This window comes from Aquimarina sp. RZ0, from assembly GCF_008370685.1.
Taxonomy (GTDB): Bacteria; Bacteroidota; Bacteroidia; order Flavobacteriales; family Flavobacteriaceae; genus Aquimarina.
On the sequence record NZ_VTZU01000001.1, the window covers coordinates 115,343 to 173,013 of the forward strand.

Here is a 57,671-nt window from a genome sequence, read left to right on the forward strand (position 1 = left end):
GACAGAATATTATGTTTTCTGCAACCATGACTGACGAAGTAGATCAAATGATTACTGATATTTTTACCAACCCAAAAAGAATATCTGTTGCAAAAAGCGGGACTCCTCTTGAAAACATTAAGCAATATGGTTATAAAATTCCTAATTTTTATACAAAGGTAAACCTGTTAGAGCATTTACTTTCTGATAGGGAAAAATTTAATAAAACATTGATCTTTGTAGGTTATAAAAAAATTGCAGATCGATTATTCGACCTGTTAGAAAAGAAGTATCAAGAAGAGATATGCATCATACATTCTAATAAAACTCAAAATTACAGATTACGGAGTATTGAGCAGTTCAGAAAAGGAGAAAACCGAATTCTAATAGCTACCGATGTTATGGCCAGAGGACTAGACATAGAAAATGTAAGTCAGGTCATAAATCTTGATACACCGGAGTATCCAGAAAATTATATGCACAGAATCGGGAGAACAGGACGTGCTGACAGAGAAGGTGTTTCGTATGTGTTGACTACAGAAAAAGAAGAAGAAGCATTGCTAGCAATAGAAAATCTGATGGAAATGGAAATCGAAAAACTACCAATACCAGAAGAAATAGAAATATCAAAGATACTGGCCCCAGAAGAGCAACCTGTGGTCAAAGAAATTTACAACCCTCATAAACGCCCTAATGATGATGAAGCCGGTGCTGCTTATCATGAAAAGTCTGCAAAAAATAATAAAGTAAATTTAGGAGGGAAATATCAACGTGAAATAAAAAAGAAATACAAAAAGCCTAAAACAAAAGGAGATAAAACTTTTAATCTGAAGCATAAGAAGAAAAAGAAATAATACACCTCACCTAATTTATTTATGGAAAAAAGGCAGGAAATCTGAAACGATGGTTTCCTGCCTTTTTTCTATAAACCTTTTGAAAATCAGGTGATTTTTATGGTAAACGGCATAGTATACGATTTGTGATTAAAAAATTCGTATAAATTCATTGAATTATTTTTCCTTTATGCAAGGCAAAAAAATCAAGCATAGCTATAGCTACAGTTTATTTTTTAAACGAAGTAGAAAGGAAAAAGAAACGATGAATATGCGAAATTTTTAGTTATAAATCGTAGTATTTCTGATGTAAATTTATTATTTAGAACTTGTTGTATTTCTGGTTTTAAATCAGAAGGTATTATTGTTGAAAACGAATAGTCTTAAGGCTTAATCGTTCTCCATTTCTCTTGCGAATAACTTCTACAAATCCAAAACGTGTTGTATTGAATCTATTTCTCATATCTAGTTGAATTCTATTCTCACCTACTGCAAGTGTTACTTCTTTTTTATCTAATAATTTTGCTCCCCAGCTGCGACCTTCAATGATAACGGTAACTTCCTGATTGCTGTTAATAACAGCCGTAGTAAAATCTCTTACGGGATTTGGTGCTATGACTAAATCTAACTCAATCGGGTTTATTTCAGGAATACTTCCTGGGCCCTCTTCTCTAATTGTTTCGTCTATTTTCCATTGCTGATCGGCATTAGAATTAATGGTACTCTGTACAAGCTTGTTGTCTTCAAAAGCTAATGCTTTTCCCGTCTGCTGGTTTACAAACCTTAGAAACCCATTAGTCTCTGTAACTACTTCCCATCGTTGACCAGCATCTGCAGTATCTGGGGTACTTTGTATTGGAGTAGCGTTGTTGTTTTCTACATCAATAGCTTTTGCCGATTCGATATTTATTATTTGATATACACTGTTACCCAAATTTACAAATCTCCACTTTTCAAATCTTTCGATTTGTTCATTATATAGAGATGAACCTAATTCTGCGACAAGAATTGAATCACCTTCCTCAACTTTCGGGTTAAAAACCAAAGAATAAGGAACATATATAAATGTAAAATCCAATGATATTAATTTCCTTTCATTTGTTTTATTACGAAGTAAGAACTGTAGATTAGGATCAATTTGGTTTAAAGAGGTATCATTACTATTATCAGCAGGAACTTGATTTGCATTCATAGCAAAAGATGCTGAAAAAAATAGCACAAATACGGATAGTGCATAGTTTTTTAAGTTGTTTGATATGGAATTTGTTTTCATGATTAAAAAAATTATAATGATTAAAATAAGGTGTGATTAAGTATAAGTTTTCAAAATACATAACAGTTCAAAACCTAGTATCCTTGTAGTAACATAGTAAAAGAACTGCTTTAGATTCTGAAAAAACAACATACTATATATTGTTATAATAATAACCTGAGTTCGACTATTAATGCAGAAGATTAAACCGCCAATAAACCGTCAATTCGAGTGCTTTGACGAAGGGAAAGTGTATCGAGAATTGTATCTAAACCCAAAATATTTGTTTTCGATACAATTCTTATCAGAATTTCATTTCACTTAAACAAAGTGCTGCTTTAGGATTAATCGAACTCAAGTTATTAAATTAACATACTTTTATTTTTGAAAAAGAAACGTTTTATAACCTATTTGTTTCCCAGTATCACTGCGATAAATATTAACAAGACCAAAAGGAGAAGATCGAATACTTCTTATATCTAATCCGCTAATTTGGTTTTCACCTTTTGTAAGATTTACAGTTTTTCTTGATCCTGTTAATCCAATTCCAGCAACTATTTCTATCTCAATAGTAATATCTTGATTAACTGTTATTACAGCAGTAATAAAGTCAACTGCAGGATTAGGAGCTACTACAATTTTGGTTTTTAGAGGAGGAGTTATATCAGTAATATTTCCTGGTCCCAATTCAGCTTTTGTTTCTTCTATTCTCCATAGTTGGTTGCTGTTATTGTTTACATCTCTTTGTGTAATCTTGTTTGGGGTATCAAAAGTCAATGCTTTTCCTGTTTGCTGATTTACAAATTTCACATAAGCATTATTTACTTTTACAACTCTCCATCGTTGTCCAGAATCTGAAGTGTTAATTGCATTTTGTACAGGTTCACTATTTTCATTTTCTGCATCCAAAGCAAGCCCAGATTCAATATTTACGAGTTGATAAATATTGTTTCCTAAATTTTCGAATCTCCACTTTTCGAATCTTTCGATTCGTTCCTCAAATAAAGGAGAACCTAATTCTGCTGCCAAAAGTGTACTTCCCTCATCAACAACTGAATCAAAGGCAAGAGAATATGGAACAGGTATAATTGAATACTGTAAAGACAATAATCGTCTCTCATTCGTTTTGTTTCGCAGTATAAATTGCTTCTGAGGATCAATTTGGTTTAAAGTAGTCTCATAATGATTTTCAGCAGGGGCTTGATTTGCATTCATAGCAAAAGATGCTGAAAAAAATAGCACAAATACAGATAGTGCGTAGTTTTTTAAGTTGGTTAACATGGAATTTGTGTTCATAATTAAATAAATTTTAATAGTTAAAATAACTTATGATATATGCATAAGCCTTCAAATAGATAACAGCTAAAAGCTTATAAACCCTATACTTATTTAGTTAATAATTTACTATACTTTCTTAAGAAATATAAAAAGGAAACAAAAGAAGTCAACTTAACTTTTTGTGTTCCAAAAAAGTGCAAGAAAATCTCAACATTCCTTTATTTTATGTTACTACATTATTATGTATTTCAAAAAGTTTTAGTTATTAAAATTTCAATATTTTTTCAGGTAAAACAAAAAGTCAAAACCGCTTCTATTTCAATCTTATTTCTTATAATAGTTCTCAGATGGTAGTATGGCCATCTCAATTGAATTATTTTAGATTCAGATGAGAAATAAAACTTAGGGAAGGCAGCACTATGGTATATTTTATTTTGAAATATGGAACAAAAAGAAATAATTTCAGTAAGCAATACCATCTGAGAACCGGCATTGTTATGATATAATTAAAAATATTTACACTATTTTTAATTAGAAAAAATCATATGGCTTCTATATTTGCTCATGGGTTTGTATCCTATGCATTGGGAAAAACATTTTCTAATAAGATCACTACCAGTAAATTCTGGATATTAGGTGTCTTTTGTTCTATCCTGCCGGATGCAGATGTTATTGGATTTACTTTTGGGATATCATATGATAGTTTTTGGGGACATCGGGGTTTTTCTCATTCCATCCTTTTTGCTATACTGATCGGTATACTAGTAAGTTCTATTTTCTATTACAAAAGTGTTTTTACAAAAACTGGGGTAATATTAATCTTTTATTTTTCTATCTGTACCGCATCCCACGGAATCCTTGATGCAATGACTTCTGGAGGTTTAGGAATAGCATTTTTTTCCCCTTTTGATACAGTGCGATATTTTTTCCCCTGGAGACCAATCCAGGTTTCTCCGATTGGAGCAAGTAAATTTTTCAGTATCTGGGGCATTAAAGTATTGTTAAGTGAATTGATCTGGATCGCAATCCCATCGAGTATTTATATCTTAGCAGTAGCATTGTTAAGAAAGAAAAAATGATAGAAATTGACCTTAATAATAAGAAATTCTTTCTTATAAAAAATTCAGAAAATGGTAAGGTAGATTCTGACACTGTTTTTGAATATCAACAGGATGGAAATCTTGTAACGGCAGACTATTATGGAGGTACTATTAAATATGGTAAAATTATAGCACATCTAAAAGATGATATCCTGATAATGATGTATCAATGCATCACTAATGAAAATGAATTAAAAGCAGGAAAAGCGATAGCAAAAATTACTTTTACAAAAAATAATAAAATCAAACTATCCCTAAACTGGGAATGGCTACATGAAAAAAATAAAAAAGGAACTTCAGAATATATTGAATACTAGTCTACAAAGTTCATTTCTATTAATAATAAATCTGTTTATTATATTGGTTTTATCATCCAATCATATTTTTTGTCAAAAGAACTATGCTTATAAAAATATTGAGGTCTCAGAAAACCTTACTATTATAAAAATCAGTAAGCATAGCTTTATTCATATTTCTTATATAGCTTTAGAAAATGGTGTTAGATTTCCTTGTAATGGATTTTTATACATTAATGATGCAGAAGCCTATATATTTGATACTCCAGTAACTGATAAAGCCACTCTAGACCTCATTAACTGGGTTAGAAACGGCTTGAAAATTAGCATAAAAGGTGTAGTCTTTAATCATTTTCATACCGATTGTACAGAAGGAATTGATATCCTCAAACAAGAAAAGATACCTTCTATAGCAAGTGAAAAAACCAGAGAATTAATGTCAAAAGAAGGGTATCCGGAACCTGAAATCATTTTTAAAAATCATCTGGAATTAAGGTTAGGAGATAAAATTATTTATAATTCTTTTTTTGGAGAAGCCCATAGTCCAGACAATATCGTATCCTATTTTCCAGACGAAGAAATTCTTTTTGGTGGATGTATGGTCAAAAGTATAGATGCCAAAAAAGGAAATCTAGGAGATGCTAATACATCAGAATGGTCACATACCATTTCCAAAATTAAGAAAACATACCCAGATCTTAAGATTATTATTCCTGGTCATGGCTCTTCTGGGGATCAACAATTATTAGACTATACTATTACTCTGTTTAAAACTAAAAAATAATAATGAGAGAATTTGCAGCTAACCAACAAGGTCAAAAAAACAAAAAAAAGCCTAAAGTCACCATGGTTCAGGCTTTTAAAACTATTATCTGGCCCAGACGTAACCTTGTTTTTATAGGATTGCTCCTTATTTTTTTTAACAGGGTAGCGGGCCTTATTTTACCTTGGAAAAGTAAATCATTGTTAGATGATGTCGTCCCGGGTAAAAATATGGAAGAACTTTATGAATTATTAATCATTGTTGGAACAGCAATTCTGGTACAAGCGAGTACTTCTTTTTTATTAACTAGAATCCTTAGTGTACAAGCACAATTTCTTATTTCAGAATTACGCGCAAAAGTTCAGAAAAAGGTATTATCATTACCAATCAGTTTTTTTGATAATACTAAATCAGGTGCTTTAGTTTCTCGTATTATGAGTGATGTTGAAGGGGTAAGAAACCTAATAGGAACTGGATTGGTTCAATTAGTTGGTGGAATTTTTACTGCAATTGTTTCGGTTGTTCTACTTATTAAAATTAATCTATGGATGACATTGTTTGTACTTATTCCTATAAGCTTATTTGGTATTGTAGCATTAAAAGCCTTTAAATATATACGACCTATTTTTAGAACTCGTGGTAAAATAAATGCCGAAGTACAAGGGAGATTAACAGAAACATTATCAGGTGTTCGCGTTATAAAAGGATTTGGTGCCGAGGAGCAGGAAAGTAAAATTTTTGAAGAAGGTGTAGATCGCTTATTTCAGAATGTAAAAAAAAGCTTAACAGCTACAGCATTAATGACCAGTTCTTCTACATTTTTACTGGCAGGTATTGCCTCTACCGGAATTATGGGTATCGGTGGTTATTATATGATGGAAGGAAGTATGACGGCTGGAGATTTTTTGTCATTTACCATGTATCTGGCCTTTATGATTGCTCCTATTGTACAAATGAGTAATATAGGGAGTCAATTAACCGAGGCACTCGCGGGGCTGGATCGTACAGAAGAATTGATGAATTTACCTCCAGAAGAAGACCCGGAAAAAAGAACTATTCAGCTCGAAGATATTAAAGGAGATATTATATTTGACACTGTTAATTTTTCTTATGAAGCAGGGAAAGAAGTATTACATGGGATTAATTTTAAAGCGCTATCGGGAACTGTCACCGCTCTGGTAGGAAGTTCAGGTTCTGGTAAGTCTACAATTGCCGGATTAGCAGCAACCTTCCTGAATCCCGAGTCAGGATTGATTACAATTGATAATCATGATATCTCAAAGGTAAACCTGAGTAGTTACCGCCGTAACCTGGGAGTAGTACTACAAGATGAGTTTTTATTTGAAGGAACTATTAGAGATAATATCCTTTTTCCAAGGCCTGATGCTACCGAAAAACAACTGCAACAGGCCGTAAAAGCAGCTTATGTAAACGAGTTTACCGATCGATTTGATGATGGGTTGGATACCCGAATCGGAGAACGAGGAGTAAAACTATCTGGCGGACAACGACAGCGTATTGCCATAGCACGTGCCATTCTTGCAGATCCCAAGATTATAATATTAGACGAAGCAACTTCTAATCTGGATACAGAGAGCGAGGCTTTAATACAAAAAAGCCTGGGTGCTTTGATGGAAGGTAGGACTACTTTTGTCATTGCTCACAGATTAAGTACGATAAAAAAAGCAGATCAAATTCTGGTCATAGAAGCGGGAAATATTGCGGAACGAGGAACGCACGATGAACTTATTGCAGTAAAAGGAAGGTATTTTGACCTTTATACATATCAGGCTAAGATCTAAAAAAGAGTCAAATGAATATACAGAACAGTAAAATTGAAGATATTAATCAAATATTCGAGCTTTATAAAATGTCAACAGATTTTCAAAAATCAAAAGGAGTTGTTCATTGGCCTGATTTTGACAGGGAGCTTGTACAAAAAGAAATTCGGGAAAACAGACAGTGGAAAATTATAATTGATAATAGAATTGCGTGTATTTGGACTACCACAGATAAAGACCCACAAATATGGCAACAAAGAAATGAAGATCCTTCTATTTATATCCATCGTATATCAACAAATCCTGACTTTAAAGGGAGAAATCTGGTTAGAGAAATTATAGCATGGGCCAAAAGTTATGCTCGGCAAAATAATAAGGAATATGTAAGGATGGATACCGTAGGGGAAAATAATGGCTTGATACATCATTATAAAAAATGCGGATTTGACTACTTAGGCTTGTCTACCCTTAAAAACACGACTGGACTTCCTCTACATTATAACAATGCGACTGTTAGCCTTTTTCAGTTAACAGTGTAGAGAATACTAATAAAAATCTACTAATAGAATGGCAAACGAATTAATAATTAACTCAAAAGCATTTATTGTATTGAATTTTCAAATTTATCTTTGATATCAATTAAAATCGTGATATATGTCGGATACAATTATTACAACCTACCCTTTTACTGGAGAAGTCTTAAAAGAATATCCTTTATTTACTGATAAAGAAGTTGCTGCTTTAATACATAAATCAAAAGAAATATTTTTTGGTTGGAAAAAAGAATCATTGCAAGAGCGTTGTAAACTTTTACAAAAATTAGCAGATGTGTTGTATCAACAAATGGAAAAATGTGCCACGTTGATCACCAAAGAAATGGGGAAGCCTTACCGGGAAAGTATCGCCGAAATAGAAAAATGTATTAACCTGATTGATTTTTATGAAAAAAATGCAGAGCAGTTTCTAGCTGACGAACTTATAGAAACTGAAGCACAGGAAAGCTTTATTAGTTATGATCCGATAGGTTGTGTTCTGGGTATTATGCCCTGGAACTATCCTTTTTGGCAAGTAATGCGTTTTGCAATCCCAACAATCACTGCAGGGAACACAATATTATTAAAACACGCTAGTAATGTAACCGGATGCTCCCTACGTATTCAGGAGCTTTTTGAAGAAGCAGGATATCCAATAGGATGTTTCCAAACCCTGATTGTAAGTCATAAACAGCTTGAAAGTATTATAGAGAGTGATATTATAAAGGCTATAAGTTTAACCGGTAGTGAAAAAGCAGGAAGAACAATTGCAGAAATAGCTGGTAAAAACCTTAAGAAAACTGTACTGGAACTTGGAGGAAATAATGCTTGTATTCTATGGGAAGACGCAGATCTTGATAAGTATTTAGATACAATAGTAAAGGCCAGAATACAAAACGCAGGACAAAGTTGTATCGCTGCAAAACGCTTTATAGTAGTCGAAGACATCTATAATGAGTTTCTCGAAAAATTTGAACAAGCATTTAGAAATATAAAATTTGGTTCACCATTAGACTCTAAAACGCAGATAGGAACATTGGCTAGGATTGATCTTGCAGAAGAAGTACAAAAACAAGTGAATGAATCTATTAAAAAAGGAGCTGCTGTGCTTATTGGTAATAAGCGTGATAAGGCATTTTTTGAGCCTACTATTCTTACTAATGTGTCACCAGGAATGCCAGCATTTGATAACGAAATCTTTGGTCCAGTAGCCGCTGTAATTAAGGCAAAGGATAGAGAACATAGTATTGAGTTGGCATCGCTGTCTGATTTTGGATTAGGTACTATGTTATTTACACAAGACATTGAAGGAGCAAGAAAGCAGATAGAGAATATAGAAGATGGGGCATTTTTTATTAATGAAATGGTAAAATCAGACTCACGATTACCTTTTGGAGGAACTAAATACTCAGGATATGGTAGAGAACTATCTAGAGAAGGAATATTAGAATTTGTAAATATAAAAACAGTGTATATAAAATGAATTGAAAGACCTCAAAATAATGAATCGATTAGTTGATATCCGTTGATATTTGTATCTTTTTATGAAGAAGGTCGCTCAATACTAATTTGAACGACCTTCAGTTTTTATAGAAAAAAGGAACTTATACTGCCCTCAAATGAAGTACCTGCAAAAATCATTTCTTTTTGTTTCAGACTTCAAAATAAAAAGTATCGATAGCGTTGCTATCTGTAAATTTTCTTTCTCGTCTGAATTAAAAAATAATTTGATTCAGTTTACGGTGATTTCATCTAAAGAACAGTTATTAATTATTTAATAGAAAACTTGTAATTAATTTCTTGTCCCGGAGTTTTGATATTATAGATATACACTCCAGAGGATAGGTTGTATTTTGATGGTACCAGTTCTAATTGTATTTTCTCTCCTTTTTCAATTGTACCTGTAAATAGCTGGTCAATCTTTCTACCCTGTAGATCATATAAGTCTACATAAACCTGTCCGCTTTTTTTAGAAGAGAAGACTAAATTTGATGTTTCCTGATGATTCTGCGGATTGGGGTAGGCAAATGCTTCTAGGTTATCAATTTCATTAAACAGCTCTTTAAGCGCATTCTCTTCCAGCTGTTCAATTTCTTTTGGGGTCTCTATTGCTTCAAACCTGCTTCCAGGAGTAAAACCAAGAGCAAAAGCAGTATTTATATCAATAAGATCTTCTCCTCGTAAATCTTCAGAAGTACTATATTCATCCGCAGTAAAATCTATATCTCTGGTGTTAGTATCTCCGAATTTTTCACCTCTATTCAAAAAAATCCCTGCCAACCTTGAAACTCCAGCTCCTCCTTCATCCATTAGGGTTATGTGATCATTAAAAGTATTACAATGAAAATTTCCTAAATAATGACCAAATTCATGACAGACAAGATTTCCTAAGACCACTGGCATTACATCTTCTATGGTAAAACCATCTGCCAGTGGGATAAAATTAATAGAAGTTCTATTACGTTCATCAGTACTACTTAGCTCGCTTAGTAATACAAAGGCATCATTCTCTAAATTATAATTACCAGGGTCAATATCATTGGCAAGTCCAACAGTTCTAATTCCGGACTCTTCTCTGGTTCCTCCAATGATGACTCTACTATATGGGATATCTAGTTTTTCCAGAATCTCAGGAATCTTTTTACCTAAGGTTTCGCTACCATAATCACTTAGTATTGACAGTGAATAATCAGGATTAATTTCAGAAAGTCTTACTTCATTTACTGTGTTTTCTTTTACAACTTCAGTAATTTTAAAAGCCATTTTGAGCAGATTAGATCTTGTGTTCTCAATGCTCCAGTTTTCTAGAAAATCTCTAAAAGGAGAGAAGGTCCTTACAGTATCGTAAAAAGGGTGATTAAGTGGAGCATCTGATTCTGAAACATTAAAAAACTCTCTGTATGTAAAATCATCTACTCCTGTAAAATCAAGATATATAAATTGTCTTAGTCCCTTATTATTTGTTTCAAAACCAGGTCTTGCAGCAATTATTTCTGCTTCGTAGGCTCCAAGACTTTCTTCGAATTTAAGAGTGTACGTTCCTGTTTGTGGAGCTATATAAGTAAAACTGGATTCTCCATTTGTGGGGACCGGAGACTCAGGCGCATTAGAATCATTTGTAGAACTATTGGTTCCTATCCCGAGAGTACCGTCAGGTAAAAATAAATTAATTCTCGAGTGAGTATCCTGAAAATCTTTTGAAGCAATACCAAGTACATCTCCTTTCTTCAGCTCTATGGCATAATGATCCGTATCTCCAAGTACTCCAAAGTTGGTTATATTGGCGGTATACGAACCTTCATCCACGGGAAGGCTTTGAAAACGTATAACCCCAGATGCAGGATCAAAGGGATCTGTTAGTCGATATTTTGCAGGAGCAATTTCTAAGAAATACGTGCCATTTTCGGGGCTTTTAAATATGATTTCAGTAACAAAATTGCCATCAGCATCAGGAGTTCTTCTTCTAACATTTCCCTCTATATCTAATTGCTCACCAGATTCATTACGTATGGCTATTACGGGATTCAGATTTGTAGTATCGCTTTGAGGTGCCGCTACGGTCATTCTGATAAGTTGTTCTTTTTCCAGCTTAACAGAAAACATATCAAAATCTCCTGTACCTGTGCCTGAGGCGCTATGAGGACCATCGCCAATCACTCCAGAGACCGTAATGAATTGTATTTGATCCTCTGGTAAATCAGTGTCAAAAGGTAAGTTTTGTGCCAACGGAATAGAACCATTATCTTCTGGATCTTCCTGGACAACTTTGGGGATAAACTCATACATGAGATCAACTCCAATACTACCTTTTATAGAGACTTCACTGATTTGATTTTCTCCGTTTCCGAAATTAGGAATCTTTTGTGCTGTGCTAATTGTGTTATTAATACTTTGTTCCCCATTTTCAATTTCTTCAATTAGTACAGGAGGTTTTTTATTTCTGGTTTTATGAATCTTGGATTGAACTTTTTTCTGATGAATCTTGGTATAAAGATCGCTGGTAGGCGTACCGCAAAGAGGAATTGATCCATGCGTGTTTTCTTTGTTTAGCGTAGCTGTAGTTGCTTTTTTTTCCTGGGCAAGTAAAGTGGTGCTTGATAGTAGACTCATCAGGAAAATGCTTTTTAACATAGGTTTAATAGTATTTTTCATAATTAAAACATGTATAAAGCATTAGGGTTTTATTAATAAACAAGCTAATTATTAAATACCCTACATTATAATCATACTTTATTTGCTAATATGATATATTAAAACATCTTTCTTCTTCTAGAACTGTTCAAATAATTGGTTTTAAGCTTTTGCCATTCGTTATAAAATGCCTTTTTCAACTCAATTTTCAGTTTTATCTTATTTCGTGGTGTTGCTATGAAGTGCAAAAAAATACTTCAAATAAAAATGGATAATTTTAAATCAAAAAATGTCATAAAATCTTCAGGTGTGTTTTTTACTTTCTATATCTGGAACCTATGATGATTTTCAAAAAGTGTCTCATTAGGTCATATATAATCTCGTTTTCTGTTAAAAACAAAAATAATCCTGCAGTGAAAAAGTTTTATAATACTAGTATAGCCTTGTTAATTTTAAATTATATAAACTGCTGGAAATTATATTTACAGTCATGAATTCCTATAATTACTTGAATAATACCTTATACAGTTATATTTTCGCTTTCTTTATAATAATTCACCATTGTATATGTAAGCTTCAATAAAATCAAAGAGAAAGAAACTTACTTGATAAAAGTCATAACACTAAATAGTATAACATATGGAAACACTAGGACTAACAAAAGAAAACTGGGATCAATTTGTAAAATGGATCTGGGATTTTACACCAGGGCTTATATCTGCCGTTTTGATTTTTTTTATAGGGATTTGGGTAATCAATATTATCAGTAAAATGCTTCGTAAATTTTTTAAGAAAAAAGATTATGATGAAACATTAGAGAAGTTTTTGTACGACCTGATTAGTATTGGTTTAAAAATATTACTAATAATACTCGTAATTACACAATTAGGAGTGCAGACATCCTCGTTAGTGGCTATTTTGGGAGCAGCAGGGCTTGCCATTGGACTTGCATTGCAAGGATCTTTGGCAAATTTTGCAGGAGGTGTTTTAATTCTGTTTTTTAAACCTTTTAAGATTGGAGATTTTATAGAAGCTCAGGGAATGTCTGGGACAGTAAAGGAAATCTCAATTTTTACAACAAAGCTAAACACCTTTGGAAACCAACTGGCTATTATTCCAAACGGAAAGATGTCTAATGATAATATTGTTAATTATTCTTCAGAAGGAATCAGACGCGATAAAATAGATATTGGAATATCGTATACCAGTAATATAAAAGAAGCGAAGCAAATACTACTGCATATTGTCAACAGTCAGGAAAAGGTTATACAAGATCCTGCTCCAGAAGTTATGGTTACCGAATTAGGGGATAGTGCTGTAACATTACAATTAAGGTATTGGGCTTCAAATGAAGATTTTTGGAAAATACATTTTTATGTGATTGAAGAAGCTAAAAAATGTCTTGAAGAGCGTGGAGTTTCTATACCATTCCCTCAAAGAGAGATTCATATCATATCTAAGGATAAATAAGGATAGTATTATTCATAAAAAAGCCTTTTGTTGTCAAAAGGCTTTTTTATGAATTAGATATTTTTATGTTGGTCAGAACAAATTTTAGTATATGACAAATTGTATGTGTGGTAAAAATCAATAGTTTGAGATTTTGAAGACACTTCGAACCAAAAGTATATAGACATATTCTAATCAATGAATACCTTTTATTTGTTATTGAGGGCAAAATGATTAAATTTAAGATAGTTTGTCTAACCAACTTAAATAATAATGATAAAAGGCATAGTATATGTAAGCAAAGCCATTGTTGATTTTAATTCTGATGATCTAAAAAAATTAGAAACATTTGCATCGGATTGTAATAAACAATTTGGTATAACAGGATATTTATATTTTGAAAAAGGTTTTTTTCTACAATATATAGAAGGAGATGATGCGGTGGTTGATGTTCTTATGAATAATATAAAGCAAGATACAAGGCATACAGTACTAAGTTATAAAAACACGACAGATATTATAAGTAGAAAATTCCCTGCCTGGTATATGCGAAAATTAACTAAATCTTCTTTGATTCAGATTAATATGGAGAATGTTCTTATAGATTATATGACAGATTGTAATAAAAAAAGAAGTATGGAGCTTAATAGTGAAAGTGTTTGGCGCATGGTAAATAAGTTATCTGGTTTCAGGAAAAAGATATAGCATTCTTCTGTTTATAAAAGTATTTTTCAGAAGTTGTCCGATATTATTATATAGAAGAAAAGTTGTTATCTTCAATACAATTCCTGAAAAGTAAGCGAAACAATCAATACACTCAGATACTAAAATTAAAGAAAAATCATGCAGAATTTAAGTATGATTAATTTGCTCCTCACTTTTAGAAACAAGAATAAGCAAAGAAATTACGTGTTTTGATATCAGGAACTACGGGAATACCTGAGATACTATTTTTAATCATTATTTATGCAGGATCTAATAGAATTGTTCGATAATGGTCACTCACTTTCTTTAATTCTTCCATTTTTAAAGGTTTTTCTAAAAAATCATAGACCAGGTTACTTTCGATAGCTTTAAGCTTATCTTTAACCCAATTAGAGGTTGTTAGAAAAACGACCAATACATCTGCTCTCAATGCTTTTGGTATTTTAGAATACCTTTCCAGAAATTCAAACCCATCCATTTTGGGCATGTTAATATCCAGAAAAATAATATTTGGTCTGGGTGGTTGAAAATCATATTTTCCTTTTTGATATATGTAATCCAGCGCTTCCAGACCATTTTCTACATCAAATATTTGATCAACTTCTCCTGTTGTTTCGATTAACTTTTTGTGATAGAAATTAGTTGAAGGACTGTCATCAACTAATAAAATACATTCGATTTTTTTCATTTCGTTTTTATTTTAGGAATTGTAAAAAAAAATGTAGCACCTTTGCCCTCACTAGATTTAACCCATATTTTGCCCCTATGGTTATCTACAATACGTTTGCAATTAGCAAGACCAATACCTGTTCCTTCATACTCTGTTTGGCTATGAAGCCTTTTAAAAACTTCAAAGATTTTTTTGTGATTTTTTTTAAGAATACCAATACCATTATCTTTTATGAAAAATTCAAAAAAAGATGGTTTTTCGATACAATCGATTTCAATCGCAGGTATTTTGGAGTTGTTATATTTTAGACTATTAGAAATTAGATTTTGAAAAAGTTGTCTCATTTGTACGGCATCACAAGTGACCTCTGGAAGTTTTTTTATCTCAATTAAAGCACAATGTTCTGAGATCGTATTTTGAAGATCTTCTGTGATTTTAAGGAGTAGATCATTGATGTTTAGGGGTTGAAAATTCAATGATTTATCATCTAATTGAGAATATACAAGCAGATCATTAGTCAATGTAATCATTCTTGAGGAAGCTTTTTCTATAAAATCCAAATATTGCAAAGCATTATCATCAAACTTTTTGTAATATTCTTCTTTGAATAATCTGGTAAAACTGGTTACTGTTCTCAGAGGCTCTTTAAGGTCGTGAGAAGCCAGATAAGCAAAGCGCTCGAGTTCTATATTTAATTCCTTCATCTTACGTTCAGATTCTTTGCGCTCATCTATATTCAGAATGGTACCTACCACTTTTTTTGCCAGCTTATTATGATCAAATTTTACTTGTCCATTAATTGTGAACCATTTATATCCTTCTTTTTTAGTTTTTAATTGTATTTCTTCTTCAAAAAAGTGACTGTTTTCTATGTGGGTTTCTATCCCGGTTTTAAAAGCTTTAATTTGCGCAGGATGAATAAGATTTAGTAATCCACTAAAGGTCGGTTTCATTTCTTTTTGACTGTATCCCAGAAGCGTGTATAATTCTGGTGACCACCAGGCTTCATCATTTAATAAGTTGCTCCATTCCCAAAGGCAAGATCCTGTGCCCATAACAGCCAGCCTGTATCGTTCTTCACTCTCTTTAAGTTGTAACTCCAGGCTTTTTATTTGAGTAATTGTTTGTGCTATTCCCAGTATTGTTTTTACGCTGCCATCCTGATTTCTTTCGTATACTTTGTCGGTAGAGAGTAACCATATTGGTTTTTTCGCATTATTGCTGACAATACGATATTCTAATTGTATTACATCATTGTTTTTGAGGTGTTTTAGTTTTTCATGATGGTCATATACATTTTGTAAATCATCAGGATATATTATCTTTTCTAAGATTGAACCTTTCATTCTTTTTATATCTATACTTGTATAGCCCGCCTGTTCCCATATATTGGCACTGACATATATATTCTTTTTGGATAAGATATCATATATATATATGATTGCCGGGTTAGAATCCATTAGATGGGATAGAAAATTATTGGTCTTTTCTTTTTCTTTTATTGCAGATTTCAGATCATCGATATCAATAAAATTGATTACAACTCCTTTTACACCATCTTCTTGGCTACAATATGGGAAAATTTGCATTAGAAAGTAATTATCAGTTGTATTAATTACTTCCTTTTTATAGGGTTGAAGTGTTTTGATCACCTGTCTAGCATATTTGATCAAATCTTCTCCTCCCAAAGTGCCAGAAAAATGTGAGATAGATCTTCCTATATCTTCTTGTCTGAGCTGAAAATGTTCATTAATCGATGGAGTAAATTTTCTGATTTTAAAATCCCGATCCAGAAAAATGGTTCCAATATTGATATTCTTCATTAGATTTTCAATATCAGAATTCAATTCTATTAGTTGGATGTTTTTTTCCTGCAATTCTGCATTCACCGCATGTAGTTCTTCATTAAGTGACTGCAACTCTTCGTTTGTACTTTGCAATTCTTCGTTTGAAGCCAGGAGTTCTTCATTAGTGGCTTGCGTCTCTTCATTAGAAGTCTCTAATTCTTCAATAGTCAATTGAAGGTTTTCTCTGGTTTCGCTTAGTGCTTCTTTGAGTTCTTGTAATTGATGATCATCAGCATGTTTTTTGGGTATTAGAACCTTTTCTTCTTGTGTAATTTTTCTATCAGATTCTTCGATGATAGTAATCAAAAAAGAACGACTGTTAATCGATATAACATTAAAAGAACGGACTAATAATCGCAATCGTTTTAAAGTGTTATCTACGATTAATTTTATTTCTTTCTCAATGGTTCTATCAGGATTAACAGAGAGTTTCCGGACAGAAGCGCTGATAGGAATGTTTAATTCGTCAGGTAGCATTTTAAGCAGGTTATTAGAATAGCCTTCATCTGGATAATCTATGTATTTTTTTAGTTTACCAGAAGCGTGTATGATCTCAAAATTTTCATCGATACAAATACTTACTACTAATAATTCATCCATTAATATTTTGTTGATGGATTTTGCAATTTTGTCTTCTAGAGAACTTCCAGAATGAGCTGTTTGGAATCTGGTAGTACCATTTCGTTCTATCTTCCAGGCATCTTCTTTATGGATGTTTATGATTCGTTCTGATTGGATATTTTTATAAATCTTCCATTTACTGCTTATTTCATCAAAATTCTTATACAATGATCCTAGGTTTTCTGAGCTTCCTAGAAACAAATACCCATGATGATTTAGAGCATAATGTATATTTGACAAAACTTTTAATTGGATATTGTTTTCCATATAAATAAGCATATTTCTACAGGAAACAAGATCCATTTTGCTATAAGGAGGGTTTTGTAAAACATCATGTTTCGAAAAAATTATATTTTTCCTGATATTGGGATGAATTTGATATTGATTTTCCTTTTTTAAAAAATAGTTGTTAAGAATTGCTGGAGGTACCTCTGATTCTATATTTTGATTATAAATTCCTTTGGTAGCTATAGCGATACCTCTGTCATCTAGATCTGTTGCAAAAACTTTGTAATTAATATCAAGTTTTTGTTGTTTTAGATATTCCTCCAGTAGAATCGTAATAGAATATGCCTCCTCACCTGTAGAGCAGGCTATAGTCCATATTTTTATACTTTGCCCTTTTTCTTTTTTTGATACAATTGAAGGAATTACCTCTTTCTCCAGAATATCAAATGCTTTATGATCTCTAAAAAAATTGGTAACACCAATTAAGAACTCCTGAGATAAAAGAAATTTTTCTTTTGGATAGTTGTGAAGATAATCAATATAATTTTCTACCGTTTGACATTTTGTTATACTAATTCGCTTTGCTATTCTTCGGAGTAAAGTTGGTTTTTTATAATAGAAAAAATCATACCCCAAATGGGTCTTAATAATTTTTAATATTTGTTCTAAAGGTTCAGTATTGTCTTGATATCTTTCAGATTGGATAGGAAAAATGTATTGAGGATGAGATACAAAGTCGATTAGTTCCCCAGCGATCTCATTGGGGGTAAGTATATAATCAGCTAATCCCTGAGAAATAATACTTTTTGGCATTCCATCAAAGCATGAAGAATCTGGGTTTTGTACAAATACTGTGCCTCCTGCTTCTTTTATTGTTTTTGCTCCTTTGGTACCATCTGTTCCTGTTCCTGATAAAATAACGGCTAATGCTTTTTCTTTCTGTTCTACAGCGAGTGAATTAAAAAAAAGATCAATAGGAAAATTTGTTTGTGTATCAGGCAGGCACTTAGTTAATCGAATTTTACCTTCTTTAATTTTAATATTTTTAACCCTAGGAATTACATACACACAATTAGGAGTGACTTCATCTTCATCATCAGCTTCTTTTACAGGCATCGTAGTATGTCTGGACAAAAGTTCAACCAATAAGCTTTTATAATCCGAAGATAAATGTTGAATGATCACAAAAGCAAAGCCAGAATCTGATGGGCAGTGATCAAAGAATTCTTCCAGTGCTTTAAGACCACCCGCAGAACTTCCTATACCTACAATATAAAAGGTATTTTTTGAGTTTTCTACTTTCTTATTTCCCTTAAGTAAAGTTTTCTCCATATGCTTATTATCAGATTAGAAAACATAAGGGGCCGAGTTTTTAAACTGTATTTTTGAGCAAGATAAATTTGGGTTTTTTAATAACTTTAACAAGTTGTATTCTAAAGGTAGAAAAAAAATAACAAGTATTTTAGGGAAAAATCCCTTTATTTTTGTTTTTATTTGTAAGCCTTATTGATTAGGTGTTTTTACCGTAAACAAAGATATGTATATACTTTTTAACTTGTTTAAATGATATTTTGTCTTTTTTTTTGTTTTGTTTAATGAGATTTTACATACAATTTTAAAAAAATATTTTAACGTATTAATTCCCCGGTTTTAAATTTTATTTTTCCTTGTAAACCGATATAATAAATAAAATTATTTAGTATTTTTAAGCTTGTATATGCAGTGAAGTGGTTTAAACCAGACTTCAATTAAAAAAATAAACACTTTACCCTCGTGTTTTTATTGTATTATATTTTTTCTTATAACAGTACAATTGTCAAACTAAGTATAACGTATCTGTGATACCTTTTTTTAGGTCTGATTCAATTAATAAAAAGACACAAGATTGTGAAAAACACGCTGACAAATAAAATTGATAAAAAGAAGCATGGAGATTTACAAAATGAACAATTTTTTATCATAGGAATTGGCGCTTCTGCTGGAGGATTAGAGGCATTGAAATTATTTTTTGATTATGTTCCTTCAGATTGTAAGCATTCATTTGTAATTGTGCAGCATTTATCTCCGGATTATAAAAGCTTAATGGTTGAGCTTTTGGCAAAAAATACGTCACTCCCAATTTTTGAAGTAAAAAATAATATGGTTGTAGCTCCTGGTAGTATTTACCTGATACCTGCAAGAAAAAATATGAAGTTCAAAAATGGGAGATTATCCTTAACAGATAAACCCCAAAGTCATCATCTTAACTTACCCATTGATATTTTTTTTCATTCTCTTGCAGAAGAATTGAAAGAACGTTCTATAGCAATAATTTTGTCTGGAACAGGAACTGATGGTTCTCGGGGAGTACACGCTGTAAAGGAAATGGGAGGAATGGTTATGGTGCAATCACCAGCGACTGCAAAATTTGATGGAATGCCTAATAGCGCTATTGCAATAGGAGTAGTTGATTATATAGTACCCGTTGCGCAAATGCCGAAGGAGTTATTGGATTATATAGCTACGCCTCACAGTATTGATACTGATGAATCTGTAAAAATGCTCTCGGATGAATACTCCTTGTCAAAAATCCTTAGTCGTATTAAGGAGCATACGAATTTAGATTTTTATGGATACAAACGCCCTACACTTATTAGAAGAATTGCAAGAAGGATGTATGCAACCCAACATAAAAACCTGAAAGAATACTATAACTACATAAAAGAAAATGATGCAGAAGTGCAACTCCTTTATAGAGAATTTCTAATTGGGGTCACAAAATTCTTTAGAGATAATGACGCCTTTCAGATTCTGGAAAATAAGGTGCTTCCGGAATTAGTAGCAAAGAAAAAAACAGATCAGGAATTTAAGGTTTGGTGTATTGGTTGTAGTACAGGTGAAGAGGTATATTCAATCGCAATTTTATTAGATGAAATTTTAGAAAGAAAAGGTAAAAAACTGAATGTAAGGATTTTTGGTACAGACATAGAGCCAGACAATTTAGAAAAAGCATCAAAAGCAATATACTCAGGAAATATTACCAAAGATGTTAGTTTTGATAGATTACAAAAATATTTTATAAAAAAAGGAAATCAATATTATGTGAATCAAAAAATTCGTAATAAAGCAATTTTTTCTTGTCATGATGTCTTAAAAGACCCTACTATTAATAAACTGGATCTAGTGATATGTAGAAACATGCTCATATATATTAATACTGAAATGCAGCAAAAAGTACTTTCTAAAATACATTATGCACTTAATAAAGACAGTATCTTATTTTTAGGTTCTAGCGAAACTATTGGAGATGCTGGCAATTTGTTTAATACAATTGACAAAAAGTGGAAACTATATCGTACTAAAGAAATACCCTTTAGATCAGCTCGTGATTTTACGAGATACTCTGATATTCATAAGCACGGTTTATTAGAAAGAAGCGCTTTTAAAGTTGTCGCCAGAAAGAAACCTCTGGAGAATAATCTATCAGAAATATTAAACGAAACATTACTGGATCAATTTGGAGTTGCAGGTATTTATATAGATGAACATTATCATATTATGCATGCAGTTGGTGATTTTAAGAAATATATTGAGATTCCGGACGATCAATTCTCTTTGAATTTGTTAAAAATGCTGCCTGAAAACTTGTTTATTCCTACAAGTACAGCGATAAGAAAAGTAATCAAACAAAATGAAAAAGTAATATATGAAGGAGTAAAGTGGCGTACCAAGAATACTATCAGAACCATTAATATTTTGGTAAATCCTTTTGAGTTAAACACTACAAGACTCAACTGTTTTCTAGTTGTATTTATTGAAGAAAAAGTAGAGAAAGAAACAGCTACTATTATAAAAAATACACTTGATAACCCAAAGACAGCCAAGCTTCTTGTAGCAATTGAAGAAGAACTAAAATTGACTAAAGAGAGTCTGCAAACTACGATTGAAGAAGTAGAGACAAGCAATGAAGAGTTACAAACAACCAATGAGGAATTGTTATCCTCAAACGAAGAGTTGCAAAGTACAAATGAAGAATTACAGAGTGTTAATGAAGAATTACATACGGTAAATGCAGAACATCAGAATAAAATTGGAGAACTCTTAAAACTGAATAATGATATAGAAAACCTGATACAAAGTACTCATATACCAACCATTTTTCTGGATTCTGATCTTAATATTAGAAAATTCACCCCTAATATTACAGAACAGTTTAACCTTTTGGATACCGATATAGGAAGACCCATATCACATTTTACATCAAAATTTGGAGAAGAAGATTCTTCCAACTTTCTACAAATTATAGATCGTGTACTTGGATCAAATAAGCCAGAACAAAAAGAGATCCAAATCAGTGAAGGAAAATGGTATTTACAAAGGATATTCCCTTTTATAGACCATAGTAGCCATAATAATAGTGGAGGAGTTGTGATTACTTTTGTAGATATTAATGCTATAAAAATAGGACAGGAAAAAATGCGTCTCAAAACTCAGGAACTAGAAAGTTCTAACGATAAATTATCCAGATTTAATAAAGCAGCTGTAGGAAGAGAAGAACGCATGATAGAATTAAAAAAAATAATCAATGAACAGTGTGAACAGTTAAATAGAGAACCTCTGTTTGACCTGAACTTTACTAAAAACGAATTATGATAATTCTATGATGTACTAATGAGTACAACTATAAGTTTGCAGGCTTGACAGAAATGATTGAAGGTCGAATATAAAAGTATGCAGAATTCCTCATTTGGTAACAATTGAGAGAAATTGTGATGTTTGAATAGTAATATTATTCTCAGAAGGATTGCATAAAGAATTGCAATGCTTTTATTGAAATAATCACTTGAGAATCATTGATAAAAAGATAACGATTTATAGAAAAAATATAAATTATGGAGGAAGTAGATAAAGAAAACCTTCCAAAAATATTAATTATAGATAGTGATGATGAGCATTTAGAATCACTAAAAAAAATACTATCAAAACTAAAGGTATCTATTTATGAAATAAACTCTGGGGATAAAGCATTTTCATTATTATTAAGACATGAATTCATACTTATTTTATTGGATGTAAAAATGCTTGGGATGGATGCACAGGAAATAGCACAGTTAATACTTGATAATAAAAAAAATAACCATATTCCTGTTATTTGTATGACGACAAATAATAAAGATGAATCTCAAATCAATCAAGGATATAATTTAAGCGCTATTGATTGCTTGTCCAAACCAATTAATAAAGATATTCTTTTAAGTAAGGTAGAAATCTTTTTACATTGTTTTAATAAAGAGAAAAAGGGAGAAAAAGAAAAAATACAAGAAGAGTTAGTGAATCAATTAGAAGAAAAAAACAGAGAATTACAAAAATCACAATTAGCAGCATTAAATATGATGGAAGATGCTAATGAAGCAAGAGCTGCATTGGTAAAACTTCAGGCAAAAGAGCTGGAGCAATTTGCTTATACTGCAACTCATGATCTAAAAACGCCTATTAATAATATAGAAAGCTACTTAACCTTCCTGAAAAAAGATACTACGATAAACTCAGAAAAATCACTAATAGCTATAGAATGGATAGACAAGTCTGTAGATCATTGTAAAAAATTAATACAAAATCTGGTGACTGTTGTAAAAATTAAGGAAGAATCAAGTTTTGATATTTCCAGTATTGATGTGGGAAGTATATTAAAAACGGTATTGGGTCTTCTTCAATCAGAAATCAAACAAAGCAAAGCACGTATCAATGTAGATTTTAAAAGATGTCCTAAGATACGATATTCAGTTCCACATTTAGAGAGCTTATTGCTTAACTTATTGAGTAACGCTATTAAATACAGATCTTCTAACAGAGCATTAGAAATTAATATTTCTACGGTTAATGAGGATGGGTATAGTCTTCTCTCTGTTCAGGATAATGGTATTGGAATAAATGTAAATAGGGATAGAGAAAAGGTTTTTGGACTTTTTAAACGTGCCCACAAAGATACAGACGGAACTGGAATGGGGATCTATATAGTTAATGAAACATTAAAAAAGTTTGGAGGAAAAATAGAATTGAAAAGTGAAGTAGATAAGGGAGCTACTTTCATGGTTTATTTCAAACATTAAAATATTGATCTCAGAAAATGCTTGATGGTTTTACTACAGAGGAGCAAGTTTTACTAACGATTAAAGGAATAATACATGAAAAAATTAAATCAAATATTATTGATTGATGACAATAAAGCAACTAGTTACTTCAATAGGATTATTATAGAAGAAATGAGTATTTGCGAGAAAGTGAATATATCTTGTGATGGTGAAGAAGGGATAGAATATATAACAAGCAAAGAAGACTCGTTCAAACAAGAATTAATATACCCTTGTCCAGATCTTATATTGTTAGATATTAATATGCATGGGATGAATGGGTTTGATTTTCTGCAAGCTTATCAAAACCTTGAACCAGAACAAAGAGGAGATAGTGTTATTATAGTGCTTACATCTTCTCAGTTAGAAAAAGAAAAAAAGAAAATTGCATCCTATAAAGATGTAAAAGAATTTGTAAATAAACCACTTACAGAAGAAGTTCTTCTCGCACTTATCAAAAAATATTTTTAAGATTTTTCTAACGGTTTTTTTAAGCTTCAAAAATTAGGTCAATAGTAACCAGAACTACAGTTTTTTTATGATGAAGAAGATATTTTTATGGCGAATTGAAAAAAGTTTAAACCACTTTAATTAAAAAAACAGTTGAATTTTACAATACACTATTATTGATTGAAAAGTCAATATTTCATAACGAATTACAACGAAATTGTCTGAATTATTAATAATTGATCTCAACTTTTCAAGAATGTCAAATAGTTGATTTTAGGATGAGTTCTATTAGTAATATTGAACAATAAGATGGTTATTGATTATAGAAAACAAATTAACATGATGATATCTAAAAATGATATCAAAACACAGGTTTTAAATTCTATTAGGTTACAAGAATTCATTTTGATTAAGATTTAAATGCTCCGAGGCTTGCCTCGAGGTAGTTTATACGATTTATAACTAAAAATTTCGCATATTCATCGTTTTTTTTTCCTTTCTACTTCGTTTAAAAAATAAACCGTAGCTATAGCTATGCTTGATTTTTTTGCCTTGCATAAAGAAAAAATAATTCAATGAATTTATACGAATTTTTTAATCACAAATCGTATTACTCTTTTTTAGAACAACAAAGTAGGGTAAAGGACTATTTTTAACTATTTGATTTTGGAGCGTATAATTAGAGAATACAAAATGATCTTAACTTTTGAAACACTAGAATGATGTAGATTAAAAAACCATCATTTTATGAATAAATAAACTATTCTTAAATCTGTTAAAATCTCCTTAAAAAGACATAGGTCACAATTCCATTTTTTTATCTTCAGCAGCAAACTAAACGTACTCCAATGAAATACCCAACCTTTTTTAAATTATTTCTCTTTTCTGCCGTACTTCTTTTTCTGTCTTGTACGAAGACCACAAATACGGATACTAAAACAAAACTGCAAGAAAAAATAAAAAAAGAAGAAGTTAAAGATAAATACGATGTAAAAGAAAATTATACAAAGAAAGAAGTAGATATCGTGATGCGTGATGGAACTAAACTTCATACAACGATTTATTCGCCAAAAGATACAAGTAAAAAATACCCTATCTTGATGCAAAGAACCCCCTATAGCTCCAAACCCTATGGTGAAGGACAGTTTAGAACTAAGATCGGCCCTAATAGTTTTTTGATGAAAGAAGGAAATATTATCGTTTATCAGGATGTTAGAGGGCGATGGATGAGTGAAGGGGTGTATGATAATATGCGGCCTTATATACCCAACAAAAAGGGAAAAGAATTTGACGAAGCAAGTGATACCTATGATACTATAGAATGGTTGACAAAAAATGTAGATAATACTAATGGAAAAGTAGGTATATGGGGGATTTCTTACCCTGGTTTTTATGCCACATATTCATTATTAGATGCACATCCCGCACTAAAAGCGGTTTCTCCCCAAGCCTGTATTGGAGACTTTTTCTTTGATGATTTTCATCATAATGGAGCTTATCTTCTAAGTTATTGGAGAGTAACAGCACTTTTTGGGCATGAAAAAACAGAACCAACCTCAGAGGCCTGGTATAAATTTGCAGATTTGCCAACTAAAGATCAATATCAATTCTTTCTGGATGCTGGTCCTCTAAGTAATCTGGATACATATTATAAAAAAGATAATGTATTCTGGACACAACTAAAAGAACATCCTAATTATGATGATTTTTGGAAAAAAAGGGGTATTATTCAACATTTAAAAGATATTAAACCTGCGGTTATGGTTGTAGGTGGTCTATTTGATGCAGAAGATTTATATGGTCCTTTTGAGACATATGAAAAAATCGAAAACAACAGTAAAAACTATAATATTATGGTTTTTGGCCCCTGGAGTCATGGGGATTGGGCTAGAGATAAAAAGCGTCAGGCTATAGGAAATGTATATTTTGGAGATGATATATCACATAATTTTCAGAAGAACGTAGAAGCTAAATTTTTCAACCATTTTCTAAAAGGAGAAGGAGATGAAAATACTGATCTTTCTGAAATTCAGATCTTTGACACAGGAAAGAAAGAATGGAATTCATATGACAGTTGGCCACCCAAAAATATAGAAAAGAAAACATTTTATTTATCAGAGAATGCTTTGACAGATACTCCGGGAACCAGAGCTTTAGCGTTTGTAAGCGATCCCAAAAAACCTGTACCATACTCCGAAGATATCAAAATGGTTTTTACGCCCAGAAAATATATGACAGATGACCAGCGGTTTGCTGCGCGAAGAACGGATGTACTGGTCTATGAAACCCCCGTGCTTACCAATAATATGACCCTTTCTGGTGAAATTTTGGCTACCCTAAAAGTGGCAACTACAGGAACAGATGCCGACTGGATAGTAAAGCTTATTGATGTCTATCCACCCGATACAGAAGATATAAAAGAGACCCAAGAATACTTAAAAATGTCTAATTACCATATGATGGTTAGGAGTGAAGTATTAAGAGGGAGGTTTAGAAATGATTTTAGCAAACCAGAAGCATTTATAGCCAATCAAAAGACAGAAGTATCGATAAAACTACAAGATGTTCATCATACATTTTTAAAAGGTCATAAGATTCAGATTCAGGTACAAAGTACTTGGTTTCCTCTTATAGATCTTAATCCTCAGACGTTTGTCCCTAACATATTCAAAGCAAAGGCAGAAGATTTTAAGAAACAAACGCATACCGTATTTCCTGATTCAGCTATAGAAGTTTCTGTTCTAAAATAATATGGGATTCACCATCAATTAATTAACTTTTTTAACCTTATTAGCCAGAAAAAATGAACCGTATAAAATTCAGCCTATTTCATTTTTCTTTTTTTTTGATAATCTTTAGCTGCAAGCAGGAAAACAAACAAATCGAAGTCGCGATTTCTGAAGAAGAAGAAATACAGAAAAATTCAAAAAAGTTGAATGATTGGTTTGATATTCAATTTCAGGAAAAAATAGATAACTCTCCAATAAGACAAACATTTTTGGGGCTAAAAACAGAGGATTATGGTAAGTGGGATGATATTTCTTCTAAAAAGAAAGCGCTTGATTTAGAGAAAGCTAAGAACCAACTTGCCTATCTAAATGATTCAGTCGATGTTGCAAAAATAGATAAGACTACATTGCTGAGTTATAAGATTATGAAACAAGATTTGAAAGACGAAATTGCAGATTATCGGTATAGATTTTATGATTATCCCGTGAATCAGATGGACGGAATGCAAGCTCAAATTCCTGCATTTCTGATGAATATGCATAGCATAGAAAATAAGAGCGATGCCTATGCTTATATTTCCAGACTTAAGAATATAAAAAAGTTATTCAGGCAATTGGTGGATAATCTTAAGATAAGAGAAAAAAATGGCATTATACCGCCCAAATTTGTTTTTACAAAGGTACTTAGTGATTGCCAAAATCTGATCACAGGTAAACCCTTTGATGTATCATCTAATAAAGAGAATGTCTTACTAAAAGATTTTAAAAATAAAGTTTCAAAACTGAATCTTTCGGATGAAGAAAGCAATACGTTAATTTCTAATGCAGAAATAGCTTTATTAGAAAGCGTTAAACCTGCATATACTCGTTTGATAAAAATGCTAGAAGATCAACAAAATCGTGCAACTGTTGATAATGGAGTCTGGAAATTTCCAAAAGGTGCTGCTTTTTATACAAATGCATTGAAACGTAGTACAACGACTAATATGACTGCAGAAGAAATACATCAGTTAGGATTAGATGAGGTGGCCAGAATTCATAAAGACATGAAAGATATAATAATAGAGGTTGAGTATGATGGTACCCTGCAAGATTTTTTTAAATTTATGAGGGACGATGAGCAGTTTTATTATGACAATGATTCAACTGGTAGAGAAGCTTATCTCAAAAAAGCTGATAGCCTGATGGATACAATGAAATCAAAATTAGACCAGCTTTTTATTACCCAACCCAAAGTAGATATAGTTGTAAAAGCGGTAGAGACATTTAGAGAAAAAAGTGCAGGTAAGGCATTTTATCAAAGAGGGACTGAAGATGGATCGAGACCAGGGACTTACTATATAAATTTATATGATATGAAAACAATGCCTAAATATCAGATGGAAGCATTAGCATATCACGAAGGTATTCCGGGGCATCATATGCAGAGATCAATTGCACAGGAATTAGATGATATTCCCAGATTCAGAAAATTTGGAAGTTATACCTCTTATACAGAAGGTTGGGGATTGTATTCAGAATTATTACCTAAAGAAATAGGGATGTATAAAGATCCGTACTCTGATTTTGGGAGATTGGCAAAGGAATTATGGAGAGCATGCCGATTAGTTGTAGATACGGGAATTCATGTCAAAAAATGGACAAGAGAACAAGGAATTAAATATTATGTAGACAATACTCCTAATGTAGAAAGTGATGCGATTAAGATGGTAGAACGACATATTGTAGCACCTGGCCAGGCAACGGCATACAAAATTGGGATGAATGAAATATTGAAACTAAGGAAATTAGCTAAATTAAAATTGGGGGATGCATTTGATATTAGAGAGTTTCACGAAGTTGTACTCACGAATGGAGCAGTTCCTCTTACAATTTTAGAAGACTTAATATTCGAGTGGATAGAGAGCAAAAGTTCAAAATTATAAATGATTGTATCAATCCAAAGGTTATAGATTGTAAGAAAAAATGTAGTTATATTTCTACAATAAAAAATACTGCCGGAATTACGGTATTGTCGAAATCTGCCAGTCAATTTGATAATCCAATGGATCAAATGAGGTATGGTATTCCTGACTTTAGGAGTATTTTTTAGGTTTTGGGAACTGAAGATGAAGATACCGTTATTGAGAACTTTAAGCTGTTTCCCAATCCCGTAGAAGATCTATTGAACGTTGATGTGTTAGAAAAACAAACTATAACTGCGACTATTTTTTCGCTAGAAGTTAAAAAAATATTGACAAAAAAAGTTTTAACTGGTAGCGACGCTATTTCTTTATCAAGACTGAGCTCGGGTTTATATATATTAGAGTTAGAAACTGGAAATAAAAGTTACAAAACAAAAATTGTCAAGCAATAAGTAATCTTGTATTTGCGATCAACACTAGATAGTAGCCGTTATTGATACTTTTATTTTGTAGTATGAAACAAACAGAAATAATTTTAACAGGTAATTTTATACGAGATGGTATTAGTCTCAAAGGAGAAATAATATACCAGGTAAATCGTAAAATATATTTTACAATCTACCTAGTATAATTTTTTTAAAGCTGTATGATTACGACTAGGTTAAAAAACAGCTTATTTTTTAAATATTTTAGAAAGACTACTGATGCCTTTAGGAGTATAAATTTTAACAAAATACATGCCTGTATGTAATGATTCTAAATTTTTTACTTGATTATTAGTGTTACTAATTATTCCGGATAGGATGGATCTTCCGTTCATATCAATAATTGTATAGTTTGATATTTCATTTTTATGAAGCCCTTTTACAGTAAAAAAAGTATTAAAAGGATTCGGTGTTACTGTAGTAGATTCGCCAGCACCTGCACTATCGATTCCTTTGTTTCCAGAACCGTTATTAGCATTAGATAAACTAAAACGATCTAAATTCCATTCCCAGTTATTAGGATTAGTTCCAGCTCCTAATAGCCTAATAGTATGTTGACCTCTTGTTAAGAATACTTTATTAGAAGCATTCAAAGAAACAAAATTATCCCAACTACCATTGTTTACTACATTGTCTTTTATAGCGGGGGCACCATCAATAAGCATCTCAACAGCAGTATTATTCATAGGTGTAGCTATGTAATAGGTTACTTCATAATTACTATCTTGTGGAATAGAAATTGTATATTCTGCCCAATCACCAGTTTGATTAAAATTAGTGCCACCTATTCCATTGGCTGTAGTATATCGATTTACACCTTGAAATGTCCCTCCTGTACGTCCAAATGATTCTGCTTCTATACCAATAGTGACTGTAGTAGTAGGTGGCGTTACGATAATTTCAGGTAAATCAAACGGATGTTGAACCCCTGTTGCATTTAAACCGGTAACTCTATATAAGTTTTTACCCGCAGTTACAAAAAGAATGTCTTTGTTGATCCCACCAAAAGTACAATTTGTAGTGTTTTCGGGAAATAAAATTGTATTAATAGGAGCTTGCTGGGATCCATCAAAAATTTGCAATGTACGCTTAGCGGTAACATAAAGTTTACCACTAGTGTCTACAGCCATACCATCAGCTCCAGTGTTTTCTGAATTATCAGGAAGCTCACCATAGTTAATTCTGTCGCTTAGGGCTCCACTCGTCTGATCAATAGTATATCTAAAAATATATTTGCTAAATGTATTATTTACATATAAAAAACGACCATCAGGAGAAATGATTACTCCGTTAGGTTTTCCACCTGCAAAATTATCTTGCACATTTATGATACCAGCGCTATTTCTGTAGTATAGCCTATTTTGTGGTTGTGACGAACTTTCAAAATCAGGATCTGTAAAATAGAAACCTCCGTTTTTATCTATGCATAGATCATTGGGCCCATTAAAACGTAGTCCGTTAAATTGATCTACAAGTGTTTCTATGATAGTTCCATTTACATTCCTTCTAGTTATTTTTCCCGAACCACCTTCGCAAACTAATAAGTTTAAATTTTCATTAAACATCAAACCATTAGGTCGATTGGTATTTGTAAATGCATCTGAAAAAGTACCAGCGCTCAAGCTGTAAGCTAGAACCTTGCTTGCTGGAATATCCGAAAAATAAATAATATCACTACCATCCCAGACTGGTCCTTCTAGAAACTCAAATTGATCATTGCTTAATTTTTCTGGAGTTTGAGCAGCTATTTTAAATACTGTTAACCCTAACATAAGAGCTAACAAGCGTTGTTTAAAAAAAGTTTTCATTGTAGTTTGTGTTTTATTTAGTTAAAGAGTTTTGTTAGTATTTAAATATAAAGTAAATATTTATATCTAAAAAACTACAATATAACGTAAGTCTGATACAGTTATTGAGAGTACTATGAATTATATTGGTTATTAATAATTATAAGGCATGATATGTAGCTTTTATAGGTTTTATAATATATAGAATTGTTGTTGCTGATGTTGTGTATATGGTTAGTAGTTAGGTGTTTAGTTATGTGTGTTGATATAGTAGTTTCTGCTTTTGAATATTATTTTAGTAATGATAATGTCAATACGTACTTATTTTATGGTTAAACCTTGTTTTTATGTAAGAATAAGATTACAATAATGAATATTTAATATATTTTTGTGTATTTTGCGGGAATAAATAGTATTTTATCTGCTATTTTCGAAAATAAATTGTATGAAAAATTATTTTTTAATTTATGCCCTACTATTACTGGTGAATACCTATTGTATTTCGCAGGAAGCTACCCTGGATAACATTTTGTCAAGAATTGAGAAACTTTCAGATTCTGTAATATTCGAAAAAGGAAAATCAAAAATTAGAGATTTGGTCGCCCAAAAAGAGTATGATACAGCGTTATTGTATGCGAATAAATTTTTAGAGGTTTCTAAGCATATTCGTTATAATAAAGGTGTTGGACAAATGTATAATCAGCTTGGTATTATTCATAATTCAAATAACCAGCTTATCAAATCTTTACGAAACTATAAAATGGCAGAAATTTATTATAAGAGAGCCAATTATATCAAAGGTCTTGCAATTGTTAACAATAGTAAAGCAAATATAGAGCAACAAAGAGGAAATCTTGAAAAAGGAGCAAATTATTTACTAAAAGCTACTATTTATTATGAAGAGATTAAAGATAGTATAGGATTGTCTAATATCTATAATAATCTAGGAAACATTTATGCGGGACTCAAGGATATCGAACTCGGGAAAAAATATTATCATAAGTCTATTCTTATTAAGAAAAAAAAGAAATTAAAAAACATCAGCATTATGATGAACAATCTGGCATTATTGTTTATCGACAATAAAAAAGTAGATAGTGCAAAGACCTTATTGCAGGAATCCCTTGAAATTGGAAAAAAAGAAGAAAGCACACAAAGTATTGCTCAATCATATAGTATACTGGCTAAGGCTGCACTTTGTGAAAAAGAGTATACTAAGGCAAAAAAATACTATGATTCTGCGATGGTAGCTAGTGACAAAGCTAATTGGAAATCTCTTATTGTCAATACAAAGCAGCAATTGGGTTTGATAGCAATATATACCGAAGAATATCAAAAAGCTAATAATTTTTTAACTAGTGCTCGTCAAGAATTTGCAGGATTAGGATTGACTCCTTTATTGCTTAAAAATTATAAATTTTCTGCGATGTTAGACTCTGCCAGAGGTGATTTTTCGAGTGCATATGTCTGGCAAAAAAGATATCAGGAATTATCTGATCAGACCACATCTGATGCTACGGCGCAAAAAATTGAAAAGACAGAAGCTCGTTACAAAGCAGAGATGGAACAGCTTAAGCTTATTGATGAACAAGAAAAGAGAGAACAACAAACTATAGAAGAATTGTTTAGATATAGAGTGCTAACCTATGTTAGTCTGGGAATCCTTTTCATTATTCTAATATTTTTAATACTCATTATTAGAACAAAAAGAGAACGGAAGAGATATATAAAGGAGCTTAACGAATCAAACCGGGTTAAAAACAAATTATTCTCTATTATATCTCACGATCTTAAAAACGAAATACATGGATTGGAGGGTAGTCTAAATTTAATGAAAGAAGATATTATCTCTACTGATGAGTTTAGAGAAATTGTACCCTTACTGGCAAATAAAACACAACAAACCTCAATCTTACTTAACAACTTATTGAATTGGTCAAAGTCACAAATGAACGAATTGAATGCTAAGCCTACTAATTTTGATATTTCTGAGGTAATTTGTGATAAGTTTACATTTTTTAGAGCTAAAGCCGAGCAGAAAGACATAAAGCTTATTAATAATCTGGATACAACAATGATATTTGCCGACAAAGATATGTTTGCAATTGTCGCTCAGAATCTAATAGCAAATGCCATTAAGTTCTGCAATCCCGGGGATACAATATCGCTAATTTCTAAGGAAAAAACAGAGAGTTATGAAATCTGTTTTGAGGATACAGGTATTGGTATTCATCCTGATCATATTGGTAAATTATTTGCTGAAGATACCTTTACAACTGACGGTACACATCACGAAACGGGAACAGGACTTGGTCTTAGAATTTGTAAAGAACTAATAGAACTCAACCAAGGTAATATTAAAGTGCGAAGTAAACCTGGAGAAGGAAGTTCTTTTTGCATATCATTGCCAAAAGCAGCTTAATAATATATTGTTTATTAAAAGATACTGTCGTTTCCGGTCTTAAAATATTCAAATAAAAAGGAGGTATATTTATTAGCTACTGCTACTTTTTATTTGCGAATTAACACAATTCAATGTTCAGATGATATTTTCTGCTAAAATGATTTCTTTTGATTCCATATTTCGAAATGAAATACACCAATAACACTACTATTTCTGAATTTTCTTTATCACCTGAATCAAAAATAATTCAATTCAGTTGACAGTCATATCCTGAGAACTCGTATAAAAACGATAAAGAACAAATTTTAATAGATGATTTTAAGCCAGAAATCATTTAAGAGAACGCTTTTGTTATATTATTTTAGAAAGGTTACTTGTCGAGTAAACTCCTGAATTGATAAAAGAAACGCTCGATGAGCCTGAGATCTTCGGTAATAATTTCTACACGACCTCTCATTTCTTGTTGAAACGGAATTTCTTTATTATAAGTAGTGTTTAATACTTTGGGTAACTGTACATCTATAAGATACAGTCCATCCTTATCCGGAATCATAGAAATATAATTTACAGTTCCCTGAAGCATACCAAACTCATCATCAGGAAAATTCTCTAGCTTAATATTTGCTTTTTGCCCAATTTTTATTTTTCCAGAATTCTGAGTAGGTGCCTTAATTTTGGCAACATAAGAAGAAGCTTCTTCAATAGGGATTACAATAAAAACAATATCTCCGGCAGTAACGTTCTCATTCTCATAACGATAATTCGAAAAAGAAACACGTCCTTTTATGTCTGATTGTAGTAAGAATTTTAGTTCCCAGTCTTTTATACTTTTTCTAAGTTGATCAAATGATTGTATCACGTTGTTACGCAGGCTTATTTCTTCTCTTTGCTGATTAAACTCAGTTCCTTTTGATGTGTTTTTTGCTGCAGCAATGTTCTCTGCTATTCGGGATAACTGAACATCATTATTTTTATAAGACTTTTTGAATTGTATGTATTCCAATTCTTTACGTTCAAACTCTTGCTGTGAGATCACCCCTTTTTCAAAAAGACCTTGTTGTCGATCAAATTCTTTTTTCTTAAACTCTAATTCGCTTTTAGCAATTCTTTTTTGTGTGCGGAGACTTTCTTGTCTTCTATATAATTCAGTGAGAGATATCTGATTTGCTAAATTTTCATCAGAGTAAGGTCTGTATTCGTTATTTAGGGTATATTCTATATAACTATTCTCAAAAGTTGCATAATCCGCTTGTATATCCCCCAGGGATAGCATGGGCATTTGATCAAAAGGAAAAGCGATGGATCTATTATTGATAGTAATAGTATCCATAATTCGTTTAAGGATAAAAACATCTTGATAATTTGCTGTATTTCTGAGAATAGCGAGCGGAGTTCCTTCTGGAACTGTATCGCCTTCTTTGACCAGTATTGCCTGAATTTTTTCACTTACATTTGCCAATTCTTTTTGTAATGGAGCTTTTGTAGTAACAATAGCTTCTGCGGCGATAACATCTGGATATTTTATAAGCCAGGAAAGAAGTAATAGCATCACTATTAATACTAATATTAATAGATTTCCCCATCGGATCATCCAGTGTGGAACTCTGGTCAGTATTTCCTGAACCTCTTCACTTCTTAATTGTATGTCATCTAAGTTCTCTGGCATATTTTTAAACGAATTGAGAATTAAAAACTATAAATTTTTGATGATTTTCTTTTTTAAAATTGATTTTATACGCTTTAGTATATCACAAACCCATATCTGTAAGTTAGCACTATAGCTTTATTTTTAATTTTGCATATTGATATCGAATTCATATTTATTTACCAAGTTCTAATTGATTTTTAACTAAGTTATAATAACTTCCTTTTTCTTTTATCAAAGACTTGTGATCACCGATTTCTATAATTTTTCCTTTGTCTAATACTACAATTTGGTGCGCATTTTTTACAGTACTAAGTCGATGAGCAATAACCATTACAGTTTTGTTTGTAAAAAAAGTATCAAGTTTTTCCATAATTACTTTTTCATTATTGGCATCTAGCGCAGAAGTAGCTTCGTCAAAGAATAAAAATTTTGGATTTTTGTATACAGCGCGCGCAATAAACAATCGTTGTTTCTGACCTGTACTAAGCCCAACACCCTCCATACCAATTTTTGTATTATAAGAGAGTGGGAGAGACTCTACAAATTCTTTTATATTAGCGACATCCACGGCGTGTGCTAGTTTCTTTTTATCTAGATAATCTTCACCCACTGCGATATTATTGGCAATAGTATCATTAAAAATATAACCTTCCTGCATCACTACACCAAATTGATCTCTCCAGGCTTTCTGAGAAACATTTTTTAAATCGTGAGAACCAATAAATATTTGACCTTCATTAGGTTCATAAAATTTTAATAGCAGCTTCATTAGCGTGGTTTTTCCACTTCCGCTGACACCTACCACGGCAGTAATCTTATTCGCCGGAATAGTAAGGTTAAGGTTTTCTAATACAGGTTTATCAGATCCAACATACCTAAAATTTAAGTTTTTGATATCAAAACCAGAATTTTCGGTAATCTCACGTATTTTTTCATCTCCTGATTTTTCCTCATCATCCTTATTATGAATCTCACCAAGGCGTTCTAAGGATATTTGTGCATCTTGTAGTTCTCTAAGAAAATTAATTAATTGAGAAATAGGAGCATTTAACTGCCCGACAATAGAGGTAATGGCCAACATCATCCCCAGTGTGATACTACCTTCTATTACCAATATTGCGGATAATATAGTAATCAATATGTTTTTAAGCTCATTTATAAAAGCAGAACCTACATTTTGATATTGTTCTAATGCAAGGTTTTCTATAGATATTTTGAATAATTTTGCCTGTACAAACTCCCAATTCCATCTTTTTCTTTTTTCAGCATTATGGAGTTTTATTTCTTGCATACCATTTACTAATTCAATTACCTTACTTTGTTCTTCACTGATTTGAGAAAATCGTTTGTAGTCCAATTTTTTACGTTTTTTGAAGAAAATTAAAATCCAGGCAAAGTAAAAGGCACTACCAATGGCAAAAACAATAAAAATGGAGAAACTATAGTAAATAAGTACAATGCTAAAGACAATCAGATTTACCATCGAGAAAAGAACACTGAGGGAAGACATCGTCAGTATTTGTTCTATTCGCTTATGATCATTAATACGTTGTAATAAATCTCCGGTCATCTTTACATCAAAATAGGAGATTGGTAAATTCATTAATTTTATAAAGAAATCTGATATTAAAGAGATATTGATCCTCGTACTAAGGTGTAATAAAATCCAACTTCTCAAAACATCTATTAATGTTCGCCCTATAAATAGAGAAAGCTGTGCGATTAAAACTAAATACACAAAATTGATATCTTCATTCTTGATACCTACATCTACAATACTTTGTGTAAGAAAAGGAGTGATAAGCTGTAATAAACTACCCGCCGTTAATCCCAGTATAAGCTGAAAAATAAATTTTTTGTATTTAAAAAGATACTTAGAGATAAATTTAAATCCAAATTCTTTGTCTTTTTCATCGTTGCTATCATCGCTATAAAACTTTGGGGTAGGTTCTACTAATAAAGCAATTCCTTCTTCAGTAGACTCATCTGCATTATTACCAATCCAGGCTTTTATGAATTCTTTTTTGGTATAGGTAATTAAACCGTGAGCAGGATCTGATACATAGATGGTCATATCACCTTTTCTAGAAGATTTAATTTGATAAACAACCACGTAGTGTACTTTGTTCCAGTGAACAATGCAAGGTAAAGGAACTTCTTTTAATTGATTTAAAGATAATTTGACACCCAAAGAGCGAAAACCAATACTTTCTACTGCTTCACTTAAGCCTAATAAGGAGCTTCCTTCTCTGGTAGTTTCACTTAATCCTCTGAGTTTTTCTGTATTTAAGACTTTGCCATAATGCTTAGAAATTATTTTAATACATGTAGGTCCGCAATCTTTGGACTCAGCTTGTTTGTAAAAAGGAAATTTAGGCATTAAGAGTTCTAATTTTGTGTAATGAGATATAGTACAAATTAAAGTAATTCTTTTTGATTATACTACTCATAGCTAATATAGGGATATGACTTTTTTTAATACGATATAATTTGTAATCAAAAATAAATTTTTTAGACTCATCTCTTGTTTTATATTAATGTAGTATCATATACTTTTGTTACCCATAAAAGAAGGTTTTTTTATCAAATGATAACATATTTATCGATGAATTAAATCGTGTAACCTTATAGATTAATATATATATCTTTGAAACTCTATTTTGCTTAATAATAGAGGCTTAAATGCTTTCCTCGAAATCTAAATGTTTTTTCAATAAATGCCTCGTAGGTTTATACCGAGGTAATGTACGTTAGCATTGAACTTATCTTGAGTACTGCTTTGATCTACAAAATTTACATGTTGCATGCTAATTTTGTTGGTTTTTTAACCGTAGCTATACTGAAAAAAACCTACTTCATTATAGTACAAAAGCTAAACTTTTCGGTTGAAAACCACTGCTCAAGATGAGTTCATTTTATGAATAAGTCATAAAATACAAAAAGGCTGTCTATATAATATAAGACAGCCTCTTTTTAAAATAGTATAGTAACCTGACTGGATTAATCCCAAGCGCTTCCGTTTGAAATTCTTACTAGAATTTTGTAACGAAAACAGGCGTTTTGAGTTTAAAACCTATTCTCGATACACTTTTCCTTAGTCAAAGCACTACCATTGACGGCTTTAATTCTCTATATGAATAATCGAAGTTCAGATTATAATAATATTAATCTACCTTTTAAGAACCTTAATTGGCAATTCGCTATTAATTTTTACAAAATATAAACTTCCTTGTAATCCTGATAGATCTATTTGTTCGATTGTACTTTTTACAATTGTTTTTTGTATTTCTCTACCCAAGTGATCCATAATAATGACAATGTCACCAATGCTGACTTGATCAATATTTAGTATACCTGTAGTAGGGTTTGGATATGCCATACTTTTACTTGTGATATCATCATCAAAAGAGCGAGTTCTAATAGTTTCAACATCAAAACGTTCAAAGCGACCTATATTTTCCCTATTACAATTCATAGGAGATCTACCATCTTCACTGCTGACATATAAGTTATTATTTCCTCTTAGGGTAATTTTACCTTGATTGATACCCCAGGTAAATTTTTCCCAGGCGCCAATTCTACTTCTATTACAATTCATGGGGCTATTTCCGTTTTCACTACTTACATACTTACCATTATTCCCTCTTAGTGCAATTTTTCCTTCTCCAGCGTCCACAACGGTAAACCTTTCCCAATCCCTAATGCTGTTTCTATTACAATTTATTGGTTTTGTACCATTTTCGCTACTTACATAGTTACCATTATTACCTTTAAGACTTATCTCAGAACCAATTGCTATGGTGTTAGCAGCATCTCGAAGTTTTTTCAATCTCAGTCGAGTTATTACCCAGTTCACATCCCTACCTCCCTGATCAGAAAACTCCAGAGATACTTTACCATCCCGTATTTCAACTTCGAATTTTTGGTTTAAAAATTGACCTGCGTTTGTCGAAAAATTGGTAACCTTAAACATTCCTTCGGCTTTAACAGCCATATTATCATGAGCAAAGTTTCTGTCACCAAAAGTCAATAGAACTTCCCATTCTCCGTTAGAAACATTTACTTCAAAAGTTCTGGCTTGTGAAGACCATACGAAATCTCTATTTAATGCATCTACAGAAGAAGAACCGCCTCTGTCTGTAGCATTTAATCTAGCAGTGTCAGTCCATCCGAAGTCACTGTTTTGTGTCGTATTAGTAACCCGTATTGCATTGTTGAATAACGGAGAATTTGAGGTTCCAAAATCAAATAGCAACTCTCTTGCATTAGGATCAACCCCGGGAACCTGAGTTACATATACTGCTCCAAAATCAGTTCCTCCTACAGTGTCAAAAACGGTATAATGAAAAAAGTCTCGATTAGAAATCCCAGAAGGCGGTGGTGTATAACGTATTTGGTTTCTGCCTCCGGGCCCTGTGCCCTGAGATAGACTTATTTGTCCTCCCTGAGAACTTATACCATCCAGCATTCTAACGTCTAGTACATTATTATTAGCATCATAGTCGTTTGCAATTACATCAATTAGTATAAAAGGCTGTGATGTTGATATCTCTGTCTCATCAAATACTCCAAACGGACGGATATTGGGACCGTTGGTAATCAAATCTCCGAAAGATCTTTTTTGGTTTTTGGTTTCCGTAACTTTTTTGGCTTCACTAGTTGACATTCTTCCTATGTTATGCCTTCCTCGTCCATCCATAATACTAATGAAATTATTGTCTCCTCCACTGCTATTGGTACCGTTGTTATTGCGAGGTCTTGCTTCATAGAAAAAACCAGAATTATTTACATGACGAAGCCCAAAGGAGTGGCCTAGTTCATGGGCAGCTGTTCCATTGGCCCAACTAGTAGCTCCATTGCCTCCCATGGTTGCATATCTATTACGAGAACCTATACTGTTCACATAAGCCAAACCAGAAGGTGCGGAAGCCACGTGATAAACAGCAATATCATGGGAGTTACCCACTTCTCCCGGGTTGTTATTCCAAAAATCCCTGAATGCCGCTAAACTGCTACTGGCATTTGAACTGGCTCCCGTTGCTGTGACAAGGTTTCTTAACGGATCTGTGTTCACGTTTGTACGAATAATAACCGTACCTAATCTAAAACGAACACCTGTAGAATGTAAAAATCTAGAATTTAGATTTCCTATTATAGATTGAGCAGATGCCTGAGCAGTTGCCAAATTTCCATTGTAAGCAGTACTTGAAAAAAAAGATCGAGATCCTATTTCTACACCTATTTCAAATTCTAATATGTCCATGACCGTAGTTGGGCGCAAGGTTGTTTTAGCCGTTATGTTTTTTGTTAGTCTACTTTTTTCAGAAGTTACAGACGAATTATTGGTTTCTTTAGTATCAATTTGAAGAGCTCCTTCAGTGTTTTTCAATATCTTAGGATTGTAGACACAACTATATTCAGTTATTTCCTTTATTTTGTAAATATTGTTAGTGCCTTGAGATGGAACTATTTCTAGAACGGGTTGATGAGGCCGATAGATACTAGCTATAAGTCCACGATCAGTAAGTACAGCACTTACATTATAGTCCATATGCTCATTTATAGTCCCTAAATAACTACGCTCCTGATCGATAGGTGTTTCGATCAATTTTCCTGTACCGTCATCAATTAAGAATTTAGTATTTTTACCAAACACATTAACTTTTTTTAAAACCATTGTTAAGGTTTCACCCGAATATTGGATAGGTATTGCTAGTTTATCTGGTAATCCTGATGGGATAGATTTTATTGAGATTTCAAGTTCTTGATCCAGATGTTTATGATTTTGCGCTACATTGATTTGTAAAAAAAGAAAGTTAAAAACCGCGAAGAGAGTCATCCTAAAAGATGATCTTAAAATATTAATTTTCATGCTCGTTATAGTTTAGCTGATTAATAATTAAATGTTATTAATAGCGTTTTTTTTTAGCTTAAACAACACGTTTTGATTTTTTTAACGGTTAATTCACATTAAATAGCGGTTTTTAACAAATAAGATGTTTTTATTCTGTATAATTGTGTGTTTTTTTAATGAAGTGATTTGAACCTTTTCCAATTTACAACAGGAAATGTTCTGTTTGATATAGAAGTAGTTTAAACTTTTTTGATTAAACTCATCTTGACTTTTTCTGTTTCCTTAAAAATAGTTGAAAATACACTTAAATTTTATAACTTCTTACAGCTGTGGTGCTGTTATAGTTTTCAAAAAGCGCCTTGTTAGATCTAATTTCAGTAAATTTTCAGTTTAAGACAACATGTCAAGATGAGTTCAAAAAAAAAACTATTCTTTAGCAATAGACCATACTGAGAAACTTTTGCCTGGAGCCTGAATAATAACTTTACCCTCATTATCCGCTGTTGGAGTTGCGGCAGAATTATCCGTATAATCAATTAAAGTTTTATTAGCCCAGTTTGAGGTAACTTCAAATTGCTTCGTTCTATTACTAATGTTCATATAAAGAATTAACCCTGGATTATCTCCGTTGCCATTTCTTTTCATAATATATTCGTCTTCAGAAGCAATAATTATTTCAATATCACCATCAGCAATGGTATTATATATGGTAATTAGTTTTTTAATAGGCTCTTTGAAGGACTCATTTTCATAATCAAGATAAAAAATAGTAGGATATCCATCATGAGTCAAAATATAAGAATATGCTAATAATTTGTTTGCGTAGCTGATTCTGTTATCTGGATTTTCATCTTTTTCGGTATCGTGATTTGCAGTAAACGTAACGGCATTGGCAGGATCAAGTTTTCTTAGCATATTTTCTGGAGTTCCCAATGCCGTAAGATCATTTGCTCTATCCAGCGTTTCATCTAACCTGTAAAAGCATGCAAAATCAAATGCTGGGATACCTGATGCATTTACCCAATCTTTGAGCACTTGTTGATTACCATCAAAATTTTCACCAACAGAAAATCCGCCTACCTTATCATTCCAGGCAGTAACAAATTTTGGATCAAAACTTTTTACATAATCAAAACGCCATCCATCAAAACCTAGGCTATTTTTGTAGAATTCTGCTACAGAATCATCTCTACCCCATAACCAATCCTGTACGTATTGTTGGTCATGACATAGATCTGTCTTTTCGAAAAATAAGGCTTCTTCATCATTGGTATGGATATCATTAGGATGAAAATGCTCATAAGAACGATTAAATTTACCAGAGGCATTTCCATTTAATTCGTTAAATAAGCTATACACTTCTGTATCTCCAGGTCTGAAAGGGTTATCCTGTTTACCGCCTCCAGAATTATGCCCCATAACAATATCAGCAATCACCTCAATGTTATTATCGTGAGATTTTTGTATTAGACTTTCGAGTTCAGCTCTGGAACCAAATCTGGTTTCTACAGTGCCGTGCTGATCAAATTCTCCAACATCAAAATAATCAGAAGGATCATACCCCATAGAGAATTCTCCAGAGGCGCCTTTACCTGGTGGAGCAAGCCAAATTCTATTTACTCCAGATGTTGCCCAGTCATCAATTTTGGAACGAACCTCATCATACCAAGCTCCTCTGGGTTCTACATCCCAATAAAATGCCTGCATCATCACTCCGGCATCTGCTTTCGTGAATTGTGAGAGATCCAATTTTAAATCCTCTACAGGTTCTTGCTGATTAGTAGAATCATCATCAGAACATCCTTGCAAACTAAAAGTTATAAATCCAAAGAGGAGGATAACCTGAATTGTTATATTTTTAATATTTTTCATTTCAATATATTGTTTAGTTAACAGGTATAAGGATAAAACGACCATCTAAGTCATTAAACCATATATCATAAGTTCCTGCTGTTACTATAATATTTGGATCATTATCATTGTTTCCCTGGCCAGATAGTCCAGGATTTCCACCCCAACTGTTTGCCCAGTCGTCATCAGCTCTTATTTTGAGTTCTCCATCAAATACTTCGGTTCCCTCCAGATACCAAATATGGGGATTAAAAGGAGATTGCATAAAATCTGTATCCGGTATAATACTTGCATCCCAACCAGAGTCATCTCCGGTTCTTGCAGATCCTATTAATCCCATTGTAGAATATACAATAGCAGCACTAGCATCAATAGGAGCTAATGAATATGTTAATGCATCAATATTAAGTTCTAAAGCGTAGTAACCTGCCGATGGGATCACAAATGCTCCAGGATCACCTCCCAGAATATCACTACTTGTAAACCCTCCTCCATCAAGTCCCCATTGAGGTTGCCATTGACCTTTAATCTCTAGTAGTTTAAATTCATTAGCTTCAAAATACCCCTGGAAATAAAAAATGTTTTCATCATTTGCATCCCTAAATAAATATGTATTTGTCGCACCATTATCCCAATCAGAATCATTAGCAACACCGTCTTTATTCGTGTCCACCGCATTCCCAACAAGAAATAAACTCTTAAGTGGAATTACTGCTGGATAAGGAGTTAGTGTCATAATAGTAACATCAGAAACCATTTCTACACCATTATTACTACCAATTGCTGACTTTACTCTTATTTCTAAAGAACCTTCTTCATCAGTGGGGAGTCCGGCGTTTATTGCTAAAGCATTAAGTTCTCCTACAGTCCAGCTAAAAAAGCGCTCGGGGGTGCTCCCTGCAACAAAAGGTGTACTAAATCCTGATCCGGCAGTTGCAGCTTCAATAGTATAGGTTATGGGAGTAGCTACATTATAGTTAGCATCTTCCCAAACTATGGTAACAGCTGGTTGATCAGCAGTATCTCTGCTCAACACTACGGATGCATTTGGAGATACAATTCTGGGTTCTGCAGCTTCTTGAGCTACAAATATGGGGTCTTCGTTTTCTTCACAAGCATTAAAAATCAAGATGCCTATGAATGCTAAAATTAAAACTGATATCTTTTTCATGAGTTCTATGAATTTGAATTTTTATTGTATTAATAACCAGGGTTTTGACCAAGGTTGGTGTTTGTTGCCCTGCTGGATTCAGGAACAGGAAACAGCTTGAAATTTTCTGAGATCGAAACACCATTTTGTGGACCTCCTTTGTAAGCCCAGTTATATGCGCCACCCGTATATAAACCAAATCTGATAAGGTCCTGTCTTCTATGGCTTTCCCAGTATAGCTCTCTGGATCTTTCATCAATTAAAAACTCTAATGTGAGCTCATCAGAAGTGATATTAGCAGAAGTATTACCAAAAGATCTTTCTCTTAGATCATTCACTAATCTTGTTGCAGTCATTATATCGCCACCACCACCACTTCTGAGGTGTGCCTCTGCATACATAAGATATACATCGGCTAATCTAAATAAAGGGAAATCCGTATCGGTAAAAGTGGCATCAGATCCTGGTACTCCTGTAGAGGTAAGGTTAGAATATTTAGTTATAATAAAACCGGTACTGTTATCACCTACATCATTTATTTCGATAGTACGATCTTGAGTAATTAAGGTATTTCTATCATCATTCTGGAATACTATATTCTCTACAAAAAGTTCTGCAAATTGTCTTCGTACTCTAAAAAGCCCTCCAAAACCACCAGGTTGTATTCCCAGAGATTCTCCATTTTGCTCAGGACCACCTACTTCTCCCTGAATGAGAATTGTGGTGCCTCCAAAATTTTGGGTATTCACTCCATCGTTAATAACCGGAAAGATGATTTCATTTTGAGCTCCATTTGTATTATTATCAGCCAGGAAATTATATAAATAATTTGGCGCCAAAGAGTATGCACTATTTATTAATTCTTCACAAACAGATACACAATCTGCATACCTGTCATTCCCAGTTCCTAAATATACTTCGGCATTTAAATAAATTTTTGCCAATATCATCTTGGCAACTCCTTTATTGACTCTTCCATAACTGTTGGCATCACCAGGATTGATATCCAAAAGATCACTATCTACTGCAATCAATTCATCTTCAATAAAAGTAAATAATTCGGGTCTCAAAATTTCTGGAGATTGAATAAAACCTACCGGGTCGTTTTCAGTTAAAAAAGGAGCTCTTCCAAACATATCCATTAAATGATAATACGCTAATGCTCTAAGTACTCTGGCCTCTGCTCTGAATGTATTAATTTGGTCTCTAGTACTCGTATTCACTCCGCGTTCATCCAGAACTCCCGGAGTTGTTTGTCTTAAAAATTCGTTGGCAAGTGCAACCTGAAAGGTGGCTCTGGCAAAAACACCAAGGATAAGAGGATTGTTTGCGCTCCAGGAATTTCTTTGTAGTTCTCTAATACCCGGATCATTTTCGAAAGTAAATATGACCTCATCCGTAGATAAATTCTGGAGATTGAAAAGCCCTCTCATATATTGTCCGGTTCCGGCATCAAGTCCTTGAATATTAGAAGTACCCGCGCCATCAAGCCCTGTTAATGATAGATTTGCATAGACTCCGGCTATCGCTTGTTTATAGGCATCAGGGTTTGCAAAAAAATCATCAGCCAAAAGTTCGTCATCATCTTCTAATTCTGTATCTAAATCTGCTTCACAAGCAGTAAATAGACCGATGAAGAGAAATGTGTATAAAAAAGTTTTATATAGTTTCATTTCTGTTTTTTTAGTAATTATAATTTATACCGAATAAGAAAGTACGCCCTCTTGGAAAAATAGTGTTGTCAATTCCATTATTCGTAATCTCTGGGTCTAATCCTGAGTAGTCTGTAATCACAAAAGCATTTTGAACTCCTCCCCAAATTCTTAAACTAGAGACTCCTTTCATTAGATCATTGAGAGTATACCCCAATGTGATGTTATCCATTCTTAAAAAGGAAGCATCTTCTACATAAAAATCCGAAAGAATTACATCTGGAGTATTCTCAAAATTGGTTTCTAATACAGAAGTTGGAATATTGTTCAGAACATTTCTGAATACATTGCCAGTTTGTGCTCTTCCTGAATTGACATTATTATAAATTTCATTTCCTAAACTAGCTCTCAGACTAAAACTAAAATCAAAGTTTTTGTAATTTAGATATGACTGGAATCCCATAGTAACATCAGGTGTGCTATTACCAGAAATATATCGATCATCCTGGTTAATAATTCCATCATCATTAAGATCTGTATACGCTCCTTCTACAGGGTTTCCATTGGTATCATATACCTGAGCAAACGTAAAAAATGAATTAGGAGCAAAACCTTGCCTTTGTATCTGTATATTATTTCCTGTGCCACCACCTATACCACCAACTAATAAATCCTGACCAAATGCAAGTCTTTCAATTTCCCGATCAATAAAAGTGACATTATAATTCAAATTCCAATTAAAATAGGAGCGTTTAACAATATCAGCAGAAATAGAAAATTCTAAACCTTCTGTAACAAATTTCCCTATATTCTGAAAGCCTTGATTAGAAAAATTAGCGCCATCTGCTATGGGAGCTAATGATAATAGATCGTCAGACTCTTTTCTGAAGATATCAATTGCTCCATTAATTCTGTTATTGAACAATCCATAATCCAATCCAATATTGATTTCTGAGATTTCTTCCCACTTGATATCTTCATTTCTAAATTGTGCTTGAGCAATCGTAATCGCTTCTCCTCCCAAAAGGTATTGCGAATTAGGGTTACCCAATCTATATCGTTCCAGAAAATCACCTGCAGCGGAGATATCTTGTTGCCCGGTTATACCATATCCTCCTCTTATTTTTAGATTGCTCAGTATACTTGAATCTTTTAAGAAATTTTCTTCGCTAATTTGCCAGGCGGCAGAGACGGATGGAAAATATCCAAATCTATTGTCTTCAGAAAATCTGGAAGTACCATCTCTTCTGATCGAACCTCCCAGGAAATATTTGTCTCTAAAATTTAAGTTAGTTCTCAAGAAATATGCAATTAAAACAACATCTTGATTAATAGTTCTTTCAGGGACATCAGTAGGTTTTCTTTGATCATTGGTTTCAAATTTTTCAAATTCAAATTTTTGATAAGAATAACCACCCGTGGCTTGGATATTAAGAGCTCCTATAGATTTGTTATACGCTAAATAAGTATCCAAAAGCTGATTTTTTGCTTCCAAATCAGTATCGGTTTTTACACCTAAGAACTCTCCTTGCGATGCATTAAAGCCAAGTGGGCTAGAGGTAGATCGTTCTAAAAAACGATCAGTCTCACTATTATCAAGGCCTACATTTAAAACAGCTCTTAACTCTGGGAGAAAATGAAATTTATAATCTATTTTAAAATTCCCATAAAGTCTTCGCACATTAGCGATATTTCGAGTATTCAAGAGTTGAGAAACAGGATTTAGAGGCACATTATTGGCGACAAAACCATTTTCTCCCAAAAACTCAAAAAAGCCTCCATAGGGAGAAGTGGGATCTGATATGGGTTGAGTTGGGTCAAAATTAATAGCTGTTCCTTCTATACCATCAGCAAATCTATTTTTTTCAAAATTTAAATTTGCATTCATATCAATTTTTAGATGTCCATCCAGTAATCTTGGATTCAGTGCCAGAGATGTTGTGGTTCTTTCGAATTTTGAAGTGAGTCTTAATCCTTCCTGATCTACGCGATTGACAGAAACTCTGGCAGGTAGTTCTTTAAGGAGTGAACCACTTACCGAAAGATTAAAGTTGGAAGAAAAGGCATCTCGATATATAGCATCTTGCCAATCTGTATTGGCAGTACCAAGCAAATCTGTTTGATCTGGAAAATTTTCACTCACAAAATCTCTAAACTCATCGGCAGAGAATACATCTACAAGGTTATTTACCGTAGTAATACTTGTCTGGGTGTCAAAGCTTATTTGTAGTTTTCGTTTTCCTTTTTTTGTGGTTATAATAATAACTCCGTTTGCACCTCTATTACCATAAATTGCAGCTGCAGAGGCATCTTTCAGGATTGAAAAAGATTCTATGTCATTAGGATTGATAGTAGATAGTATGGATCGAGCTCCATTGGCTAAATCTCTAGGGTCATTTAATGGCAATCCATCGACCACAATAAGGGGGTCATTTGATGCATTAAGGGAGGCACCACCTCTAATTCTTATTTCAGAGTTAGCTGCCGGAGAACCACCAGTATTTATTGTAACACCAGCAACTCTACCGTTAAATAAATTTTCTGGTGTTACATTATTTCCGGTATTAAAGTCTTCAGCCGTAACCGTACTGACCGAGCCTGTGAGATCTTTTTTTCTGGCGGCTCCATATCCAATAACAACTACTTGTTCTAATGTTGCAGTGTCTTGTTGTAAAGCTATATCTATTCTGTCATTTTCAGAATAGGTCACTTCCTGAATCAAGAAACCAACATAAGAAAAAAGAATGATATCCCCATTTGTAATCCCATTTAGAGTATAATTACCATCAAAATCAGACGAAGCTCCATTCGTAGTTCCCTTTACAAGTATGTTCACACCAGGAATTGGTTGACCATTTTCAGCATCAGTAACAGTTCCCCTAACTGTTGTCTGCGCAAAAAAGCTCATTGGTATCAACCACGATAAAAACAATGCACTTTTTGTAAATGTTTTCATATAAATTTTATTAGTTTTTAAATGTTTTAAGCCCTATATTTTCACTTTCTGGTAGCCAATGTATATAAAAATTTCAGCGACTGTGTAGCCGTAACCTTACTCAAACGTTTGCGTGTGGATAACTTTTAAAATTATGTTAAAATTTTAAGGGTAATTGTGAGTATATGATATATTTTGGCTCTAAAATTTAGTTTTTAATAAAAATTCAAGGGAAATGAAGCAAAAAGTTACATTAAAACTAATAGCAAAAGAATTGGATGTGTCAATTTCTACCGTATCAAAAGCACTAAAAGATAGTGCAGAAATAAGTATGGATACCCGACAAAAGGTAAAAGCGTTCGCTAAGTTGTATAACTATAAGCCCAATAATATTGCACTGAGTTTAAAAAACAGAAAAACCAAGACGATAGGAATCATTATTCCTGAGATTGTTCATCATTTTTTTACTACTGTCATAGGAGGTGTAGAGAAAGTTGCAAACGAAAAAGGGTATAATGTGATCATATGTTCTTCTAATAATTCTTTTGATAAGGAAGTGATTAATTTAGAAATGCTGGCAAGTGGCAGTGCAGATGGATTTATATTATCTGTAGCAAAAGAAACGCAACAAAAAAGGGATTATCATCATATAGAAGAAACTATGAGTCAAGGAATGCCGGTAGTTCTTTTTGATAGAATTATTGATGAACTTGTGTGTGATAAGGTAATCATCGATGATGGAAAAGGAGCTCAGGTAGCTACAAATCATTTGTTATCATTAGGTTGTAAAAAGATAGCGATTCTCACTACAGTAGATTATATCAGTGTAGGAAAACTAAGGACTAATGGATACCTGAGAGCACTACGTGTCTATGATATTCCATTTAGAGATGATTATATTCTGAAAATAGAAGATGTTGATAATTGTGAAACAGAAATATCTGATTTCCTGGAAAATAAAGATATAGATGCAATTTTTGCAGTGAACGAGCTGTTTGCTGTTACTGCGGCCAAAATTTTAGATAAGCAGGGTAAAAAAATACCAAATGACGTGGCCATTGTCGGCTTTACAGATGGTATTTTATCAAAACACTTTATACCAAGCTTGACAACTGTAAGCCAACATGGAGAAGAAATGGGAATCCGCTCAGCCAGACTTCTTATTGATAAATTAGAAGCAGATGATAATGTTCCCGAAGAATATAAGACTGTGATCATAGATACAAGCCTTATACAGCGGGAGTCTACAAAAAAATAATAAGGTAACCGTATTTATTAAAAAATAAAATAATATATTTGAAACCTATCAGAGCTTATATTTTCACTTTCTACATAAAATAAGTTTTGATAAGTGTATGCGCTTATCAAGTAATAATCAAATATTTACTTAATGAACAAGCGTAAATTAAGTTTCTGGGAAATATGGAACATGAGTTTCGGTTTTCTGGGGATACAATTTGGATTTGCCTTACAAGGTGGATTCATGTCTAGAATATTTCAGACTTTAGGAGCAGAAATTGAAGATATCCCTATAATGTGGATTGCAGCACCCCTAACCGGGCTGTTGGTACAACCGATAATTGGATATCTTAGTGATAGAACCTGGAGTACCAGATGGGGTAGGAGAAGACCTTACTTTTTGATCGGTGCCATTTTAAGTTCTATTGCGTTGTTTTTTGTTCCCTACTCTTCTGCACTATGGATGGCTGCTGGTTTCTTGTGGATTCTGGATGCTTCAATTAATATTTCTATGGAGCCATTTAGAGCATTGGTAGCAGATAAATTACCAGATTCTCAGCGTTCCTATGGTTTTGTTGTTCAAACGCTGATTATTGGTATTGGAACCTTTGTAGCAAGTAATCTACCCTGGATGGTTTCGCAATTAGGAGTTAGTAATGCAGCTCCTGTTGGCGTTGTTCCCATGTCTGTAAAGGTAGCTTTTGCAATTGGGGCTTTTGTTTTTTTTGCTAGTATTATTTACACAATATTTACTACTACAGAATATCCGCCAGAGGATATGGAAGAATTTAAAAAGGAGAAGGAAAAGAAGCATAGTTTTATCTCAGATATTATTGGTAACATTGGTAGTATGCCTGTAACCATGAAAAAACTAGGGCTCATTCAATTTTTCAGTTGGTTTGCATTTTTTACCATGTGGGGTTTGACAAATCCAGCACTTACAGAACATGTTTTTAAAACACCTGCACCTATTGAGTCCAATTATAATATGAACGAAGCTGCATCAGCTAAGGAGTTTCAAATAGCAAATACAGCTTTTCAGAAATCATCAAATGAAGTAGGAAGCTATATGGGAATTTATGGATTATCTTCGATGGCTTTTGCTTTAATCCTTGCATTTTATACTTCTAAAAGAAGCATTAATAGAAAATGGATTCATTTGTGTTCCCTGATTTTGGGAGGTATAGGTTTTATTTCTATGTATTTTATTCCATCTCCCGTTTGGTTACTCTTTTCTTTTACATTAATTGGTATTGCCTGGGGTAGTATTTTATCGATGCCGTATGCCATGTTATCCAGTTCTGTGGATCCCAAAAAAATGGGAGTCATCATGGGAATTTTTAATATGTTTATTGTAATCCCTCAGGTAATTGCAGCGCTGGGAGGGATTAATTTTACGTACAAACTTCTTGGAGAAGAAACCATTAACGCAATGATAATAGCAGGAATTAGCTTGGTTATAGCAGGTTTGTGTACCTTGTTTATTACTAACAAAAACGCTATTAGTTATAACTCAAAATAATTTTAGTATGATAGAAAAAGCATTCATATTTGACCTGGACGGTGTAATAGTAGATACCGCAAAATATCATTTTTTAGCTTGGAAAAGTCTAGCTACTGCGCTCGAGATACCTTTCTCTTCTGAACAAAATGAACAGTTAAAGGGAGTTAGTAGAATACGATCTCTTGAGAAAATTTTGAAATGGGGAAATAAAACCATTTCAGAAGAAAAATTTACAAGACTAATGTTTGAGAAGAATGAAGAATATCTTAATTACATTGCTACTATGGATGACAAAGAAATTCTTCCAGATGTCCCTAGGGTTTTAGCGTATTTAATAAAAAAACAGAAAGCAATTGCTTTAGGCTCTGCCAGCAAGAATGCCAGAATAATATTAGAAAAAGTAAAGTTAATAGATAATTTTCAGGTGATTGTAGATGGAACTGATGTATCAAAAGCAAAACCAGATCCAGAAGTATTTCTTATTGGAGCAAAAAAACTAGGAGTTGATCCTGAGAATTGTATCGTTTTTGAGGATTCTATAGCTGGGATAGAGGCAGCTAATAATGCGCGCATGATAAGTATTGGTATTGGCGACGCAGGCATACTTCATGAGGCAGATTATGTGTTTAAGGATTTTACAGAAATCACAGAAGAGTTTATAAATATGCTGTTTATAACAGAAAAAGTATAATATACTAGACTGATCAAAATAGTAAAGTTTTTCCGCTTTATTGTTGTATGATCAATACTAACTTTATATCGAATCAATAGTAACGTAAGCTATAAAAAAAATGAATTAGCTTTTATAAGCTGAAAGGCTAAATTTTTTTAGATCATGCTGAATATTGTTACGTTTTAGATTGAACTATTCATTGGATATACAATAAATTGGATACTGCATTTTAGAATTGAATTGGTATAACAACTAAAAAAATAAAAGAGAATAGATGAACCAGGATTATATAAAACCAGATAACTGGTCAATAATAGAAGAAGGATTTGATGTAGAACGCGTTAAATCCTCAGAGAGCCTTTTTAGTATTGGTAATGGTGCTATGGGACAACGGGCTAATTTTGAAGAAACATATTCAGGACCAACTTTTCAGGGGAGTTATATTGCAGGAGTATATTATCCTGATAAAACGCGTGTTGGCTGGTGGAAAAATGGGTATCCCGAGTATTTTGCCAAAGTATTAAATGCTCCCAATTGGATAGGGATTAATGTAGAGATTGATGGAGAAAAATTAGACTTGTATCGATGTAAGTCGGTGTCTGATTTCCGAAGAGAATTAAATATGAAAGAAGGTTGGTATGAACGTTCTTTTAAGGCAGTGTTACAAAATGGAGTCGAAGTAGCTGTGATATCAAAACGGTTTCTAAGCTTAGATCTGGATGAGATAGGTGCTATTAAATATCAGGTAACTCCTTTGAATAGAAATGTTACCATTAAATATACCCCATATCTTGATGCAGGTATCACTAATGAAGATACAAACTGGGATGATAAGTTCTGGGATACGTATGAGGTATCACATAAAGGGAATACTGCTTATATTTTGTCCAAAACTATGAAGACAGATTTTCAGGTATGTACAGGAATGTATGCTAAATTGTTTATTGATGGTGAGCAATTAGATACCTTGCCTAAGGCAGTATCTACTGCGACATATGCAGGACTTGATTATAAGATAGAAGTATCCAAGGGAAGTGTGGCTGCCATTCATAAATTTGGTGGGTATACAGTATGCCTGAATCATAAGAAAGATACTATTGCTTCAATGAATACAACGATATTGAAACAAGCTTCAGAATCTGGTTTTGAAGCTTTGTTAGCACTTCAGAAACAGGCTTGGTCAAAAATATGGGAGATGGCAGACATTTCTATAGATGGAGATGTAAAAGCGCAACAGGGAATTCGTTTTAATATATTTCAGCTTAATCAGACCTATCTGGGTAAAGATGCTCGATTAAATATAGGCCCAAAAGGGTTTACAGGAGAGAAATATGGAGGAAGTACCTACTGGGATACAGAAGCTTACTGTATTCCATTTTACATGGCGACAAAGAACCAGAAAGTAGCACGTAGTTTATTAGTATATCGGTATAATCATTTGGAAAAAGCCATAGAAAATGCAAAAAAACTCGGGTTTACGAATGGTGCTGCTTTATATCCAATGGTCACAATGAATGGGGAAGAGTGCCATAATGAATGGGAAATTACCTTTGAAGAAATCCACCGTAATGGGGCGATGACATTTGCAATCTATAACTATATAAGATATACAGGAGATTATAGCTATATTCCTGAAATGGGATTAGAAGTGATGATCGCTATTGCACGCTTTTGGCATCAGCGAGCAACATTCTCTACAGCTAAAGATAAGTATGTAATCTTAGGCGTTACAGGACCTAATGAATATGAAAATAATATTAATAACAACTGGTATACAAATTATTTAGCAAAATGGTGCATCACTTTTTGTATCGAAAATATAGAAAAAGTAAAAAGAGAATATACAACTGATTATGATAGGATTATTCATGAAACGAGTCTCGGGCAAGAGGAAATAGACGCTATGCTGGAGGTGGCAGAAGAAATGTATTTTCCGTACTCAGAAAAGTATCAGGTATTTCTACAACAAGATGGGTTTTTAGATAAAGAATTGATAAGTGTTGCAGATTTGGATGCATCACAACGCCCAATTAATCAAAAATGGAGTTGGGACAGAATTTTAAGGTCACCATATATCAAACAAGCAGATATATTACAAGGCTTTTATATGTTTGAAGATCATTTTACTAAAGAAGAATTAGAACGTCATTTTGATTTTTATGAACCCTTTACCGTTCATGAATCTTCTCTTTCTCCTTGCGTTCATAGCATCCAGGCAGCAGTTTTGGATAGAATGGATCAGGCATATGCGTTCTACCTTAGAACATCAAGATTAGATTTGGATGACTATAATAAAGAAGTAGAAGAAGGCTTGCATATCACAAGTATGGCAGGTACCTGGATGAGTATTGTAGAAGGTTTTGGAGGATTAAGAATTAAAAATGATACCCTATCATTTACTCCTAAAATTCCTAAAGAATGGAAAGGCTATACTTTTAATGTTAATTTTAGAGGAAACATACTCAACGTGAATGTTTCTCAAAAAGGAACTTCTTTTAATCTGGAAGGTGAACGGGAATTATTAATATATGTTGATGATAAAGATGTTACTATTTCTCCTAATAGCCTGATAACAGTGTAGAAATATGTTTTTTTAAAGAAATGATTGCTGAAAAACTTTAGAATAAACATTGATTTTTGGCAACATATAAATGTCAATACTAATTTACTAATTTAAGTTTCGATTATTTATACATAAGATTTAAAAACCGTCTGTTTGGGTACATTTATGAGAGAAAAGTGTACAGAGAATAGGTTTTTATGCCATTTTTTGGTTTTAAAATACTCAAATAAGTAGCAACTATTTTTTGTCTAAACGAAAAGAGCAAATTTGAATGAGTAATTTTAAAATCAGAAAAGATGTTATACGATTTGTGATTAAAAAATTCGTATAAATTCATTGAATTATTTTTTCTTTATGCAAGGCAAAAAAATCAAGCATAGCTATAGCTACGGTTTATTTTTTAAACGAAGTAGAAAGGAAAAAGAAACGATGAATATGCGAAATTTTTAGTTATAAATCGTATTATACCCATAAATGCTCATTTTGGATACAAAATTCCTATCAGAATTTTATTTAAACCTACGCATCTGGAATTAATCGAACTTATATTAATATATCAAAATTAATTATATGAAAAGTAATTTAATGATGCTACTTTTTGGATGGCTAGCATCAATAAGCTATGGACAAATAGAAAGGATAGAACCTCCTTTTTGGTGGACAGATATGCATTCTAATACACTGCAAGTAATGTGTTATGGTCCTGAAATTGCCAAATATGAAGTGGCAATAGAAGGGATCACTAGTATAGATATTACAAGAACAGAAAATGATAATTATCTATTTATAAAAATAGATACAAAAGATATTAAACCAGGCGTATTTTCTATTAATTTCAAAGAAGATGATAAAATCGTATTTTCTAAACCTTATGAATTTAGATCCAGAAGGGAGAATTCATCGCTAAGAAAGGGTTTTGACAGCAGTGATGTTATGTATCTGATTATGCCTGATCGTTTCTCAAATGGCGATATCCATAACGATAGTCATAAAGAGACCATAGAAAAAGTGAATCGATCTAATCCAGGAGGGCGTCACGGAGGTGATATCCAGGGAATTATTAATCACTTGGAGTACCTTAAAGATTTAGGAGTTACTGCCGTTTGGAGTACACCTTTGCTGGAAGATAATGAGCCAACATATTCGTACCACACATATGCTCAGAGTGACTTATATAAAATTGATCCCCGATATGGGACTAATGAGGACTATAAGAGACTAGCCTCAGAAATGCATAAATTGGATATGAAACTGATAATGGATTATGTAACAAATCATTGGGGATCTCAGCACTGGATGATCAAAGATGTACCGGCAAAAGACTGGATTCATCAATGGCCAGAAGGTTTTAAGCGGAGCAATTATCGTATGACTACTCAATTTGATACCCACGCATCAAAAATTGATCGCAAAGGTTGTATGAATGGGTGGTTTGATACTACCATGCCTGATATGAATCAAAGCAACTCATTGGTACTTAATTATATAATTCAAAATGCAATCTGGTGGATAGAATACGCTGATCTGGATGGCTTTAGAGTAGATACATATTCTTACAATGATAAGCATGGAATTGCTGCCTGGACAAAAGCAATTATGGATGAATATCCTGATTTTAATATTGTCGGAGAGGTCTGGATGCACGATCAGTCACAAATATCATATTGGCAAAAAGATAGTAAAATAGGAGCTATTGATACTTATAATTCATATTTGCCATCTGTCATGGATTTTACCTTACATGATGCGATAATGGTTATGTTTAATGAGGATGAGGACTCCTGGGATAAAGGGATGATTAGGGCATATGATAATTTTACACATGATTTTTTATACGCCAATACAAATAACATATTGCTTTTTGCAGGAAATCACGATACCAATAGAATTAATGAGGTCTATCAGAGTGATATCAATAAATATAAGATGGTGATGACACTTATTTTTACTACTCGGGGTATTCCTCAAATCTATTATGGCGATGAAATAGGAATGCTAGGTAATCGTGATAAAAAAGACGATGGAGATATCAGAAAAGATTTTCCTGGTGGATGGTCTGATGATAAAAGAAGTGCATTTTTAGGAGCAAGTGTTTCTGCAAAAACTGGAGGTAGGACGAATGATGAAGAAGCATATCATAGTTTTACCAAAAAAGTATTGCATTGGAGAAAAAACAATGAGGCAATTCACAAAGGGGAATTGCTACAATACATTCCTGTTAATAATGTCTATGTTTATTTTAGGCATACAGAAAAAGAAAGTGTTATGGTGATTATCAACAATGGTAATGAATCTCAGGAAATAGATATTACCCGTTTCAAGGAAGGTATTAAGCAGTTTGTAAAAGGGAAAGATATTATTACAGATACTACCATAGATATGACAGAGAACATTACTATCCTGTCAAAAACTTCTATGATTATAGAATTACATTAAATTAGAATTATTGAATACTATGAAGAAAATATTTTTATGCTTTGCATTCACAGGCATCGTATGGTCTTGTGGAAATATAAAAAAAGAAGAAGCAACGACAGAGGTCAAAACCAACATTGAGGAGAAGACAAATCAAGAATTACCTCCAGTCAGTGAGGATATGATGGAAAATGCTGTGATATATGAAGCAAATATAAGGCAATACTCTGAAGAAGGTTCTTTCAGTGCATTTACCAAAGATATTCCAGTTTTAAAAAAATTAGGGGTAAAAATACTTTGGGTAATGCCTATTTATCCGATTTCTACCACTAAAAGTAAGGGGACTTTAGGAAGCTATTATGCAATTTCTGATTATACAAAAGTAAACCCTGAATTTGGGACAATAGAAGATTTTAGAGCACTCATAAAGACAGCTCATGAACATGGAATTTATGTGATTTTGGATTGGGTAGCAAATCATACCGGATGGGATCATGGGTGGTTAAAAGAACATCCTGGTTATTATACTAAAAATGATAAAGGAGATATCACACATACAGTGGGGACAGATTGGACAGATGTTGCAGATCTTAATTATGATAACCAGGAAATGAGAAAAGATATGTTGGATGCCATGAAGTACTGGATCAAAGAGGAAGGAGTAGATGGGTATCGATGTGATGTTGCAGGAATGGTTCCGGTTGATTTTTGGAATACCGCAGTAGAAGAATTGAAAAAAATAAAACCAGTATTTATGTTGGCAGAAGGTTGGGAACCAGCATTGCTAAAAAAAGCTTTTGATATGGGGTATGGGTGGGATACACATCATGTAATGAATCATATTGCCAAAGG

General features: G+C 32.8%; 35 protein-coding genes (2 of these 35 running past the window's edge). 22 read left to right on the forward strand and 13 right to left on the reverse strand.

The features are described 5' to 3' along the window. Positions 1-833, forward strand: the 3' portion of a protein-coding gene (locus F0000_RS00380; RefSeq protein ID WP_149622706.1) for a DEAD/DEAH box helicase. The gene continues 526 nt to the left of window position 1, outside the view; 833 of the gene's 1,359 nt are visible here — the last part of the coding sequence; the start codon falls outside the window, past its left edge; its stop codon occupies positions 831-833. A 340-nt stretch (positions 834-1,173) separates the two neighbouring features. On the opposite strand, the gene F0000_RS00385 is transcribed toward F0000_RS00380, so the two are convergent. Both F0000_RS00385 and F0000_RS00390 read right to left on the reverse strand, forming a co-directional pair. Continuing rightward, positions 1,174-2,085, reverse strand: a complete 912-nt coding sequence (locus F0000_RS00385; RefSeq protein WP_149622707.1) for an RICIN domain-containing protein — start codon at positions 2,083-2,085, stop codon at positions 1,174-1,176. Positions 2,086-2,442: 357 nt separating this feature from the next. Further along, on the reverse strand, positions 2,443-3,360 hold the full coding sequence (locus F0000_RS00390; protein WP_149622708.1) for an RICIN domain-containing protein: 918 nt from the start codon (positions 3,358-3,360) through the stop codon (positions 2,443-2,445). Between the two features lie 527 nt (positions 3,361-3,887). On the opposite strand from F0000_RS00390, the gene F0000_RS00395 reads away from it, so the two are divergent. The 6 genes from F0000_RS00395 (at position 3,888) to F0000_RS00420 (ending at position 9,298) form a co-directional block, all read left to right on the forward strand. Further along, positions 3,888-4,421 (forward strand): metal-dependent hydrolase, encoded by a 534-nt coding sequence (locus F0000_RS00395; protein ID WP_149622709.1) that lies wholly within the window; start codon positions 3,888-3,890, stop codon positions 4,419-4,421. Further along, entirely contained in the window at positions 4,418-4,759 is a 342-nt protein-coding gene (locus F0000_RS00400; RefSeq protein ID WP_149622710.1) for a hypothetical protein, read from the forward strand. Before F0000_RS00395 ends, F0000_RS00400 begins: the two co-directional genes overlap by 4 nt. Then, positions 4,716-5,522 (forward strand): subclass B1 metallo-beta-lactamase, encoded by an 807-nt coding sequence (gene bla, locus F0000_RS00405; protein WP_149622711.1) that lies wholly within the window; start codon positions 4,716-4,718, stop codon positions 5,520-5,522. Before F0000_RS00400 ends, bla begins: the two co-directional genes overlap by 44 nt. Positions 5,523-5,524: 2 nt before the next feature. Next, positions 5,525-7,303, forward strand: a complete 1,779-nt coding sequence (locus F0000_RS00410; RefSeq protein WP_149622712.1) for an ABC transporter ATP-binding protein — start codon at positions 5,525-5,527, stop codon at positions 7,301-7,303. 11 nt (positions 7,304-7,314) lie between these two features. Continuing rightward, entirely contained in the window at positions 7,315-7,821 is a 507-nt protein-coding gene (locus F0000_RS00415; RefSeq protein ID WP_149622713.1) for an N-acetyltransferase, read from the forward strand. 115 nt (positions 7,822-7,936) lie between these two features. After that, positions 7,937-9,298 carry an NAD-dependent succinate-semialdehyde dehydrogenase gene (locus tag F0000_RS00420; protein ID WP_149622714.1) on the forward strand — a complete coding sequence of 454 codons (1,362 nt, stop codon included), beginning with the start codon at positions 7,937-7,939 and terminating at the stop codon, positions 9,296-9,298. 287 nt (positions 9,299-9,585) lie between these two features. On the opposite strand, the gene F0000_RS00425 is transcribed toward F0000_RS00420, so the two are convergent. Next, entirely contained in the window at positions 9,586-11,925 is a 2,340-nt protein-coding gene (locus F0000_RS00425) for a T9SS type A sorting domain-containing protein (protein ID WP_188111983.1), read from the reverse strand. Between the two features lie 660 nt (positions 11,926-12,585). Between F0000_RS00425 and F0000_RS00430 the strand changes: the two genes are divergently transcribed. Then, the gene (locus F0000_RS00430) at positions 12,586-13,416 is read left to right on the forward strand and encodes a mechanosensitive ion channel family protein (RefSeq protein ID WP_149622716.1); all 831 of its coding nucleotides are present in this window, start codon (positions 12,586-12,588) and stop codon (positions 13,414-13,416) included. A 252-nt stretch (positions 13,417-13,668) separates the two neighbouring features. Next, the gene (locus tag F0000_RS00435) at positions 13,669-14,100 is read left to right on the forward strand and encodes a BLUF domain-containing protein (protein WP_149622717.1); all 432 of its coding nucleotides are present in this window, start codon (positions 13,669-13,671) and stop codon (positions 14,098-14,100) included. A 259-nt stretch (positions 14,101-14,359) separates the two neighbouring features. Here F0000_RS00435 and F0000_RS00440 read toward each other — a convergent pair whose 3' ends face one another. Both F0000_RS00440 and F0000_RS00445 read right to left on the reverse strand, forming a co-directional pair. Further along, on the reverse strand, positions 14,360-14,788 hold the full coding sequence (locus tag F0000_RS00440) for a response regulator (RefSeq protein ID WP_149622718.1): 429 nt from the start codon (positions 14,786-14,788) through the stop codon (positions 14,360-14,362). Beyond that, positions 14,785-18,798 (reverse strand): chemotaxis protein CheB, encoded by a 4,014-nt coding sequence (locus tag F0000_RS00445; RefSeq protein WP_149622719.1) that lies wholly within the window; start codon positions 18,796-18,798, stop codon positions 14,785-14,787. Before F0000_RS00445 ends, F0000_RS00440 begins: the two co-directional genes overlap by 4 nt. Positions 18,799-19,353: 555 nt before the next feature. Between F0000_RS00445 and F0000_RS00450 the strand changes: the two genes are divergently transcribed. From F0000_RS00450 to F0000_RS00475, 6 genes are all read left to right on the forward strand, one after another. Further along, positions 19,354-22,098 carry a chemotaxis protein CheB gene (locus tag F0000_RS00450; protein WP_149622720.1) on the forward strand — a complete coding sequence of 915 codons (2,745 nt, stop codon included), beginning with the start codon at positions 19,354-19,356 and terminating at the stop codon, positions 22,096-22,098. Between the two features lie 239 nt (positions 22,099-22,337). Then, a complete protein-coding gene (locus tag F0000_RS00455; RefSeq protein ID WP_149622721.1) occupies positions 22,338-23,555 on the forward strand; it encodes a hybrid sensor histidine kinase/response regulator in 1,218 nt (405 codons plus the stop codon). Between the two features lie 75 nt (positions 23,556-23,630). Beyond that, on the forward strand, positions 23,631-24,047 hold the full coding sequence (locus F0000_RS00460; RefSeq protein ID WP_149622722.1) for a response regulator: 417 nt from the start codon (positions 23,631-23,633) through the stop codon (positions 24,045-24,047). Between the two features lie 827 nt (positions 24,048-24,874). Further along, positions 24,875-26,776 (forward strand): CocE/NonD family hydrolase, encoded by a 1,902-nt coding sequence (locus tag F0000_RS00465; protein WP_149622723.1) that lies wholly within the window; start codon positions 24,875-24,877, stop codon positions 26,774-26,776. A gap of 53 nt (positions 26,777-26,829) precedes the next feature. Next, positions 26,830-28,680 carry a DUF885 family protein gene (locus F0000_RS00470; protein WP_149622724.1) on the forward strand — a complete coding sequence of 617 codons (1,851 nt, stop codon included), beginning with the start codon at positions 26,830-26,832 and terminating at the stop codon, positions 28,678-28,680. Between the two features lie 170 nt (positions 28,681-28,850). Then, positions 28,851-29,111, forward strand: coding sequence for a T9SS type A sorting domain-containing protein (locus F0000_RS00475; protein WP_149622725.1), 261 nt, complete (start codon positions 28,851-28,853; stop codon positions 29,109-29,111). A 221-nt stretch (positions 29,112-29,332) separates the two neighbouring features. Here F0000_RS00475 and F0000_RS00480 read toward each other — a convergent pair whose 3' ends face one another. Then, positions 29,333-30,952, reverse strand: a complete 1,620-nt coding sequence (locus tag F0000_RS00480) for an SMP-30/gluconolactonase/LRE family protein (RefSeq protein WP_149622726.1) — start codon at positions 30,950-30,952, stop codon at positions 29,333-29,335. 424 nt (positions 30,953-31,376) lie between these two features. On the opposite strand from F0000_RS00480, the gene F0000_RS00485 reads away from it, so the two are divergent. Then, positions 31,377-33,353 carry a HAMP domain-containing sensor histidine kinase gene (locus F0000_RS00485; protein ID WP_149622727.1) on the forward strand — a complete coding sequence of 659 codons (1,977 nt, stop codon included), beginning with the start codon at positions 31,377-31,379 and terminating at the stop codon, positions 33,351-33,353. A 352-nt stretch (positions 33,354-33,705) separates the two neighbouring features. Here F0000_RS00485 and F0000_RS00490 read toward each other — a convergent pair whose 3' ends face one another. The 7 genes from F0000_RS00490 to F0000_RS00520 form a co-directional block, all read right to left on the reverse strand. Beyond that, entirely contained in the window at positions 33,706-35,001 is a 1,296-nt protein-coding gene (locus F0000_RS00490; RefSeq protein WP_149622728.1) for an HlyD family secretion protein, read from the reverse strand. A 154-nt stretch (positions 35,002-35,155) separates the two neighbouring features. Next, the gene (locus F0000_RS00495; RefSeq protein WP_149622729.1) at positions 35,156-37,363 is read right to left on the reverse strand and encodes a peptidase domain-containing ABC transporter; all 2,208 of its coding nucleotides are present in this window, start codon (positions 37,361-37,363) and stop codon (positions 35,156-35,158) included. 789 nt (positions 37,364-38,152) lie between these two features. After that, on the reverse strand, positions 38,153-40,855 hold the full coding sequence (locus F0000_RS00500) for a M12 family metallo-peptidase (protein ID WP_149622730.1): 2,703 nt from the start codon (positions 40,853-40,855) through the stop codon (positions 38,153-38,155). 408 nt (positions 40,856-41,263) lie between these two features. Beyond that, a complete protein-coding gene (locus tag F0000_RS00505) occupies positions 41,264-42,709 on the reverse strand; it encodes an alpha-amylase (RefSeq protein ID WP_149622731.1) in 1,446 nt (481 codons plus the stop codon). Between the two features lie 13 nt (positions 42,710-42,722). Beyond that, a complete protein-coding gene (locus F0000_RS00510) occupies positions 42,723-43,859 on the reverse strand; it encodes a SusE domain-containing protein (RefSeq protein ID WP_149622732.1) in 1,137 nt (378 codons plus the stop codon). 29 nt (positions 43,860-43,888) lie between these two features. Next, the gene (locus F0000_RS00515; RefSeq protein WP_149622733.1) at positions 43,889-45,511 is read right to left on the reverse strand and encodes a RagB/SusD family nutrient uptake outer membrane protein; all 1,623 of its coding nucleotides are present in this window, start codon (positions 45,509-45,511) and stop codon (positions 43,889-43,891) included. Between the two features lie 10 nt (positions 45,512-45,521). After that, positions 45,522-48,446 carry a SusC/RagA family TonB-linked outer membrane protein gene (locus F0000_RS00520; protein ID WP_149622734.1) on the reverse strand — a complete coding sequence of 975 codons (2,925 nt, stop codon included), beginning with the start codon at positions 48,444-48,446 and terminating at the stop codon, positions 45,522-45,524. A gap of 214 nt (positions 48,447-48,660) precedes the next feature. Here F0000_RS00520 and F0000_RS00525 point away from each other — a divergent pair, with 214 nt between their 5' ends. The 6 genes from F0000_RS00525 to F0000_RS00550 all read left to right on the forward strand — a co-directional run. Beyond that, positions 48,661-49,683 carry a LacI family DNA-binding transcriptional regulator gene (locus tag F0000_RS00525; protein ID WP_149622735.1) on the forward strand — a complete coding sequence of 341 codons (1,023 nt, stop codon included), beginning with the start codon at positions 48,661-48,663 and terminating at the stop codon, positions 49,681-49,683. A 132-nt stretch (positions 49,684-49,815) separates the two neighbouring features. Next, positions 49,816-51,186, forward strand: coding sequence for an MFS transporter (locus F0000_RS00530; RefSeq protein WP_149622736.1), 1,371 nt, complete (start codon positions 49,816-49,818; stop codon positions 51,184-51,186). A gap of 7 nt (positions 51,187-51,193) precedes the next feature. Continuing rightward, on the forward strand, positions 51,194-51,859 hold the full coding sequence (pgmB, locus tag F0000_RS00535; protein ID WP_149622737.1) for a beta-phosphoglucomutase: 666 nt from the start codon (positions 51,194-51,196) through the stop codon (positions 51,857-51,859). A 256-nt stretch (positions 51,860-52,115) separates the two neighbouring features. Beyond that, entirely contained in the window at positions 52,116-54,422 is a 2,307-nt protein-coding gene (locus F0000_RS00540; RefSeq protein ID WP_149622738.1) for a glycoside hydrolase family 65 protein, read from the forward strand. 552 nt (positions 54,423-54,974) lie between these two features. Continuing rightward, positions 54,975-56,840, forward strand: coding sequence for a glycoside hydrolase family 13 protein (locus F0000_RS00545; RefSeq protein WP_149622739.1), 1,866 nt, complete (start codon positions 54,975-54,977; stop codon positions 56,838-56,840). 19 nt (positions 56,841-56,859) lie between these two features. Further along, on the forward strand, positions 56,860-57,671 hold the 5' portion of the coding sequence (locus tag F0000_RS00550) for an alpha-amylase family glycosyl hydrolase (RefSeq protein ID WP_149622740.1). The gene runs 577 nt beyond the window's last position; only the first 812 of its 1,389 coding nucleotides appear in the window; its start codon is at positions 56,860-56,862; the stop codon falls past the right edge of the window.

Bases quoted from the DNA above. Each gene is read 5' to 3' on its own strand.
- F0000_RS00385 (WP_149622707.1), bottom strand. From the start codon at position 2,085: ATGAAAACAAATTCCATATCAAACAACTTAAAAAACTATGCACTATCC.
- F0000_RS00390 (WP_149622708.1), bottom strand. From the start codon at position 3,360: ATGAACACAAATTCCATGTTAACCAACTTAAAAAACTACGCACTATCT.
- F0000_RS00395 (WP_149622709.1), top strand. From the start codon at position 3,888: ATGGCTTCTATATTTGCTCATGGGTTTGTATCCTATGCATTGGGAAAA.
- F0000_RS00400 (WP_149622710.1), top strand. From the start codon at position 4,418: ATGATAGAAATTGACCTTAATAATAAGAAATTCTTTCTTATAAAAAAT.
- bla (WP_149622711.1), top strand. From the start codon at position 4,716: ATGAAAAAAATAAAAAAGGAACTTCAGAATATATTGAATACTAGTCTA.
- F0000_RS00410 (WP_149622712.1), top strand. From the start codon at position 5,525: ATGAGAGAATTTGCAGCTAACCAACAAGGTCAAAAAAACAAAAAAAAG.
- F0000_RS00415 (WP_149622713.1), top strand. From the start codon at position 7,315: ATGAATATACAGAACAGTAAAATTGAAGATATTAATCAAATATTCGAG.
- F0000_RS00420 (WP_149622714.1), top strand. From the start codon at position 7,937: ATGTCGGATACAATTATTACAACCTACCCTTTTACTGGAGAAGTCTTA.
- F0000_RS00425 (WP_188111983.1), bottom strand. From the start codon at position 11,925: ATGAGTCTACTATCAAGCACCACTTTACTTGCCCAGGAAAAAAAAGCA.
- F0000_RS00430 (WP_149622716.1), top strand. From the start codon at position 12,586: ATGGAAACACTAGGACTAACAAAAGAAAACTGGGATCAATTTGTAAAA.
- F0000_RS00435 (WP_149622717.1), top strand. From the start codon at position 13,669: ATGATAAAAGGCATAGTATATGTAAGCAAAGCCATTGTTGATTTTAAT.
- F0000_RS00440 (WP_149622718.1), bottom strand. From the start codon at position 14,788: ATGAAAAAAATCGAATGTATTTTATTAGTTGATGACAGTCCTTCAACT.
- F0000_RS00445 (WP_149622719.1), bottom strand. From the start codon at position 18,798: ATGGAGAAAACTTTACTTAAGGGAAATAAGAAAGTAGAAAACTCAAAA.
- F0000_RS00455 (WP_149622721.1), top strand. From the start codon at position 22,338: ATGGAGGAAGTAGATAAAGAAAACCTTCCAAAAATATTAATTATAGAT.
- F0000_RS00460 (WP_149622722.1), top strand. From the start codon at position 23,631: ATGAAAAAATTAAATCAAATATTATTGATTGATGACAATAAAGCAACT.
- F0000_RS00465 (WP_149622723.1), top strand. From the start codon at position 24,875: ATGAAATACCCAACCTTTTTTAAATTATTTCTCTTTTCTGCCGTACTT.
- F0000_RS00470 (WP_149622724.1), top strand. From the start codon at position 26,830: ATGAACCGTATAAAATTCAGCCTATTTCATTTTTCTTTTTTTTTGATA.
- F0000_RS00480 (WP_149622726.1), bottom strand. From the start codon at position 30,952: ATGAAAACTTTTTTTAAACAACGCTTGTTAGCTCTTATGTTAGGGTTA.
- F0000_RS00485 (WP_149622727.1), top strand. From the start codon at position 31,377: ATGAAAAATTATTTTTTAATTTATGCCCTACTATTACTGGTGAATACC.
- F0000_RS00490 (WP_149622728.1), bottom strand. From the start codon at position 35,001: ATGCCAGAGAACTTAGATGACATACAATTAAGAAGTGAAGAGGTTCAG.
- F0000_RS00495 (WP_149622729.1), bottom strand. From the start codon at position 37,363: ATGCCTAAATTTCCTTTTTACAAACAAGCTGAGTCCAAAGATTGCGGA.
- F0000_RS00500 (WP_149622730.1), bottom strand. From the start codon at position 40,855: ATGAAAATTAATATTTTAAGATCATCTTTTAGGATGACTCTCTTCGCG.
- F0000_RS00505 (WP_149622731.1), bottom strand. From the start codon at position 42,709: ATGAAAAATATTAAAAATATAACAATTCAGGTTATCCTCCTCTTTGGA.
- F0000_RS00510 (WP_149622732.1), bottom strand. From the start codon at position 43,859: ATGAAAAAGATATCAGTTTTAATTTTAGCATTCATAGGCATCTTGATT.
- F0000_RS00515 (WP_149622733.1), bottom strand. From the start codon at position 45,511: ATGAAACTATATAAAACTTTTTTATACACATTTCTCTTCATCGGTCTA.
- F0000_RS00520 (WP_149622734.1), bottom strand. From the start codon at position 48,446: ATGAAAACATTTACAAAAAGTGCATTGTTTTTATCGTGGTTGATACCA.
- F0000_RS00525 (WP_149622735.1), top strand. From the start codon at position 48,661: ATGAAGCAAAAAGTTACATTAAAACTAATAGCAAAAGAATTGGATGTG.
- F0000_RS00530 (WP_149622736.1), top strand. From the start codon at position 49,816: ATGAACAAGCGTAAATTAAGTTTCTGGGAAATATGGAACATGAGTTTC.
- pgmB (WP_149622737.1), top strand. From the start codon at position 51,194: ATGATAGAAAAAGCATTCATATTTGACCTGGACGGTGTAATAGTAGAT.
- F0000_RS00540 (WP_149622738.1), top strand. From the start codon at position 52,116: ATGAACCAGGATTATATAAAACCAGATAACTGGTCAATAATAGAAGAA.
- F0000_RS00545 (WP_149622739.1), top strand. From the start codon at position 54,975: ATGAAAAGTAATTTAATGATGCTACTTTTTGGATGGCTAGCATCAATA.